Origin of the sequence: Paenibacillus sp. JCM 10914 (assembly GCF_001315105.1) — a bacterium.
GTDB lineage: Bacteria > Bacillota > Bacilli > Paenibacillales > Paenibacillaceae > Paenibacillus_AQ.
Genome location: NZ_BAZR01000027.1, coordinates 1 through 56947, shown reverse-complemented (window position 1 = coordinate 56947; position 56947 = coordinate 1). Strand labels below are relative to the sequence as shown.

At 48.1% G+C, this 56947-nt stretch carries 66 protein-coding genes, 4 pseudogenes and 1 other annotated feature (1 of these 71 cut by a window edge); of the genes and pseudogenes, 4 read left to right on the top strand and 66 right to left on the bottom strand.

The window, feature by feature from the left end; all coding sequences use genetic code 11:
- The 49 genes and pseudogenes from secY to JCM10914_RS22115 all read right to left on the bottom strand — a co-directional run.
- Window positions 1–407, bottom strand: partial view of a preprotein translocase subunit SecY gene (gene secY, locus JCM10914_RS22345; protein ID WP_023964943.1) — the 5' end (the start) only. It extends 892 nt beyond the left edge of the window; only the first 407 of its 1299 coding nucleotides appear in the window; it begins with the start codon at window positions 405–407; its stop codon lies beyond the left edge, outside the window.
- The gene (gene rplO / locus JCM10914_RS22340; RefSeq protein WP_006212903.1) at window positions 407–847 is read right to left on the bottom strand and encodes a 50S ribosomal protein L15; all 441 of its coding nucleotides are present in this window, start codon (window positions 845–847) and stop codon (window positions 407–409) included. The genes secY and rplO overlap by 1 nt, the downstream gene beginning before the upstream one ends.
- Before the next feature lie 46 nt (window positions 848–893).
- Entirely contained in the window at window positions 894–1079 is a 186-nt protein-coding gene (rpmD, locus tag JCM10914_RS22335; protein WP_006212904.1) for a 50S ribosomal protein L30, read from the bottom strand.
- A gap of 12 nt (window positions 1080–1091) precedes the next feature.
- A pseudogene (gene rpsE, locus JCM10914_RS22330) lies at window positions 1092–1588 on the bottom strand (30S ribosomal protein S5).
- A gap of 26 nt (window positions 1589–1614) precedes the next feature.
- Window positions 1615–1983 (bottom strand): 50S ribosomal protein L18, encoded by a 369-nt coding sequence (gene rplR / locus JCM10914_RS22325; RefSeq protein ID WP_023964939.1) that lies wholly within the window; start codon window positions 1981–1983, stop codon window positions 1615–1617.
- A 111-nt stretch (window positions 1984–2094) separates the two neighbouring features.
- Window positions 2095–2637, bottom strand: coding sequence for a 50S ribosomal protein L6 (gene rplF / locus JCM10914_RS22320; RefSeq protein WP_023964937.1), 543 nt, complete (start codon window positions 2635–2637; stop codon window positions 2095–2097).
- Between the two features lie 29 nt (window positions 2638–2666).
- Window positions 2667–3065, bottom strand: a complete 399-nt coding sequence (gene rpsH, locus JCM10914_RS22315) for a 30S ribosomal protein S8 (RefSeq protein WP_006212908.1) — start codon at window positions 3063–3065, stop codon at window positions 2667–2669.
- Window positions 3066–3098: 33 nt separating this feature from the next.
- Complete coding sequence (locus JCM10914_RS28595; RefSeq protein ID WP_013312154.1) at window positions 3099–3284, bottom strand: type Z 30S ribosomal protein S14; 186 nt, start codon at window positions 3282–3284, stop codon at window positions 3099–3101.
- A gap of 46 nt (window positions 3285–3330) precedes the next feature.
- Window positions 3331–3872 (bottom strand): annotated as a pseudogene (gene rplE, locus JCM10914_RS22310) (50S ribosomal protein L5).
- Between the two features lie 28 nt (window positions 3873–3900).
- Complete coding sequence (rplX, locus tag JCM10914_RS22305; RefSeq protein ID WP_023964931.1) at window positions 3901–4257, bottom strand: 50S ribosomal protein L24; 357 nt, start codon at window positions 4255–4257, stop codon at window positions 3901–3903.
- Window positions 4258–4335: 78 nt separating this feature from the next.
- A complete protein-coding gene (gene rplN / locus JCM10914_RS22300; protein WP_023964929.1) occupies window positions 4336–4704 on the bottom strand; it encodes a 50S ribosomal protein L14 in 369 nt (122 codons plus the stop codon).
- A gap of 38 nt (window positions 4705–4742) precedes the next feature.
- Window positions 4743–5009 carry a 30S ribosomal protein S17 gene (rpsQ, locus tag JCM10914_RS22295; protein ID WP_023964927.1) on the bottom strand — a complete coding sequence of 89 codons (267 nt, stop codon included), beginning with the start codon at window positions 5007–5009 and terminating at the stop codon, window positions 4743–4745.
- A 44-nt stretch (window positions 5010–5053) separates the two neighbouring features.
- The gene (gene rpmC, locus JCM10914_RS22290; protein ID WP_023964925.1) at window positions 5054–5251 is read right to left on the bottom strand and encodes a 50S ribosomal protein L29; all 198 of its coding nucleotides are present in this window, start codon (window positions 5249–5251) and stop codon (window positions 5054–5056) included.
- Window positions 5241–5675 carry a 50S ribosomal protein L16 gene (rplP, locus tag JCM10914_RS22285; RefSeq protein WP_023964923.1) on the bottom strand — a complete coding sequence of 145 codons (435 nt, stop codon included), beginning with the start codon at window positions 5673–5675 and terminating at the stop codon, window positions 5241–5243. Before rplP ends, rpmC begins: the two co-directional genes overlap by 11 nt.
- Before the next feature lie 2 nt (window positions 5676–5677).
- Window positions 5678–6343, bottom strand: coding sequence for a 30S ribosomal protein S3 (rpsC, locus tag JCM10914_RS22280; protein WP_006212915.1), 666 nt, complete (start codon window positions 6341–6343; stop codon window positions 5678–5680).
- Window positions 6344–6356: 13 nt separating this feature from the next.
- A complete protein-coding gene (gene rplV, locus JCM10914_RS22275) occupies window positions 6357–6689 on the bottom strand; it encodes a 50S ribosomal protein L22 (RefSeq protein ID WP_023964921.1) in 333 nt (110 codons plus the stop codon).
- A gap of 36 nt (window positions 6690–6725) precedes the next feature.
- Window positions 6726–7001, bottom strand: coding sequence for a 30S ribosomal protein S19 (gene rpsS, locus JCM10914_RS22270; protein ID WP_023964919.1), 276 nt, complete (start codon window positions 6999–7001; stop codon window positions 6726–6728).
- A gap of 71 nt (window positions 7002–7072) precedes the next feature.
- Window positions 7073–7903 (bottom strand): 50S ribosomal protein L2, encoded by an 831-nt coding sequence (rplB, locus tag JCM10914_RS22265; protein WP_023964917.1) that lies wholly within the window; start codon window positions 7901–7903, stop codon window positions 7073–7075.
- A 29-nt stretch (window positions 7904–7932) separates the two neighbouring features.
- Window positions 7933–8226, bottom strand: coding sequence for a 50S ribosomal protein L23 (rplW, locus tag JCM10914_RS22260; protein WP_023964915.1), 294 nt, complete (start codon window positions 8224–8226; stop codon window positions 7933–7935).
- On the bottom strand, window positions 8226–8849 hold the full coding sequence (gene rplD, locus JCM10914_RS22255) for a 50S ribosomal protein L4 (RefSeq protein ID WP_023964913.1): 624 nt from the start codon (window positions 8847–8849) through the stop codon (window positions 8226–8228). Before rplD ends, rplW begins: the two co-directional genes overlap by 1 nt.
- A 26-nt stretch (window positions 8850–8875) precedes the next feature.
- Window positions 8876–9499 (bottom strand): 50S ribosomal protein L3, encoded by a 624-nt coding sequence (rplC, locus tag JCM10914_RS22250; RefSeq protein WP_036719583.1) that lies wholly within the window; start codon window positions 9497–9499, stop codon window positions 8876–8878.
- 40 nt (window positions 9500–9539) lie between these two features.
- Window positions 9540–9848, bottom strand: a complete 309-nt coding sequence (rpsJ, locus tag JCM10914_RS22245; protein WP_009589214.1) for a 30S ribosomal protein S10 — start codon at window positions 9846–9848, stop codon at window positions 9540–9542.
- Between the two features lie 193 nt (window positions 9849–10041).
- Window positions 10042–11385, bottom strand: coding sequence for a globin-coupled sensor protein (locus JCM10914_RS22240; RefSeq protein WP_023964909.1), 1344 nt, complete (start codon window positions 11383–11385; stop codon window positions 10042–10044).
- A 206-nt stretch (window positions 11386–11591) separates the two neighbouring features.
- Window positions 11592–12782, bottom strand: coding sequence for an elongation factor Tu (gene tuf / locus JCM10914_RS22235; protein WP_023964907.1), 1191 nt, complete (start codon window positions 12780–12782; stop codon window positions 11592–11594).
- A gap of 95 nt (window positions 12783–12877) precedes the next feature.
- Window positions 12878–14959, bottom strand: coding sequence for an elongation factor G (fusA, locus tag JCM10914_RS22230; RefSeq protein ID WP_036719580.1), 2082 nt, complete (start codon window positions 14957–14959; stop codon window positions 12878–12880).
- Window positions 14960–15007: 48 nt separating this feature from the next.
- Window positions 15008–15478, bottom strand: a complete 471-nt coding sequence (gene rpsG / locus JCM10914_RS22225) for a 30S ribosomal protein S7 (protein ID WP_006212929.1) — start codon at window positions 15476–15478, stop codon at window positions 15008–15010.
- A gap of 54 nt (window positions 15479–15532) precedes the next feature.
- Window positions 15533–15952 (bottom strand): 30S ribosomal protein S12, encoded by a 420-nt coding sequence (gene rpsL, locus JCM10914_RS22220; RefSeq protein ID WP_006212930.1) that lies wholly within the window; start codon window positions 15950–15952, stop codon window positions 15533–15535.
- 139 nt (window positions 15953–16091) lie between these two features.
- Window positions 16092–16343, bottom strand: a complete 252-nt coding sequence (locus JCM10914_RS22215) for a ribosomal L7Ae/L30e/S12e/Gadd45 family protein (RefSeq protein WP_023964903.1) — start codon at window positions 16341–16343, stop codon at window positions 16092–16094.
- A 170-nt stretch (window positions 16344–16513) separates the two neighbouring features.
- Window positions 16514–20127, bottom strand: a pseudogene (gene rpoC / locus JCM10914_RS22210) (DNA-directed RNA polymerase subunit beta').
- A 94-nt stretch (window positions 20128–20221) separates the two neighbouring features.
- Complete coding sequence (gene rpoB / locus JCM10914_RS22205; protein ID WP_023964897.1) at window positions 20222–23767, bottom strand: DNA-directed RNA polymerase subunit beta; 3546 nt, start codon at window positions 23765–23767, stop codon at window positions 20222–20224.
- 341 nt (window positions 23768–24108) lie between these two features.
- Complete coding sequence (locus JCM10914_RS22200) at window positions 24109–24720, bottom strand: class I SAM-dependent methyltransferase (RefSeq protein WP_023964895.1); 612 nt, start codon at window positions 24718–24720, stop codon at window positions 24109–24111.
- 85 nt (window positions 24721–24805) lie between these two features.
- Complete coding sequence (rplL, locus tag JCM10914_RS22195; RefSeq protein WP_023964893.1) at window positions 24806–25168, bottom strand: 50S ribosomal protein L7/L12; 363 nt, start codon at window positions 25166–25168, stop codon at window positions 24806–24808.
- A gap of 69 nt (window positions 25169–25237) precedes the next feature.
- Window positions 25238–25741, bottom strand: coding sequence for a 50S ribosomal protein L10 (gene rplJ, locus JCM10914_RS22190; RefSeq protein ID WP_023964891.1), 504 nt, complete (start codon window positions 25739–25741; stop codon window positions 25238–25240).
- Between the two features lie 57 nt (window positions 25742–25798).
- Window positions 25799–25956, bottom strand: a sequence feature (ribosomal protein L10 leader region).
- 70 nt (window positions 25957–26026) lie between these two features.
- The gene (gene rplA, locus JCM10914_RS22185) at window positions 26027–26719 is read right to left on the bottom strand and encodes a 50S ribosomal protein L1 (RefSeq protein WP_023964889.1); all 693 of its coding nucleotides are present in this window, start codon (window positions 26717–26719) and stop codon (window positions 26027–26029) included.
- Window positions 26720–26800: 81 nt separating this feature from the next.
- Entirely contained in the window at window positions 26801–27226 is a 426-nt protein-coding gene (gene rplK / locus JCM10914_RS22180; RefSeq protein WP_006212938.1) for a 50S ribosomal protein L11, read from the bottom strand.
- Window positions 27227–27299: 73 nt separating this feature from the next.
- Entirely contained in the window at window positions 27300–27833 is a 534-nt protein-coding gene (gene nusG / locus JCM10914_RS22175) for a transcription termination/antitermination protein NusG (RefSeq protein ID WP_006212939.1), read from the bottom strand.
- A 21-nt stretch (window positions 27834–27854) separates the two neighbouring features.
- Window positions 27855–28046 (bottom strand): preprotein translocase subunit SecE, encoded by a 192-nt coding sequence (secE, locus tag JCM10914_RS22170; protein ID WP_023964887.1) that lies wholly within the window; start codon window positions 28044–28046, stop codon window positions 27855–27857.
- 23 nt (window positions 28047–28069) lie between these two features.
- Window positions 28070–28219, bottom strand: coding sequence for a 50S ribosomal protein L33 (gene rpmG, locus JCM10914_RS28590; RefSeq protein ID WP_006212941.1), 150 nt, complete (start codon window positions 28217–28219; stop codon window positions 28070–28072).
- A gap of 405 nt (window positions 28220–28624) precedes the next feature.
- Window positions 28625–29269 carry an RNA polymerase sporulation sigma factor SigH gene (gene sigH / locus JCM10914_RS22165; RefSeq protein WP_006212942.1) on the bottom strand — a complete coding sequence of 215 codons (645 nt, stop codon included), beginning with the start codon at window positions 29267–29269 and terminating at the stop codon, window positions 28625–28627.
- Window positions 29270–29462: 193 nt separating this feature from the next.
- The gene (locus JCM10914_RS22160) at window positions 29463–29981 is read right to left on the bottom strand and encodes an NYN domain-containing protein (protein WP_023964885.1); all 519 of its coding nucleotides are present in this window, start codon (window positions 29979–29981) and stop codon (window positions 29463–29465) included.
- A 5-nt stretch (window positions 29982–29986) separates the two neighbouring features.
- Window positions 29987–30736: a 23S rRNA (guanosine(2251)-2'-O)-methyltransferase RlmB gene (rlmB, locus tag JCM10914_RS22155; protein ID WP_023964883.1), complete on the bottom strand. Its 750-nt coding sequence runs from the start codon at window positions 30734–30736 to the stop codon at window positions 29987–29989.
- 70 nt (window positions 30737–30806) lie between these two features.
- Complete coding sequence (locus tag JCM10914_RS22150) at window positions 30807–31250, bottom strand: Mini-ribonuclease 3 (RefSeq protein ID WP_023964881.1); 444 nt, start codon at window positions 31248–31250, stop codon at window positions 30807–30809.
- Window positions 31247–32653: a cysteine--tRNA ligase gene (gene cysS / locus JCM10914_RS22145; RefSeq protein WP_023964880.1), complete on the bottom strand. Its 1407-nt coding sequence runs from the start codon at window positions 32651–32653 to the stop codon at window positions 31247–31249. Before cysS ends, JCM10914_RS22150 begins: the two co-directional genes overlap by 4 nt.
- A 33-nt stretch (window positions 32654–32686) precedes the next feature.
- Window positions 32687–33376 carry a serine O-acetyltransferase gene (cysE, locus tag JCM10914_RS22140; RefSeq protein ID WP_023964878.1) on the bottom strand — a complete coding sequence of 230 codons (690 nt, stop codon included), beginning with the start codon at window positions 33374–33376 and terminating at the stop codon, window positions 32687–32689.
- A 262-nt stretch (window positions 33377–33638) separates the two neighbouring features.
- Window positions 33639–33908, bottom strand: a complete 270-nt coding sequence (locus JCM10914_RS22135; protein WP_023964876.1) for a hypothetical protein — start codon at window positions 33906–33908, stop codon at window positions 33639–33641.
- Between the two features lie 111 nt (window positions 33909–34019).
- Window positions 34020–35483, bottom strand: a complete 1464-nt coding sequence (gene gltX / locus JCM10914_RS22130; RefSeq protein ID WP_023964874.1) for a glutamate--tRNA ligase — start codon at window positions 35481–35483, stop codon at window positions 34020–34022.
- Between the two features lie 50 nt (window positions 35484–35533).
- Window positions 35534–36022, bottom strand: coding sequence for a 2-C-methyl-D-erythritol 2,4-cyclodiphosphate synthase (ispF, locus tag JCM10914_RS22125; RefSeq protein WP_023964872.1), 489 nt, complete (start codon window positions 36020–36022; stop codon window positions 35534–35536).
- On the bottom strand, window positions 36019–36717 hold the full coding sequence (ispD, locus tag JCM10914_RS22120; protein ID WP_023964870.1) for a 2-C-methyl-D-erythritol 4-phosphate cytidylyltransferase: 699 nt from the start codon (window positions 36715–36717) through the stop codon (window positions 36019–36021). The genes ispF and ispD overlap by 4 nt, the downstream gene beginning before the upstream one ends.
- 78 nt (window positions 36718–36795) lie before the next feature.
- Complete coding sequence (locus tag JCM10914_RS22115; protein WP_036719572.1) at window positions 36796–37884, bottom strand: PIN/TRAM domain-containing protein; 1089 nt, start codon at window positions 37882–37884, stop codon at window positions 36796–36798.
- A gap of 282 nt (window positions 37885–38166) precedes the next feature.
- Here JCM10914_RS22115 and JCM10914_RS22110 point away from each other — a divergent pair, with 282 nt between their 5' ends.
- Window positions 38167–38562 carry a hypothetical protein gene (locus tag JCM10914_RS22110; protein ID WP_023964866.1) on the top strand — a complete coding sequence of 132 codons (396 nt, stop codon included), beginning with the start codon at window positions 38167–38169 and terminating at the stop codon, window positions 38560–38562.
- Window positions 38563–38630: 68 nt separating this feature from the next.
- Here JCM10914_RS22110 and pssA read toward each other — a convergent pair whose 3' ends face one another.
- The 17 genes and pseudogenes from pssA to JCM10914_RS22025 form a co-directional block, all read right to left on the bottom strand.
- Window positions 38631–39371 (bottom strand): CDP-diacylglycerol--serine O-phosphatidyltransferase, encoded by a 741-nt coding sequence (pssA, locus tag JCM10914_RS22105; RefSeq protein ID WP_036719605.1) that lies wholly within the window; start codon window positions 39369–39371, stop codon window positions 38631–38633.
- 47 nt (window positions 39372–39418) lie between these two features.
- Entirely contained in the window at window positions 39419–40495 is a 1077-nt protein-coding gene (gene disA, locus JCM10914_RS22100; protein WP_023964862.1) for a DNA integrity scanning diadenylate cyclase DisA, read from the bottom strand.
- A gap of 13 nt (window positions 40496–40508) precedes the next feature.
- A complete protein-coding gene (gene radA / locus JCM10914_RS22095) occupies window positions 40509–41876 on the bottom strand; it encodes a DNA repair protein RadA (RefSeq protein ID WP_023964860.1) in 1368 nt (455 codons plus the stop codon).
- A gap of 272 nt (window positions 41877–42148) precedes the next feature.
- Window positions 42149–44605 (bottom strand): ATP-dependent protease ATP-binding subunit ClpC, encoded by a 2457-nt coding sequence (gene clpC, locus JCM10914_RS22090; RefSeq protein WP_023964858.1) that lies wholly within the window; start codon window positions 44603–44605, stop codon window positions 42149–42151.
- A 116-nt stretch (window positions 44606–44721) separates the two neighbouring features.
- Window positions 44722–45786, bottom strand: a complete 1065-nt coding sequence (locus JCM10914_RS22085; RefSeq protein WP_023964856.1) for a protein arginine kinase — start codon at window positions 45784–45786, stop codon at window positions 44722–44724.
- Between the two features lie 38 nt (window positions 45787–45824).
- Window positions 45825–46349 carry a UvrB/UvrC motif-containing protein gene (locus tag JCM10914_RS22080; RefSeq protein ID WP_023964854.1) on the bottom strand — a complete coding sequence of 175 codons (525 nt, stop codon included), beginning with the start codon at window positions 46347–46349 and terminating at the stop codon, window positions 45825–45827.
- A gap of 24 nt (window positions 46350–46373) precedes the next feature.
- Window positions 46374–46835, bottom strand: coding sequence for a CtsR family transcriptional regulator (locus tag JCM10914_RS22075; protein ID WP_023964852.1), 462 nt, complete (start codon window positions 46833–46835; stop codon window positions 46374–46376).
- A gap of 356 nt (window positions 46836–47191) precedes the next feature.
- On the bottom strand, window positions 47192–47908 hold the full coding sequence (locus JCM10914_RS22070; RefSeq protein ID WP_023964850.1) for a GntR family transcriptional regulator: 717 nt from the start codon (window positions 47906–47908) through the stop codon (window positions 47192–47194).
- Between the two features lie 8 nt (window positions 47909–47916).
- On the bottom strand, window positions 47917–48933 hold the full coding sequence (locus JCM10914_RS22065; RefSeq protein WP_023964848.1) for a sugar kinase: 1017 nt from the start codon (window positions 48931–48933) through the stop codon (window positions 47917–47919).
- A complete protein-coding gene (locus tag JCM10914_RS22060; RefSeq protein ID WP_023964846.1) occupies window positions 48926–49681 on the bottom strand; it encodes a KDGP aldolase in 756 nt (251 codons plus the stop codon). Before JCM10914_RS22060 ends, JCM10914_RS22065 begins: the two co-directional genes overlap by 8 nt.
- 1 nt (window position 49682) lies before the next feature.
- Window positions 49683–50786 (bottom strand): DgaE family pyridoxal phosphate-dependent ammonia lyase, encoded by a 1104-nt coding sequence (locus tag JCM10914_RS22055; protein WP_023964844.1) that lies wholly within the window; start codon window positions 50784–50786, stop codon window positions 49683–49685.
- The gene (locus JCM10914_RS22050; RefSeq protein WP_036719603.1) at window positions 50764–51867 is read right to left on the bottom strand and encodes an amidohydrolase/deacetylase family metallohydrolase; all 1104 of its coding nucleotides are present in this window, start codon (window positions 51865–51867) and stop codon (window positions 50764–50766) included. The genes JCM10914_RS22055 and JCM10914_RS22050 overlap by 23 nt, the downstream gene beginning before the upstream one ends.
- A 174-nt stretch (window positions 51868–52041) precedes the next feature.
- Window positions 52042–52788: a hypothetical protein gene (locus tag JCM10914_RS22045; RefSeq protein WP_023964840.1), complete on the bottom strand. Its 747-nt coding sequence runs from the start codon at window positions 52786–52788 to the stop codon at window positions 52042–52044.
- Window positions 52785–53486: an ATP-binding cassette domain-containing protein gene (locus JCM10914_RS22040; RefSeq protein ID WP_023964838.1), complete on the bottom strand. Its 702-nt coding sequence runs from the start codon at window positions 53484–53486 to the stop codon at window positions 52785–52787. The genes JCM10914_RS22045 and JCM10914_RS22040 overlap by 4 nt, the downstream gene beginning before the upstream one ends.
- Before the next feature lie 22 nt (window positions 53487–53508).
- A complete protein-coding gene (locus JCM10914_RS22035; RefSeq protein WP_023964836.1) occupies window positions 53509–53874 on the bottom strand; it encodes a GntR family transcriptional regulator in 366 nt (121 codons plus the stop codon).
- A gap of 45 nt (window positions 53875–53919) precedes the next feature.
- Entirely contained in the window at window positions 53920–54678 is a 759-nt protein-coding gene (locus JCM10914_RS22030; protein ID WP_023964834.1) for an ABC transporter permease, read from the bottom strand.
- Window positions 54671–55581 (bottom strand): annotated as a pseudogene (locus JCM10914_RS22025) (ABC transporter ATP-binding protein). Before JCM10914_RS22025 ends, JCM10914_RS22030 begins: the two are co-directional and overlap by 8 nt.
- 310 nt (window positions 55582–55891) lie before the next feature.
- On the opposite strand from JCM10914_RS22025, the gene JCM10914_RS22020 reads away from it, so the two are divergent.
- Genes JCM10914_RS22020 through JCM10914_RS22010 form a run of 3 tightly spaced genes read left to right on the top strand, consistent with a single transcriptional unit; the run spans window position 55892 to window position 56910 of the window.
- The gene (locus JCM10914_RS22020) at window positions 55892–56200 is read left to right on the top strand and encodes a metalloregulator ArsR/SmtB family transcription factor (protein ID WP_023964828.1); all 309 of its coding nucleotides are present in this window, start codon (window positions 55892–55894) and stop codon (window positions 56198–56200) included.
- Window positions 56201–56689, top strand: coding sequence for an SRPBCC family protein (locus JCM10914_RS22015; RefSeq protein WP_023964826.1), 489 nt, complete (start codon window positions 56201–56203; stop codon window positions 56687–56689). It begins immediately after the preceding gene.
- Window positions 56690–56718: 29 nt separating this feature from the next.
- Complete coding sequence (locus tag JCM10914_RS22010) at window positions 56719–56910, top strand: PDZ domain-containing protein (protein WP_023964824.1); 192 nt, start codon at window positions 56719–56721, stop codon at window positions 56908–56910.
- The last annotated feature ends 37 nt before the right edge of the window (window positions 56911–56947 follow it).

The following is a 56947-nucleotide window of genomic DNA, read 5'->3' as shown; positions in this document are numbered from 1 at the left end:
CGGTTAAAACCAATGGACATAGCGAAAGCCTGGATAATAGCCAAGATTATCGTGCCGTAACGCGTAACTTGAGCCAACTGCTTTTTCCCGTGTTCCCCTTGTTTGTTCCATTCCGAAAACTTTGGAATGACGTCCATTGATAACAACTGCACGATAATGGACGCAGTAATATATGGAAATATCGAAAGAGCGAAAATCGAGAACTGCGATAGTGCGCCTCCCGAGAACGTGTTAAGGAGACCAAACAATTCATTACCTGCCTGATTCGTCTGTGTAAAGACATCTTTGTTGACACCGGGAACCGGTACAAATGAGCCGATACGGAAAATGATCAAAACGAACAAGGTGAATGCAATCCGTGTACGGAGCTCCTCGACACGCCATATATTTTTCAGGGTCTTAAACATTAGATCACCTCGGTTTTACCGCCGGCAGCCTCGATCTTCTCTACCGCAGATTGAGAAAACTTATTAGCTTTTACAGTCAAAGAAACGGTAACCTCACCGTTGCCAAGAATTTTGATTCCGCTTTTCGTATTGTTGACAATACCGCTCTCAACCAAAACTTCTGGAGTCACTTCAGTACCTGCTGCAAAGCTGTTAAGTTCTTCGATGTTCACAATCGCGTACTCTTTCCGAGTTGGGTTTACGAAACCGCGCTTCGGAAGACGACGATACAATGGGTTCTGTCCACCTTCGAAACCTGGACGTACACCACCGCCGGAACGAGAGTTTTGTCCTTTGTGACCGCGACCCGAAGTTTTACCCGTACCGCTACTTGTACCGCGTCCAACGCGCTTGCGCTCTTTGCGGGATCCAGGTGCTGGGCTCAGCTCATGTAACTTCATCGTTCGTTGCACCTCCTTAATATGTCCGGGAATAAATGGCCCGGGATTAACCTTCGATTTCTTTAACAGAAACCAGGTGATTTACTTTCTTGATCATTCCGCGAATTGCAGCGTTGTCGCTTTGTACCACGGAATGGTTGATTTTACGAAGTCCGAGTGTTTTCACGGTTGCACGCTGATCCTCTGGACGACCAATCACGCTGCGTACGAGGGTGATTTCAAGTTTAGCCATGAGATTCCCTCCTTAACCCAACAGCTCTTCGACGGATTTGCCGCGAAGCTTGGCAACATCTTCAGCACGCTTCAGGCGGGATAACCCTTCCAAAGTCGCATTGACCATGTTCATGGAGTTCGAAGAACCTAGAGATTTTGTCAAAATGTCGCCTACGCCAGCCAGTTCGAGTACTGCACGAACCGGACCGCCAGCGATAACTCCGGTACCTTCAGATGCTGGCTTCAATAATACTTTGCCTGCTCCGAAGTGACCTTGTACAAGGTGAGGAATAGTCGTTCCAACGAGTGGAACGTGAATCAGGTTTTTCTTAGCATCTTCAATACCTTTGCGGATCGCGTCTGGTACTTCGCCTGCTTTACCGATACCTGCTCCAACGTAGCCTTTTCCATCACCGACAACTACCAGTGCACTAAAGCTAAAACGCGTCCGCCTTTTACTACCTTAGCCACGCGGTTGATATTTACTACTCTTTCAGTCAGTTCTAAAGTGTTAGGATCTACACGCAAGTCGTTTACCTCCTTTTGAAAATATCTTAGAATTCAAGGCCTGCTTCGCGAGCTGCCTCTGCCAGAGCTTGAATACGTCCATGATACAAATATCCACCACGATCGAATACGATCGATTTATAACCTTTGTCTGCAGCACGTTTAGCAACGAGTTCGCCGACTTTACGAGCGGATTCAACGCTGCCGCCGTTCGTGATGTCGCTAACCAACTCTTTGTCCAGCGTGGAAGCCGATGCCAAAGTTACGCCAGCTACGTCATCAATCAGTTGAGCGTAAATGTGCTTGGAAGAACGGAACACGTTCAGACGTGGGCGTTCTGCTGTACCCTGAATTTTCTTACGAACACGCAAGTGTCTTTTCAGGCGAGCTTTGTTCTTGTCTTGTTTCGTGATCATGCTACTGTTTCCTCCCTTCAGTTATGCCTTAAGAGCTTCACTTTTAGACGCACAGGGTAAGTATGGAAAAAGAGATGTGTTACCCACCAGGTTATCCCCGGTTAGCTAACCTTACTTCTTCTTACCAGCTTTACCTTCCTTACGGATAATGCGTTCACCTTCGTATTTAATCCCTTTACCTTTGTAAGGCTCAGGCTCACGTACGGAACGGATCTTAGCAGCGTATGCACCTACGCGCTCTTTATCGATACCGCGAACAGTGATCTTTGTATTAGCTGGAACATCGAACTCGATGCCTGCTTCCGGTGTAATTTCAACTGGGTGGGAGTAGCCCACGTTCAGAACGATTTTATCTCCGGATTTGCTTGCACGGTATCCAACACCGACCAACTCAAGGTTTTTCGAGAATCCTTCAGTTACACCGCTGACCATATTCGAGACAACGCTGCGGGTCGTGCCGTGAAGAGAACGATGTGTTTTGTTGTCGGAAGGACGAACAACCGTGATTTCATTGTTTTCTACTGTAACTTGCATTTCTTTATGCAGTTCACGAGTCAAGGTGCCTTTAGGTCCTTTAACAGTGATTACAGTGTTATCCAGTGTGACTTCCACACCGCTTGGAATTGCAATTGGTTTACGACCAATACGGGACATTCATTACACCTCCTATCTTGTGACGTTAATTACCATACGTAGCAGAGAACTTCTCCGCCAGCTTTGGATTGACGAGCTTCTTTGTCGGTCATAACTCCCTTAGACGTGGAGATGATCGCGATACCCAAACCACCGAGTACACGTGGTACTTCGTTGCTCTTCGTGTAAACGCGAAGACCTGGTTTGCTGATTCTTTTGAGACCTGTGATTACGCGCTCGTTGTTGGAACCATACTTCAGGAATACACGAATGATCCCTTGTTTATTATCTTCCACAAACTCCGCATCACGGATGAAACCTTCACGCTTCAAAATGTCAGCGATTTGTTTCTTAATCGTCGAAGCAGGCATTTCTACCGTTTCGTGGCGAACCGTGTTCGCGTTACGAATACGAGTTAGCATATCTGCAATTGGATCGGACATAGTCATGTAGGATAAACCTCCTTCCCGTTTATAAACTTCTTACCAGCTTGCTTTTTTCACGCCAGGAATCTGGCCTTTATAAGCTAATTCACGGAAACAAATTCTGCAAATTTTAAACTTCTGCAGTACTGAATGTGGGCGACCACAACGTTCACAACGGGTATATGCCCGCACTTTGAATTTCGGTGTACGTTGTTGTTTAACTTTCATCGAAGTTTTTGCCACTTAGCCTGACACCTCCTAAATAGTTTCGGAGAAAAGAACAACCATCTTATTTCGCGAAAGGCATACCCAGTTGAGCAAGCAATTCACGGGACTCTTCGTCGGTTTTAGCTGTCGTTACGATAACGATGTCCATACCGCGAACTTTATCTACTTTGTCATACTCGATCTCAGGGAAGATGAGTTGCTCTTTCAGACCGAGCGTATAGTTACCGCGTCCGTCAAATGCTTTGGTGGACACGCCTTGAAAGTCACGTACACGTGGAAGTGTAACGTTGAACAGCTTATCGAGGAAGTAGTACATAGCTCACCGCGCAATGTTACCTTCACACCGATTGGCATGTTCTCACGCAGTTTGAAGCCCGCGATGGATTTCTTCGCACGGGTGATAACCGGTTTTTGACCAGCAATCAGCTGCATGTCGTTCACAGCGGAATCAAGTACCTTCGAGTTAGCTACAGCGTCGCCAACACCCATGTTGACTACAACCTTCTCGATTTTAGGAACTTGCATTACTGTTGAATAGCTAAACTTCTGCATCAGAGCAGGAGTTACTTCGTTCAAAAAACGCTCTTTCATTCTTGCTGCCATGATTCAAGGACCTCCTTTCTTAACCGTCTTATTTATCGATAACTTCTCCGGATTTTTTCGCTACGCGAACTTTTTTGCCGTTGTCCAGTACTTTGTAACCGATTCGGGTTACGTTTCCGCTCTTCGGATCAACGTGCATAACGTTCGATACATGGATCGGAGCTTCCTTCTCGATGATACCGCCTTGTGGGTTCATTTGATTTGGTTTTTGGTGTTTCTTAATCATGTTCACACCTTCAACCAAAACGCGATTTTCACGAGGGTACGCTGCGATGACACGGCCTTTTTTGCCTTTGTCCTTACCGCTGATGACGATAACTGTATCATCTTTTTTCACGTGCAGTTTATTGTTATGGGATTCCAGAACTTTTTTCACTTTAGGCATTCGTTACACCTCCTATGACTAGCCAGTTCAACTATTTATCGGGTTCCCGAAAAGTTACGTCACTTTTTGGGGTGTTTATTAGATTACTTCCGGAGCCAAGGAAACGATTTTCATGTAGTCTCTTTCGCGAAGTTCGCGAGCAACTGGTCCGAAAATACGAGTTCCGCGCGGGCTTCTGTCTTCTTTAACAACAACTGCTGCATTCTCATCAAAGGAGATGTAAGACCCGTCTTTACGACGTACCGTACGCTTCGTACGAACGACCACCGCTCTTACTACATCACCCTTTTTGACAACGCCACCAGGTGTTGCTTGTTTGACGGAACATACGATCAAATCACCGATTTGAGCTGTACGGCGTCCAGTACCACCCAATACGCGGATACACATCAGTTGCTTCGCACCGGAGTTGTCAGCAACAGCCAAACGTGTAAATGGTTGAATCATTGAAATTTCCTCCTTCCATCAGAAACTGATTCATATCTTTAGATGATAACCGCTTTTTCCACCACTTCTACCAGTCTCCAACGCTTATCTTTGGATAGTGGACGAGTTTCCATGATTCTAACGGTATCTCCGATTTGAGCTTCATTGTTCTCATCATGCGCTTTAAATTTCTTCGTGTATTTAATGCGCTTGTGATACAAGTCATGCTTCTTATAAGTTTCAACAGCAACTACGATGGTTTTATCCATTTTATCGCTGACAACCTTACCGATTTGCACTTTACGAGCATTGCGTTCTTCGCTCATTTGTTAGCCTCCTTCCTGAATACAGAACAGAGCGTTCCGCTTCATTAACTAATCCCAAGTTCTCTTTCACGGATAACGGTTTTAGCACGAGCTATTTCTTTGCGAACGTCACGGATCCGAGTAGGGTTATCAAGCTGGCCAGTGGCCAATTGAAAACGGAGATTAAAGAGTTCCTCTTTAAATCCGGAGATTTTTTGCTCGATTTCTGCAGTGGTTAAGTTACGCAGTTCATTAGCTTTCATTTGCTTCACCACCCACTTCTTCTCGTTTCACAAACTTCGTTTTAACAGGGAGCTTGTGAGCGGCGAGACGCATCGCTTCGCGGGCGATTTCCTCGGACACGCCTCCAAGTTCAAACATGATTTTGCCTGGTTTAACTACGGCAACCCATTTCTCAACGTTACCTTTACCGCTACCCATCCGCACTTCGAGAGGCTTTTGAGTGATCGGCTTATCTGGGAAAATCTTAATCCATACTTTACCACCACGACGAATGTAACGCGTCATCGCGATACGAGCAGCTTCGATTTGACGGTTGGTGATCCAACCTGGCTCTGTAGCCTGCAAACCGAATTCGCCGAAGGTTACTTCAGTACCGCCTTTAGCTTGACCTCTCATATGGCCGCGCTGTTGTTTGCGGTGTTTTACACGTTTTGGTACCAACATGATTAGTTGCCTCCTTCCTGAGCAGCTTGTTTCTTAGCCGTAGGAAGAACCTCTCCACGATAGATCCATACTTTCACGCCGATACGGCCGTAAGTCGTATGCGCTTCTGCTGTACCATAGTCGATGTCTGCACGAAGCGTATGAAGTGGAACAGTTCCTTCACTGTAGCCTTCCGTACGAGCAATCTCGGCTCCGCCAAGACGTCCGCTGACCGAAGTCTTAATCCCTTTCGCTCCAGAACGCATCGTTCTTTGAATTGCTTGCTTCAATGCACGACGGAAAGAAACACGACGTTCCAGTTGTTGTGCAATGCTCTCAGCAACAAGAATTGCGTCCAGCTCAGGGTTCTTAATTTCAGAGATGTTGATGTGAACTTTTTTCCCGCCAGCGATCTTAGTTACTTGACCGCGCAGTACTTCTACTTCGGATCCACCTTTACCGATAACCATACCTGGCTTCGCGGTGTGGATCGTCACGTTCACACGATTAGCCGCTCTCTCGATTTCAATACGGGATACAGCGGAGTCTTTCAATTTATTTTTCAGGTATTCACGGATTTTCACGTCTTCCAGCAAAAGATCACCGAAATCTTTGCCTGCATACCATTTGGATTCCCAATCACGGATAATACCGATACGGAGTCCTACTGGATTTACCTTTTGGCCCACACGTTTTCCCTCCTTATTTTTCAGCTACCACCAAAGTAATGTGGCTGGTGCGTTTATTGATCCGGCTTGCACGTCCCATTGCACGCGGGCGGAAACGTTTCATAGTCGGTCCTTGGTTGACATAAGCTTGGGTAACAACCAATTTATTAACGTCCAAAGAATAGTTATGCTCTGCATTCGCAATAGCCGAGTTCAGCAGCTTCTCGAGTACCGGAGATGCAGCCTTCGGAGTATGACGCAGAATTGCGATCGCTTCGCCGACTTGCTTGCCGCGAATCAAGTCAACAACGAGTTGAGCTTTACGAGGAGCAATACGAATCGATCTAGCATGTGCTTTTGCTTCCATATGTTTAACCTCCTCTCAAACAAAGAGCTTCAATAATTATCTTCTTGTCTTCTTATCATCTTCGTGACCTTTGTAAGTACGAGTTGGTGCGAACTCACCCAACTTATGTCCTACCATGTCCTCTGTAACGTATACTGGCACGTGCTTACGGCCATCGTATACACCGAACGTGTGACCGATGAATTGCGGGAAAATAGTGGAACGACGGGACCATGTTTTAATCACAGCTTTTTTGCTAGCGCTGTTCATGTCCTCTACTTTCTTAAGCAGATATCCGTCAATAAAAGGTCCTTTTTTCAAACTACGACTCATATTGAGATCCTCCCTTCACCAAATTGTCTCGTTACCTTCGGGCCGTTCACGAAGCTATGCACAAAAGCGCATTACTTCGTGCGGCGGCGAACGATATATTTGTCAGAAGCTTTACCTTTTTTACGTGTCTTGTAACCAAGGGTTGGTTTACCCCATGGAGACATAGGCGATTTGCGTCCGATTGGAGCGCGACCTTCACCACCACCGTGAGGGTGATCGTTAGGGTTCATGACCACACCGCGTACTTCTGGACGTTGTCCAAGCCAGCGGCTACGGCCTGCTTTACCGATTTTGATCAACTCATGGTCTTGGTTACCCACAGATCCGATGGTTGCACGGCAAACTTTCAGGATACGACGAACTTCGCCGGAAGAAAGACGAACTGTTACGTACTTATCTTCTTTACCGAGAAGCTGTGCTTCTGTACCAGCAGCACGAACCAATTGTCCGCCTTTGCCTGGCTTCAATTCAATGTTGTGGATAACCGTACCAACTGGAATGTTTTCCAGTGGAAGTGCGTTACCGATTTTGATGTCGGCACCTGCTCCAGATACAACTTGATCTCCAACTTTCAGACCTTTTGGAGCGATGATATAACGCTTCTCACCATCAACATAGTGAATCAGAGCGATATTGGAAGTACGGTTCGGATCGTATTCGATTGTAGCAACGCGACCTGGAATGCCGTCTTTGTTACGTTTGAAATCGATGATACGGTATTTACGTTTGTGTCCGCCGCCATGGTGACGAACCGTAATTTTACCTTGGTTGTTACGGCCAGCTGTTTTGCTCAGTGGCGCCAAGAGCGATTTCTCCGGCTGATTCGTGGTGATTTCTTCGAATGTCGACACGGACATGTTCCGTCTTGCCGGGGATGTCGGTTTATACTTTTTAATAGGCACTGTGTTTTCCCTCCTTACTTGAAGATTTCTTATTCAACCGCTTCAAAGAACTCGAGCGGCTTGCTGTCCGGAGCCAAAGTCACGATCGCTTTCTTCCACTCGGTTGTGTAACCGTTGTAACGGCCATAACGTTTTGGTTTAGCTGGAACACGCATTGTGTTCACGTTAGCTACTTTAACTTTGAAAATAGCTTCTACAGCTTGCTTGATCTCGGTCTTGTTAGCACGGATATCCACTTCAAAAGCGTATTTCAGCTCTGCCATGTATTCAGCCGTACGTTCCGTGATCACCGGGCGCTTGATTATATCGCGTGGGTCTTTCATTACGCGAGCACCTCCTCTACCTTCTGAACTGCTTCCTTCGTAATGATCAGTTGATCGTACGACAGTACGTCAAGAACATTAATGCCGTCCGCCGCTACGAATTTCACACCAGGAATATTACGTGCGGAAAGGGCTACGTTATCATCATAGCTAGGAGCAACGATCAGAGCTTTACGTCCAACTTTCAGGTTGCTAAGAATGTTAGCAAACTCCTTCGTTTTCGGTGTGCTCAGGCTCAATTGATCCAATACGATAATCGAGTTATCAATCACTTTGGAAGACAAAGCGGATTTGATCGCTAGACGACGAACCTTCTTAGGAAGTTTAAATGTATAGCTACGCGGAGTTGGTCCAAATACGACGCCGCCGCCTTTCCATTGTGGTGAACGAATCGAACCTTGACGAGCACGGCCGGTACCTTTTTGTTTCCAAGGCTTACGTCCGCCGCCACGTACTTCAGAACGTCCTTTCACTTTGTGCGTGCCGCGACGAAGGGAAGCGCGCTGCAACAATACTGCGCTGTGCAGTACGTGTGCGTTCGGTTCGATACCGAATACCGCTTCATTCAATTCAACTTCGCCAACTTGGCTACCGCTGACATTATAAAGTGCTACTTTAGGCATTTCTTGTTCCTCCTTTCTTCAGTCGATTATTTCTTCACCGTTTCTTTGACTTGAACGTAACCTTTTTTAGGTCCTGGAATGGAGCCTTTAACAAGGATTACATTACGCTCTGCGTCTACTTTAATGACTTCAAGCTTTTGAATCGTAACGGTCTCATGCCCCATGTGACCTGGCAGGCGTTTACCTTTTGGTACACGGTTAGCCTGGATCGAACCCATGGAACCTGGTCTACGGTGATAACGGGAACCGTGAGACATTGGTCCGCGGCTTTGGCCCCAGCGTTTAATAACACCTTGGAAACCTTTACCTTTCGAAATACCTGTTACGTCAACAAATTCGCCTTCTGCGAAGACATCAGCCTTCAGCTCTTGTCCAACCTCGACACTCGCGAGGTCAACACCGCGAATTTCGCGAACGTAGCGCTTAGGCGCAGTGTTAGCTTTTTTCGCATGTCCTGCTTCAGGTTTGTTAGATCTGTTTTCCTTCTTATCAGAGAAACCAACTTGGATCGCTTCGTATCCATCGTTTTCCAGATCTTTCTTTTGTAGAACAACACAAGGACCTGCTTCGATAACCGTTACAGGAATTACAATACCTTCAGGGGTAAATACTTGAGTCATTCCTAGCTTTCTACCTAAGATACCTTTCATGTTGACACCTCTTTTCCTTCTCTAATTCGTTATGCTAGTCTTACAGTTTAATTTCGATATCTACACCGGACGGCAGGTCCAAGCGCATCAAGGCATCCACAGTTTGTGGAGTCGGGTTCACGATGTCGATCAAGCGCTTATGTGTGCGCATCTCGAACTGCTCCCGAGAATCCTTATACTTGTGCACCGCACGGAGAATGGTAATTACTTGTTTCTCAGTTGGCAGCGGGATCGGACCGGATACACCTGCACCAGAACGTTTTGCTGTCTCAACAATTTTCTCAGCGGATTGATCAAGAACTCTGTGGTCGTATGCTTTCAAGCGAATACGAATTTTTTGCTTTGCCATTTTATTCCCTCCTTCTATCGCCCAATTTGGTATCGGACATACTCCGTGAAAATTTTCCAAAACACCTGCCTCATGGCAAAGGGGCCGGGTGTGTCGGTAACCTCTCACATCATCGCAACGTCGCAGAACAACATTCACTATTATATAGAAAAGATAGGCGCATTGCAAGCAATAATTCAGATTCTTATCTAATTTATAATTGGTCCGTTCTCGTTCGGAATACTTCGGCTGAACTTGCCGCTTCTGACGTCGCTTCTCCAATACTTCCTATGGTAATAGACAATCGTTTCATTTCCTTTTCTGCAGCAACCATTTGCTCCGCACTCGTCTGTACCGATGATAGGATATCCATGAACAACTGACTCGTTTCTTCTGATTGCTCGCTTCCTTCCTTGGCTAGCTGCTGCACATGCTTTATTGCATGAACTACCTCCGCCGTAATCGCGCGCGACTGTTGCGCAATACCCGTTATACGGCTTACCGTTGATTTGGTATCCTCGGATAACCGGCTAACTTCCTGCGCGACGACCGCAAAGCCTCTCCCGTGCTCGCCTGCGCGCGCAGCTTCTATTGTAGCATTCAATGATAGCAGTTTGATTTGCGCTGCGATCTCTTCAACACTCACAGCGATATGAGCAATCTGTCTGGATGATTCGTTCAGCTCCTGAATGGCGCTTTGCATCTCTGCTGTGCTTCCATCGATCTTATTGATTTGAGAGGTTAGTTCTTCTATCTTCATTTCTCCTGCTTTGGCATACGCAATCGATGCCTGTGCGGTCTTCGATGTGCTATGAAATGTACCGGTCACTTCATCGCTGCTGGATAATAGTTTTTCAACCGCTTCATTTATATCGAGAGTCAGTTCTGACAGATCGCTCACAAATACCGTAATGTTTTGCTTCAGTTCTGCCTTAACTTGCTCGTATTGTCTCTGTTTCTCATTGATATTTTCCTTCTCGTACGCTTCCAATACCAATTGTTGTTCTAAGCTAAGCAATTTCGTAATCGTTGTGATTACCTTTATGCCCGATGCTTCTGTACCCACTTCTTCATAGATCAGCTTGATGAATTCATTTTGCAAGTTTTGAAAAGCGGATAAATACCATTTCGGTTCCAAACCTACCCGCTTATGTACCTCAGCAATTCGCAACCTCTTGGCTACATAAGCTTCGTTGATCTCTCCGTTAAAAATCTCCAATAGATGGTGTTTGAGTGTCTGTTTCAATCTGTCTATCGTACTATGCTCCACAATGATATCCCGCAGCTTGTCCACGTCGACAACGGATTGATAGAATGCCTCTGTAATTTCATCCAGCTTCTCCTCCATCCGCGACCGCAGTTCTTTAAGTAGGGCAAGATCGGAATCCGTCAAACCGATCATTCTCATCTGTTTGTTCAGTTCTCCCAGATCATCATGATAGATGAAGCTCTCTTCTTTCTTCTCGTACACAGAATTGTTTTCGACGGCTAATACAGCAGCATTCTTTTTCGAAAAACCAAACGGACATTTCATCGGATCTTGCGCTCCATTCGTCATTATGTAATTACTTCTACTCAATAAGCCCTAATTATTTTAACGAAAAATTATAAAAATGAATAGAATGATTCTTGTATGATATGGCATATTCTGTAGTGCATTTGTTATAAACCCACAAAAAAGAGCCTAACCATAAAGGTTAGACTCTTTCTTATCTCGTTACAGTACACTGTTGCTATATTCAAGAACACATTCTTAATTCTTAATTACTTAATGATGGTAGCAACGGAACCAGCACCAACGGTACGGCCGCCTTCACGAATGGAGAACTTCGTTCCTTCTTCAATCGCGATTGGGTTGATCAGGTTTACCGTAACCGTGATGTTATCACCAGGCATAACCATTTCAGTACCCTCTGGCAAGTTGATCACACCAGTTACATCCGTTGTGCGGAAGTAGAACTGTGGACGGTAGCCAGTGAAGAAAGGCTTATGACGTCCGCCTTCTTCTTTGCTCAGTACGTATACTTGAGCAGTGAACTCAGTGTGTGGTTTAACGGAAGCAGGCTTAGCAAGTACTTGACCACGCTCGATTTGAGTACGGTCTACACCACGAAGCAATGCACCGATGTTGTCACCAGCTTGAGCGGAATCCAGCAATTTACGGAACATTTCAACGCCCGTAACTACGGATTTCTTAGTTTCTTCAGCGATACCAACGATTTCGATCTCGTCGCCAACTTTGATCGTACCACGCTCAACACGGCCTGTAGCAACAGTACCACGACCAGTGATGGAGAATACGTCCTCGACAGGCATCAAGAAAGGCTTGTCAGTGTCGCGCTCTGGCAATGGGATGTACTCGTCGATTGTTTTGAACATTTCAACGATTTTTTGAGCCCATTCGCCATCTGGGTTTTGCAGAGCTTCACGAGCGGAACCACGAGTGATCGGAGTGTCGTCGCCTGGGAAGTCATACTCGCTCAGAAGGTCACGAACTTCCATTTCAACCAATTCCAGAAGCTCTTCGTCTTCAACCATGTCGCATTTGTTCAGGAATACCACGATGTAAGGAACGCCTACTTGGCGGGACAACAGGATGTGCTCGCGAGTTTGCGGCATTGGGCCGTCAGCTGCGGATACAACCAGGATCGCTCCGTCCATTTGTGCAGCACCAGTGATCATGTTTTTAACATAGTCAGCGTGACCTGGGCAGTCAACGTGTGCATAGTGACGAGTATCAGTCTCATATTCAACGTGAGCTGTGGAGATTGTGATACCGCGCTCGCGCTCTTCTGGAGCTTTGTCGATTTGGTCGAATGCTACAGCAGCACCACCGTAAGTTTTGGACAATACAGTTGTGATTGCAGCAGTCAAAGTTGTTTTACCATGGTCAACGTGACCGATAGTACCGATGTTAACATGGGGTTTATTACGTTCGTATTTAGCCTTTGCCATTTGAACAATTCCTCCTTAAGGGGATATATATGTTGGGCCGGAGACGGAGTTAACGGGATGTTGATCCCGCCTCCTATCCAGCAGGTAAAACGTAATTACTCTCCGCCTTTGATCTTGGAGACAATTTCGTCAGAGATGCTCTTAGGAACTTCTTCATAATGGGAGAGTTCCATCGAGAACACACCGCGTCCTTGTGTACCGGAGCGAAGGGTTGTGGAGTAACCGAACATTTCGGAAAGAGGCACTTTCGCACGGATAATTTGAGTACCACCACGGGAATCCATACCTTCGATACGTCCACGGCGGGAGTTCAGCATACCCATTACGTCGCCCATGTATTCCTCAGGCACGGTAACTTCTACTTTCATGATTGGCTCGAGCAAGACAGGCTTACACTTGTCTTTAGCTGCTTTCAAAGCCATGGAACCGGCGATTTTAAACGCCATTTCGTTGGAGTCAACATCATGGTATGAACCGTCAACGATCGTTGCTTTCACGTCAACGAGAGGGAAGCCGGCAAGTACGCCGTTCTTCATCTGCTCTTCAATACCTTGTTGTGCAGGACCAATGTATTCTCTTGGTACGGAACCACCGACTACCTTGCTCTCGAACTGGTTGCCGCTACCTGCTTCCAGAGGTTCGAACTCGACCCATACGTGACCGTATTGACCGCGACCACCGGACTGACGAACGAATTTACCTTCAACCCGTGCAGGTTGACGGAATGTTTCACGGTAAGCTACCTGTGGTTTACCCACATTGGTTTCTACCTTGAACTCACGACGCATACGGTCGATGATGATATCCAAGTGAAGCTCACCCATACCAGCCAAGATCGTTTGGCCTGTTTCTTCATCAGTATGTGCACGAAGAGTTGGATCCTCTTCGGTCAACTTACCGAGAGCAACACCCATCTTATCTTGGTCAGCTTTTGTTTTAGGTTCAACTGCGATTTCGATAACCGGATCTGGGAAGTTCATCGACTCCAAGATGACCGGATTTTTCTCATCACATAGTGTATCACCTGTACCCGTATCTTTCAAACCTACAGCAGCTGCGATATCTCCGGAGAATACTTCGGAAATTTCTTGACGGCTGTTTGCATGCATTTGAAGGATACGACCAATGCGCTCACGTTTGCCTTTAGTTGCATTCAGTACGTAAGAGCCGGATTGCAGTACACCGGAATATACGCGGAAGAATGTCAGCTTACCAACATAAGGGTCCGTTGCGATTTTGAATGCCAAAGCCGAGAACGGCTCTTCATCGGAAGAATGACGGATTGCTTCAGTTCCATCTTCAAGGGTACCCTTGATATCCGGAACGTCAGTTGGAGCCGGCAGATAATCGATTACAGCATCAAGCATCAACTGAACACCTTTGTTACGGTAAGAAGATCCGCAGATAACTGGGAAGATCTTAACTTCAACAACACCTTTACGCAGAGCAGCTTTCAACTCAGCGATGGTGATTTCTTCACCTTCAAGATATTTCATAGTCAAGTCTTCGTCAAGTTCTGCTACCTTCTCAACAAGCTCGTTGCGAAGCTCTTCCACTTGATCCTTGAATTCTGCTGGAATTTCGGTTTCTTCGATATTTTGGCCAAGGTCATCTTTATACATATAAGCTTTTTCCTCGACGATATCGATGATGCCAATGAAATCATTCTCTGCACCGATCGGAAGCTGAATAGCTACCGCGTTCGCTTGCAGACGCTCTCTCATATCTTTAACTACGTTCAAGTAGTCGGCACCGATAATATCCATTTTGTTTACGTATGCGATCCGCGGAACTCCGTAACGGTCTGCTTGTCTCCAAACAGTCTCCGATTGAGGTTCAACGCCCTCTTTCGCACTGAATACACCTACTGCCCCATCCAATACACGAAGGGAACGTTCAACTTCTACTGTGAAGTCAACGTGCCCCGGGGTGTCGATAATATTAACGCGATGACCCTTCCAAGAAGCGGTAGTCGCAGCGGACGTAATCGTGATCCCGCGCTCCTGCTCCTGCTCCATCCAGTCCATTGTTGCAGCACCCTCGTGAACTTCCCCGATTTTGTGCGTACGGCCTGTATAGAACAAAATCCGCTCTGTAGTGGTCGTTTTACCAGCGTCAATATGCGCCATGATCCCGATATTACGTGTATTTTTCAAGGAGAACTCTCTTGTCGCCATGCGAATAGTCTCCCTTCAAATATTGAAGTATATATTAGTTGCTGAATCCTACCAACGGTAGTGAGCAAACGCTTTGTTCGCCTCAGCCATTTTGTGTGTATCTTCGCGTTTCTTAACAGAAGCGCCTGTGTTGTTGGAAGCATCGATGATCTCAGCCGCCAAACGCTCTTCCATCGTCTTCTCACCGCGGTTGCGGGAGTAGTTAACGAGCCAACGTAATCCAAGGGATGTACGTCTCTCTGGCTTAACTTCGATTGGAACCTGGTAGTTGGCACCGCCGACACGACGAGCTTTAACTTCCAGTACAGGCATGATGTTCTTGATTGCTGCTTCGAACACTTCCATTGGATCATTGCCGGTACGTTCCTTGATGATATTGAATGAGTTATAAAGGATGCTTTGAGCAACACCTCTTTTACCATCCAACATGATGCGGTTGATCAGACGAGTTACCAGCTTGCTGTTATACACTGGATCTGGAAGCACGTCTCTTTTTGTTACTGGACCTTTGCGTGGCATGGATATCCCCCTTTCTTCAGTCATGAGCCATGTTCAATCGAACACGAGCATCAATTAGCTTTTTGCTTTAGGACGTTTCGTACCGTATTTGGAACGAGCTTGCATCCGGTTGTTTACACCAGCGGTATCAAGTGCGCCGCGAACGATATGGTAACGTACACCCGGAAGGTCTTTTACCCGTCCACCGCGAACCAATACAACACTGTGCTCTTGCAAGTTATGACCGATACCTGGAATGTAAGCAGTCACCTCAATGCGGTTCGTTAAGCGAACACGAGCATATTTACGAAGTGCGGAGTTCGGTTTTTTCGGCGTCATTGTGCCTACACGAGTGCATACACCGCGTTTTTGCGGAGCGCTCAAGTCGGTCTCCTCACGTTTCAAAGCGTTAAAACCTTTTTGAAGAGCTGGAGATTTCGATTTGTAAACTTTAGCTTGACGGCCCTTGCGAACCAGTTGGTTAATTGTTGGCATGTTAGCCACCCCCTTCCCAAATTTCTAAATCCTAATTACGACCATTTTAAGTCCACAGACCCAGGCGGTTCATAAAAGGACAAATGAAAAGTTTTTGCCTCAGAGAAGTCCCCTTCTCAAAACAAAAACGATTTCTCAATCATGATTTCAAGACAGCTACCATAGCTGCACCGACTTCAATACCGCATGCTTCACCAAGTTGCTTCATGGTAGACACATAGTTAATATGTACACCATCTCTATCACACTGGGATACGATCTTCGAAATCAGACGCGGGTCGCAATCCTGAGCTACATAAACCTCTGCAGCCTGACCGGATTCAACAGCCTTCATCGTCTGTTTGGTGCCAATCTTGATGTGTGCATCCTGTAATCCTTTATCATTAGACACGATCATTCCTCCAAAAGAACAGGGAACAAAGATACTATTCACGCACCTTTGCTATATTAGCATCTGGCCTAATTCATGTCAAGCTATTCAATCAGAAAAAAAGAAAATTAGGGACGGAGTGAATTGCAGCTTGGTTACACCGCGCTTCACTCCGATCACCTGCCTCTCTATTAGTCGACGGATGCCGTTTCGAGTTCCTGACTTTCGTCACTCACATCGTTCTGCCCCGCGAACTTCACACTGCGATAACGGTTCATACCGGTTCCCGCAGGGATCAGTTTACCAATGATAACATTCTCTTTCAGGCCAAGGAGTTGATCGACCTTACCTTTGATGGCAGCATCGGTCAACACGCGCGTAGTCTCCTGGAAAGAGGCTGCTGACAAGAACGAATCGGTTTCGAGAGATGCTTTCGTAATCCCGAGCAGAACCGGCTTAGCTACCGCTGGCTCTTTACCGGACAGAATCGCTTCTTTGTTCGCTGATTCGTATTCATGCATATCCACGAAGGAACCTGGCAGCAGATTCGTATCTCCCGCATCCACGATACGGAATTTACGCAACATCTGTCTGATCATTACTTCAACGTGCTTATCGTTAATTTCTACACCTTGGTTACGGTATACACGTTGTACTTCCTGAAGGATGTAGTTCTGCACACCACGGATACCTTTGATGCGAAGCATTTCCTTCGGATCAATGGAACCATCGGTCAGTTCATCCCCGGCTTCGATATGCTTGCCTTCGCTTACGCGCAGACGGGAGCCATAGGTAACAGCGTAAACTTTCGTTTCAGCTTCACCTTGTATTTCGATCTCACGACGGTCTTTCGTTTCGCGGATCTCTTTAACCACACCGTCGATCTCACTAATAGTCGCTTGACCTTTAGGGTTACGGGCTTCAAAGAGCTCTTGGATACGCGGAAGACCTTGTGTGATATCGTCTCCGGCAACACCGCCTGTATGGAATGTACGCATCGTGAGCTGGGTTCCCGGTTCACCGATGGATTGAGCTGCGATAATACCAACCGCTTCACCAATCTCAACATGCTTACCAGTAGCCAGGTTACGGCCGTAACATTTTTTGCAGACGCCATAACGTGCACGGCAGCTCAGAATCGAACGGATCTGAAGTTTCTCAACACCGGCAGCCACAATCTCTTCTGCCTTATCGGAGTCGATCAATTCGTTACGGTTCACGAGAACCTCTTTAGTCTCCGGATGACGTACCGTCTCGAATGCATAACGCCCCTCGATACGGTCATACAGATCCTCGATAACTTCCTTACCATCCTGGATACGGCTTACAGTAAAGCCTTTATCCGTGCTGCACTCATCTTCCCGAACGATAACATCCTGCGCTACGTCAACAAGACGGCGGGTCAAGTAACCGGAGTCAGCCGTACGAAGTGCTGTATCGGCAAGACCTTTACGCGCACCGTGCGTGGACAAGAAGTACTCGAGTACCGTCAGACCTTCACGGAAGTTCGATTTGATTGGCAACTCGATAATCCGACCGGACGGGTTCGCCATCAGACCCCGCATACCACCGAGCTGCGTGATCTGGGATTTGTTACCCCGTGCTTTGGAGTCGACCATGAGCATAATGGAGTTAAAGCGATCCATCGACTTCATGAGCACTTCCGTAATATCGTCCTTGGTTTTAGACCAAATATCGATGACACGGTCATAACGTTCTTCGTTCGTAATCAAGCCACGACGGTATTGGTTCGTTACCACTTTAACTTTCTCGTCGGACTCTTTCAGAATCTCGTTCTTCTCGTCAGGCACGATAACGTCAGATACCGCAACGGTAACACCTGCGCGAGTCGAATAGGTGAAGCCAAGCTGCTTGATTTTATCCAAAATAACCGAAGTTTCGGTTGTGTGATAAGTTTCGAAACAACGAGCAATAATGGAGCCCAGATATTCCTTACCAACAGCACCGCTGATTGGCAGTTCCTGAATGACTTTCTGAATATCTGCACCCTTCTCGTATACGAAATACTTCTCAGGTGTACCATGCAATAGGTTCGTACGAGTCGCTTCGTTAATGTAAGGGAAGCTGGCAGGAAAAATCTCATTAAAAATAATCCGGCCAATTGTCGTTACGAGCATCGCATTCTGTTGTTCTTCAGAGAATACGGTTTTACCAAGCGCTTTAACAGGAATTGCAACACGAGCATGCAGTCCAGCTGCTTCACGCTGATAAGCGGAGACAGCTTCGTTCACGCTGCCCAGAATCATACCAGTACCTTTCTCTTCCTTGTTATCCATCGTCAGATAGAAGGAACCCAGTACCATATCCTGAGATGGCGTAACGACGGGCTTACCGTCTTTCGGGTTCAATATGTTACCTGATGCCAACATCAGAAGACGTGCTTCAGCTTGAGCTTCAGCAGACAGAGGAACGTGAACCGCCATTTGGTCTCCGTCAAAGTCAGCGTTGTAAGCTGTACATACGAGCGGGTGAAGACGGATTGCATGACCTTCTACCAGAATCGGCTCAAACGCTTGAATACCGAGTCTGTGAAGCGTCGGCGCACGGTTCAGAAGAACCGGATGCTCTTTAATTACTTCTTCGAGCACATCCCATACTTCTGGACTTACACGTTCAACTTTACGTTTCGCACTCTTGATATTGTGTGCCAGGCCTTTGTTGACCAATTCTTTCATAACGAACGGCTTGAAGAGTTCAAGCGCCATTTTCTTAGGCAGTCCGCATTGGTACATTTTCAGGTAAGGACCTACAACGATAACGGAACGACCGGAATAGTCAACCCGTTTACCGAGCAAGTTCTGACGGAAACGTCCCTGTTTACCTTTCAGCATATGACTGAGAGATTTCAATGGACGGTTACCAGGACCGTGACGGGACGACCACGACGACCGTTATCAATTAGCGCATCGACAGCTTCTTGCAGCATACGCTTCTCGTTCTGCACGATGATATCCGGCGCACCCAGATCAAGCAGTCTTTTCAGACGGTTGTTCCGGTTAATCACGCGACGGTACAGATCGTTCAGGTCAGAAGTCGCGAAACGGCCACCATCGAGCTGAACCATTGGACGCAGTTCAGGCGGGATGACAGGCAGAACCTCCATAACCATCCACTCTGGGTTGTTGCCAGAGTTACGGAACGCCTCAATGACTTCCAGGCGCTTGATCGCACGGTTACGGCGTTGGCCTTGAGCGGTGCGCAGTTCTTCCTTCAGGAATTCCAGCTCTTTCTCGACATCAATATCTTGAAGGAGCTTCTTAACTGCTTCGGCACCCATTCCAGCTTGGAAACCATATCCGTACTTCTCACGGTAACTGCGGTATTCCTTCTCAGATAGCAATTGTTTCTTCTCCAGCGGTGTTTCACCTGGATCCGTAACAACATACGAAGCAAAGTAGATAACTTCTTCCAGTGATCTTGGGGACATATCCAGTGCCAAACCCATCCGGCTTGGAATCCCTTTGAAATACCAGATATGGGATACAGGAGCCGCAAGTTCAATATGACCCATGCGTTCGCGGCGAACCTTGGCGCGAGTTACCTCTACACCACAGCGATCGCAGACTACCCCTTTATAACGAACACGCTTATACTTACCGCAATGACATTCCCAGTCCTTCTGCGGACCAAAAATCCGCTCACAGAACAGACCTTCCTTCTCCGGCTTCAATGTACGGTAGTTAATTGTTTCCGGCTTTTTCACTTCTCCACGAGACCAAGAGCGAATTTTTTCCGGTGAAGCAAGACCGATCTTCATATACTCAAAATTGTTAACGTCCAACAAGGAGCAACCCTCCTCAACCTAGTCCTATTTATGTGCTATACGACCATAACACCACCGCCGACCTTTACAGCCGACGGAGGTGAATGATTGACCGTTATTCCACTCCGACTTCAGCGCCTTCCAAGTTAAGGCTCAGTTTATCACCTTGAGCATCTTCTTCGTCGTCGAGTTCTTTCATCTCGATCTCCTCTTCGTTCTCACTCAGGATTTTGACATCCATACCGAGAGACTGAAGCTCTTTAATCAATACCTTGAACGATTCAGGAACGCCTGGTTCCGGAACATTCTCGCCTTTAACGATGGATTCGTAGGTCTTAACCCGACCAACCACGTCATCAGACTTAACGGTAAGAATTTCTTGCAGGGTATAGGCGGCACCATAAGCTTCTAGCGCCCATACTTCCATCTCTCCGAAACGCTGTCCACCAAACTGAGCTTTACCACCCAGCGGCTGTTGCGTAACGAGGGAGTATGGTCCCGTAGAACGAGCATGGATTTTGTCATCAACCATGTGCGCAAGCTTGATCATATGCATGACGCCGACCGTAACTTCACGTTCGAAACGCTCACCTGTCCGTCCGTCATACAACACGGTCTTACCGTTACGCTGCATGCCTGCTTCTTCCATCGTATCGAACACGTCATACTCGCTGGCACCGTCAAATACCGGTGAAGCCACGTGAATACCGAGCTGCAGCGCAGCCATACCCAAGTGAACCTCAAGCACCTGTCCGATGTTCATCCGTGAAGGAACCCCCAGCGGGTTCAATACGACTTGAACCGGCGTGCCATCTGGCAGGAACGGCATATCTTCTTCAGGCAAAATACGGGCAACGACACCTTTGTTACCGTGACGCCCGGCCATTTTGTCACCTTCAGAGATTTTACGTTTCTGTGCGATGTAGACACGAACCAATTGGTTAACGCCCGGTGGCAATTCGTCACCGTTCTCACGTGTAAACACCTTCACATCGACGATGATACCGTCACTACCGTGAGGAACACGCAGCGAGGTGTCACGCACTTCGCGAGCCTTCTCCCCGAAGATCGCATGCAAGAGTCGCTCTTCTGCCGTCAGTTCGGTCACGCCCTTCGGCGTTACTTTACCAACGAGAATATCGCCAGCGCTGATCTCGGCACCGATTCGGATAATACCGCGCTCGTCAAGATTCTTGAGCGCCTCTTCCCCGACGTTCGGAATATCACGCGTGATCTCCTCAGGTCCAAGCTTCGTGTCGCGAGCCTCGGATTCGTACTCCTCAATATGGATCGAAGTATAAACATCTTCTTTTACCAGTTTCTCGGAGAGCAGAATCGCATCCTCATAGTTGTAACCTTCCCAAGTCATGAACGCAACGACTACGTTGCGACCCAGTGCCAATTCACCCATCTCGGTGGATGGACCGTCTGCGAGAATGTCGCCTTTCTTGATGACATCTCCACGTTTAATGATTGGGCGCTGATTGATGCATGTTCCTTGGTTCGAACGCATAAATTTGTGTAACTTATATTTAACGATGTCACCTTTGACTTCTTGTCCGTCGACGATTTCCACACGACGAAGCCAAATCTCATTCGCTGACGAACGTTCAATAATCCCGTCATATTTGGATACAATACATACACCGGAGTCTTTTGCAGACTTATGCTCCATTCCGGTTCCGACAAGCGGAGCTTTCGGAATAAGAAGCGGAACCGCCTGCCGCTGCATGTTGGATCCCATCAGTGCGCGGTTGGAGTCATCATTCTCCAAGAACGGAATCAGCGCTGTAGCTACAGATACTACCTGCTTCGGCGAGACGTCCATGTAGTCTACACGGTCGCTTGGCATCGGCAGGATATTATCCGATTGCTTATTATAGCGGACGATAACCATTTCATCAGTAAAGGTCCCATCTTCATTCAACTCGGCATTCGCCTGAGCGACAATGTAGTTGTCTTCCTCATCTGCTGTAAGGTAATCGATCTGTTCGGTAACTTGGCCCGTCTTCGGATCCACCCAACGATACGGAGCTTCGATGAAGCCATATTCGTTAATGCGGGCAAAGGTAGACAAGGAGTTGATCAGACCGATGTTCGGTCCCTCTGGTGTCTCGATCGGACACATACGACCATAGTGACTGTGGTGAACGTCACGGACTTCAAAGCCTGCGCGCTCACGTGTCAGACCACCAGGTCCAAGAGCGGATAAACGACGTTTATGGGTAAGTTCCGCAAGCGGGTTCGTTTGATCCATAAACTGAGACAACTGCGAGCTTCCGAAGAACTCCTTGATCGATGCGATAACGGGGCGTATGTTGATCAATGCCTGCGGCGTGATTACATTGGCATCCTGAATCGACATTCTTTCGCGCACCACGCGTTCCATACGCGACAGACCGATACGGAACTGATTCTGCAGCAATTCACCTACAGAACGCAGACGACGGTTACCCAAGTGATCGATATCATCGGTATTGCCAATGCCATGCAGCAGATTAATGAAATAGCTGATGGAAGAGATAATATCCGCCTGCGTAATATGCTTAACGGATTTATCGATGTTCGCGTTAGCGATCACTTTAACGACTTTTCCATCCTCGATTGGAGAGAAAATATCGATTGTCTGGAGTGGAATATCTTCACTATCCATGACACCACCAGTAACATGATAGTTCTTAAAGCCTACGCTCTTCTCCAACTGGGGCATAATCTCGTCCAATAGACGACGATCCACAGTCTGGCCAGCTTCAGCAATAATTTCACCCGTATCGACATCAATCAGACTCTCAGCAAGGCGCTGATTGAAAAGACGGTTTTTAATATGAAGCTTTTTATTGATTTTATAACGGCCTACATTGGCCAGATCATAACGTTTAGGGTCAAAGAAACGCGCCACGAGCAAGCTCTTCGCGTTATCTAGTGTAGGCGGCTCACCTGGACGAAGACGTTCATAGATTTCAATGAGCGCTTTCTCCGTAGAGTCCGTATTGTCTTTATCAAGCGTGTTCTGAATATATTCATCATTACCCAGCAATTCCAGGATCTCGGCATCTGTACCAAAACCAAGTGCACGCAAGAGCACCGTTACAGGGATCTTACGGGTACGGTCGATCCGGACATAGATAATGTCCTTCGCGTCCATCTCCAATTCCAGCCAAGCGCCTCGATTCGGGATCACGGTTGCTGTGTAGGTCGTTTTACCGTTTTTGTCCACTTTCGTGCTAAAATAGACGCTGGGAGAGCGAACCAACTGGCTGACAATAACCCGTTCGGCACCATTGATAATGAATGTTCCGGTTTCCGTCATTAACGGGAAGTCTCCCATGAACACTTCCTGCTCCTTGACCTCTCCCGTCTCTTTGTTAATGAGCCGGACTTTCACGCGGAGCGGCGCCGCATAAGTAACGTCGCGTTCTTTCGCGTCATCGACGGTGTATTTCGGTTCTCCAAGGCTGTAGTCAATGAACTCTAGCACCAAATTACCTGTGAAGTCTTGAATCGGCGAGATATCCTGGAACATTTCGCGGAGACCTTCCTCCAGGAACCAGTCATAAGATTTTTGTTGAATCTCAATCAGGTTTGGAACTTCGAGTACCTCGTTGATACGAGCATAACTTCGCCGAGTGCGTCGACCATATTGAACAAGATGTCCTGCCAACTTAAACTCACCCCTCATGTCTACTCACTTTAAAAATTCGTTGCGAACCTCTGTTTGTAACACTATAATGGTACTTACAGAGGACACTCCATAAATAGAGAAAAGCCCTTATCGAATACTTTTTCGAAAAAAGAGCAGCTTATCCATGGTTATGATAATCATCTCATATCCTGTAGACTTGCCCAAAATGTACATATTATACGTCAATATGACGGACTTTATGCATCTTTCCACACATTAAGTCTTGACATTTCAGCCAACTAAAGACAAAGAGACCATCCTAATACTGACATTTTATAATAATACCACACCAGAAAACCCAAGTCAATAGCCTAGTTGATTTAATCTTGCAATCTCTTGGTTGCCTTATAAATTCGATAGCCCTTGTCTTTCGTAACTTCTTCCACGTTCCCGAACAATTCCTCCAGCTTGGTTCTTGCCGATGGCGCACCTTGTTTCTTCTGAATAACGATCCACAACTCGCCCCCATCTCGAAGACTGCTAAATGCTTGTTCGAATATAGCATGCACCGTCTCTTTGCCGGCACGTATCGGTGGATTGGTTAATACGACATCGAATTGCTGATCAGCCACTTCTGCGAGCAGATCACTAACTAGAATCGTAACATTGACTATTCCGTTACGTTTCGCATTCTCTTTCGCTAATTCGACAGCCCGGCTGTTAATGTCGACCATCGTGACATGTCCATGTTCTGCAAGCTTTGCCGCCGACAACCCGATCGGACCATACCCGCATCCAACATCGAGCACTTTTGCCTGCTGCTGAATGTCCATTGCCTCTATTAGAACCTTACTCCCGTAATCCAAACCACTTTTAGAGAATACGCCAGCATCACTGACAAAGGTAAACTTCTGTCCCCGAAGCAAGGCCGTAAGCTCTTTACGGTCATGGGCTGTCTGGGGCTGATTCGAATAATAATGTTGATTTGACATCATATCCTCCTGTTGCCCGTCACAATAACAAACCCCTTGAACATAATATTCAAGGGGTTTGTCTTGCTGACGATATTCGAAGTTATTACTTCACTTCTACGGATGCGCCTGCTTCTTCCAATTTCGCTTTAACAGCTTCTGCTTCTTCTTTAGCTACTTTTTCTTTCAATGGTTTTGGAGCGTTGTCAACCAGTTCTTTTGCTTCTTTCAAGCCAAGACCTGTGATTTCGCGAACCACTTTAATTACGTTGATTTTGGACGCGCCTGCACCAGTCAGGATTACGTCAAACTCGGATTGCTCAGCAGCTTCAGCTGCAGCGCCGCCACCAGCTACAGCTACAGGAGCTGCTGCAGTAACACCGAATTCCTCTTCGATTGCTTTTACCAGATCGTTCAGTTCCAGAACATTCATACCTTTAATTGCTTCCAAGATTTGCTCTTTGCTCATGTTAAGTCGAACCTCCATTTATAATTAAAATTTGATAGTTGTTGTTACACTGCTCTTGAAAGACAAAGCTTACGCGCTTTGGTCTTCCTTCTCAGCAACAGCTTTAACTGCAAGCGCGAAGTTGCGCACTGGAGCTTGAAGCACGCTGAGGAGCATGGAGAGGAGACCTTCGCGGGATGGAAGTTCTGCCAGAGCTTTGATTTCGCTTTCTCCAATTACACGGCCTTCTACTACTGCACCTTTCAACTTCAACGCGTCGTTCTTTTTCGCAAAATCGTTGAGGATTTTTGCTGGAGCGACAGCGTCATCGGCACTAAATGCAACAGCTGTAGGACCTGTCAATACTTCGTCAAGTTCAGTCAGCTCTGCTGCTGCAGTCGCACGACGAAGCAAAGTGTTCTTCAATACTTGGAACTCGACGCCAGCTTCACGAAGCTGCTTACGAAGTTCGGTTACTTGTGAAACGTTCAGTCCACGATAGTCAGCCACTACGGTCGATACGCTCTCGCGCAACTTAGCAGCAACAACGTCAACCGCATCCTGTTTCGCTTGGATCACTTTTGCGTTAGCCAATGATTACACCTCCTGGTTGTATTAGTAGCGGTAAGGCAATCGCCCCCCACTCTTCCTACGGGCACTAAAAAAGCTCCGTAGAATTACGAAGGCCTGATGAATCATCATTTGACCGGTGTAACCGGATCAACTGTTGACGTTCTATCATAACACCTCGGTAGGAAATTAAGCCTGCTTAGGGCACCTACTGTCTACGGTAAGCATATTCAACTTTAACGGTCAGTCTCGAAGACTCACAACTGTTACATAATATCAAATGCCTGGACCAAAAGTCAATGGCAATTATTATTTGTAAGTTGCTGTGTTCACGCGAGCGCTAGGTCCCATTGTCGAGGAAACAGCGATGCCCTTCAGGTATACACCTTTAGCAGCAGCTGGCTTCGCACGATTCAATGCATCGATGAGAGCTTTGAGGTTCTCATTCAGTTGTCCTGCATCGAAAGACACTTTGCCGATTGGCGCGTGAATTTGACCTGCTTTATCCAGACGGTATTCGATTTTACCAGCTTTGATTTCTTGAACAGCTTTGGAAACATCGAATGTAACCGTACCGGCTTTAGGGTTAGGCATCAAGCCTTTACCACCGAGCAGACGGCCAAGTTTACCGACTTCACTCATCATATCAGGTGTAGCTACGCAGACGTCGAATTCGAACCAGCCTTGTTGGATTTTGTTGATCATATCCTGATCGCCAACAAAATCAGCGCCAGCCGCTTCCGCTTCCTTCGCTTTTTCACCTTTTGCAAATACCAGAACGCGTTGTGTTTTACCTGTGCCGTGAGGCAAGACAACAACACCACGAACAGCCTGGTCTTGTTTACGAGGGTCTACACCCAAACGAACAGCCGCTTCAACCGTTTCGTCGAATTTTGCAGTTGCCGCTTTTTTCACGAGCTCTACAGCTTCCATAGGCTCATAAGTTGCTTCGCTGTCAATCAACTTGGCAGCTTCAACATATTTCTTACCGTGTTTAGCCATGTTAGTTCTTCCTCCTTTGTGGTATTAGCGGAATTTCCTCCCACATAATCCGGATCCCATCCGGTCAGAATCGATAGACGATTAGTCTTCGATCGTGATACCCATACTACGGGCAGTACCTTCTACCATCTTCATTGCAGCTTCAACAGATGCAGCGTTCAGGTCAGGCATTTTTTGCTCAGCGATTTGACGCACAGCGTCACGCTTAACGGTTGCAACTTTCTTCTTGTTAGGCTCGCCGGATCCTTTTTCGATCTTAGCAGCCACACGAAGCAGAACAGCAGCCGGTGGAGTTTTGGTGATGAATGTAAAGGAACGATCTTCAAACACCGAAATTTCAACCGGGATGATCAGACCAGCTTGATCAGCAGTACGAGCGTTGAATTCTTTACAGAATGCCATGATGTTGACACCCGCTTGACCCAATGCTGGACCTACTGGAGGAGCCGGATTCGCTTTACCTGCAGGAATTTGCAGTTTCACAATCTTAATTACTTTTTTAGCCATGGTTGACACCTCCTTGCATCAATAGTGGTAGCGGACGCTGCTTGGGAACGCCCTCCCACAGAAACCTGAAGATCTAAATCTTCTCCACTTGAGTATAATCCAATTCGAGTGGGGTTTCCCGTCCAAACATGTTGACGTGTACTTTCAACTTGCTCTTTTCAGCCAAAATCTCTTCCACGGAGCCCACAAAATTCGCAAAAGGACCCACCTTGATCCGAACAGATTCCTTGATGTCGAATTCGATCTTCGGTTTTGGTTCTTCCATGCCCATATGCTTCAGAATCTGTTCTACTTCTTCTGGAAGCAAAGGCGTCGGTTTAGAACCAGAACCCGTCGAACCAACAAAACCGGTTACCCCTGGTGTATTGCGGACAACATACCAAGAATCATCGGTCTGAATCATTTCGACCAAGACATATCCCGGGTAAACTTTACGCATGACGGTCTTTTTCTTACCGTCTTTGTTTACGATTTCTTCTTCCATCGGAACAAGAACGCGGAATATTTTGTCCTCCATGCCCATGGACTCGACACGTTTTTCCAAATTGGCTTTGACTTTATTCTCATACCCTGAATAGGTATGAACTACGTACCATCTTTTTTCCATATCAAGCCACCTGGGACCCTTCTAAATTATCGCTTCGATCACAGCGGAAATGCCGATGTCTACAACCCAAAAATAAATCGTGACAAATACTACCGTGCCGAGAACAATCAACGTATAGTTCGTCAGTTCTTTACGATTAGGCCAGCGAACTTTTTTAAGTTCCGCCCAGCTTTCAGAGAAAAAGGAAAACAGAGACTTGAAACCACGTTTCACGCCGACTACACCTCCAAAGAAAACTATCTGGTTTCGCGATGAGGAGTTTGCTCGTTACAGAACTTGCAAAATTTCTTCATCTCCATGCGGTCGGGGTGATTTCGCTTGTTTTTGGTTGTTGTGTAGTTTCTTTGTTTGCAGCTTGTACAAGCCAAAGTGATAATTACCCGCATGATGTGCACCTCCCGAAGACGTCCTTCTTGATCAGAAGAACCCGTTATTGATCCTAGTAGAAATAACCTTGTTCTCATGATAACCGGTTATTCCTGCGAGATGAATAAAACCGTTGTTCCAAGAGCTGTAACAACGATCAATTCATAAAACACGCGAATTTAGGCCTACCTAAAACACTTTATCACAAGGATAGCGCCATTTCAAGCCTTTTTCTCTCTGATTGCGGGCTGCAATAAATGCCATCTGCACCCTGAATAACATCCATCTCTACCAGTATGTTCAATCTTTCCGTAACTAAAACACTCGACTGTGGCAGCATTTACCTTACTTCCTATTTCAGCTCGCTTCAGAAATTAAAAAAAAGGCTCTGCTTGAGCCTTCCCTTCGATTTACCGTACATCCTCTTAATTATCCCTGACCTCCAGATAGCGTTCAAGCTTACGCTTCACACGCTGAAGGGCATTATCGATGGACTTAACATGACGCCTTAAATCTACCGCAATTTCCTGATAGGATCGTCCATCCAGATATAGCATCAGAACCTTTCGTTCCAGATCGCTAAGAATCTCGGACATTTTGTCTTCCAGGCCGACAAATTCCTCTTGATTAATAATAAGTTCTTCCGGATCACTAACGGCCGTACCGCATATGACATCCAGCAGCGTCCGATCCGAATCTTCATCATAAATAGGCTTGTCCAGTGAGACATACGAATTGAGTGGAATATGCTTCTGTCTCGTCGCAGTCTTGATTGCCGTTATAATCTGCCTAGTAATGCACAGCTCGGCAAAAGCCTTGAACGATGACAGCTTATCCCCTTTAAAATCACGAATGGCCTTGTACAACCCGATCATTCCTTCTTGAACGATGTCCTCGCGGTCAGCGCCAATCAGGAAATAGGAACGAGCTTTAGCACGTACAAAGTTCCGGTACTTATTGATCAAATACTCCAGCGCTCCGCTGTCACCCTCACGGACCGCCTCGACAATGTCTTCATCGCTTATCACATCATACCCTGACAACATGACTTCCTTGAGGTCCACACTCAATAGAATCCCTCCGGCCCGGAACGCACGGTAGCCCGTCACTCGCTTGAAATATATGACAAGTATATATGATGTCTATTAGACCGTCAACCACGATCTGCCTAAAATAGACCGATATTAACATTTAATGTAAAGTATCTTCATAGAATCATGTCTGCTTTTACTAGAAAGGGTTGCTTGATTCTGCTGACATGCTCTACTCCCTTCGCCACTGTTCAAACATCTTCCTGACATCGGGGGAAAGTTTGTCGTCAAGCGTATTGCGTCCTTTGCTCTGTTCCTTCGTAATCTGCTGCTGCACTTCCCGCTCGCTCTGCTCCACTTCAATCAGCAGTTCCCTAGCCGAGAGCCTGAGCGCCCCCCGGGCGAATATCACATGCTGTTCAATCAGGTCGCTGGTCGCCACGTAGATTTTGCGACGGCGGTGACTGAACTCTCCGACCAGACGTTCAATGCATTCGTCAGCGGTTTCCTTCTCTTTCGTAAAGTAAATTTGGACCTTGCCCTGCGTGTAGGACTTCCCCAGACCCGGCACCCGGTAGGCGTCAAAAATCGCTACCACCCGAAGACCTGAAAAGGCCTGGTAATCCGCCAATTTCCCAAGTAATACATCCCGAGCCTCCTCCATGCTGCTATTCGCGAGCTTTGCAAGATGAGGCCAGCCACCGATCATGTTATATCCGTCGACCAGCAGCACGTCCCGCCAATCGGCCATTACGGTTAACCCTTAAGGCGGCGACGGCGAAGCACTTCGTACATGACAACACCAGCGGCAACCGAAGCGTTCAGCGAATTAATCTGACCGGCCATTGGCAGCGTAACCAGCACGTCACATTTTTCGCGAATCAAACGCCCCATTCCCTTATTTTCATTACCGATAACGATCGCGACCGGACCCTCGAACACGTTCGTATCATAAAGTTCTTGCTCGGCATCCACGATCGTACCTACCACCCACACACCGCGCTCCTTCAGTTGATCAATCGTCTGACCGAGGTTCGTCACTCTTGCTACAGGGACATACTCCACCGCCCCGGCAGAAGTTTTGGATACCGTCGTTGTGACCTGAGCTGATCTTCGTTTAGGCAACACGACGCCATGTGCCCCCGTGCAATCGGCCGTCCGCAGAATGGACCCCAGGTTATGGGGATCTTCGATTTCATCCAGCAGCAGCAGGAACGGCGGCTCGCCTTTGTCCTCTGCTGCTCTCAGAATGTCGTCTACCTCCACATAAGCATACGGTGCGGTCTGGGCAACCACACCTTGATGTTGTACGCCTGGAGCCAGCTGGTCAAGCTTACGCTTATCGACATGCTGTATAACGATGCCAAGCTTCTTAGCCTCGGCCATAATGGGCAAGGTTAAATGCTTTTGCGCATTGTCTGCGATCCAGATCTTATTAATCGTTCGGCCCGACTTCAGCGCCTCCGTTACCGAGTGCTTACCTGCGACAATTTCTTCTTCCTGCATTACTGTCTCCTCCTGCATATGAGCCGACATCCGGGTGTATTCCCCGCCGACTGTATCAAATCACTTTAATCTATTTCACGGAGCTTTCCATATACTCAATACTCTTGCCAATAAGCTCGCGAAGGCGTTCCTGTTCACCTGCATAATATAAATATCCGACTAGGCATTCAAACGCGGTTGCATGTCGATATTCGAGTACATCGGCATTCTTGGGAACCGTGCCCGATTTGGCGTTACGCCCTTGACGAACGACATCACGTTCTTCCTCCGTCAGTTCCACTTCGAGAAAAGCCAAAATCCGGCTCTGCGCCTTTGCGGACACAAAGCTGGTTGCACTCCGATGTAAATGATGCGGCCTGAGATTCGCTCGTGAGATGAGAAATTGCCGCACAGCAACCTCGTATATGGCATCTCCTACATACGCCAGAACGATCGGCGGAATCAGGCGAGCGGGCTTCGACGGCGGGAAATCAAACCAGCCAATGGCTGGTTCCTTGGACTCGGTTCCGCTCATTTTCGCCGCCAGCGCATGCCCTGCGCTGTATCCTCAAGCACGATGCCTTGCGCTGCTAACACATCGCGGATCTCATCAGCTCTTGACCAATTCTTGTTCTTTCGTGCTTCAATGCGTTCGGTAATCAGATCTTCGATCTGTCCATCCAGCAACTCATCGGCACCTGTATTGACAATTCTCAGCACGCTATTCATCTCTTCAAAAACGCGTAATATCTCATGCAAGTCTGCGGCAGAAATCGACGCTTCTTGCAACAACTGATTCGCCTCGGTTGCCCATTGGAACATCGCCGTAATCGCATCTGGCGTATTAAAGTCATCTTGCATTCGCTGATGAAACTCGGAGAGAGCGGCAGCCATCTTGTCAGCGACATTGGTAGTCACCGCATCCCCTGGCTCACCAATAGCAACGGCTAACCGGTGCTTCGCGTTCGCTGCCGCATTGCTCAGACGATCCACGCTGTTCTGTGCTTGATCCATTACCTCATCACTAAAGTTAAGCGGGTTGCGATAATGGGTCGAGAGCATGAAATATCGTATCGCTTCTTTGGTGAATTGCTGGCGCAAATCTTTGACCATTACACCGTTTCCGAGTGATTTCGACATTTTCTCATTATTGATACGGATATAACCGTTGTGCATCCAATAGCTGGCTAATGGCTTGCCAGTTAAAGCTTCGGACTGGGCAACCTCGCACTCATGATGCGGGAATTGCAGATCCTGACCACCGCCGTGAATATCCAGTGTATCCCCAAGGTATTTACGTGCCATCGCCGAGCATTCGATGTGCCAGCCTGGACGTCCATCACCCCAAGGGCTGCTCCAGTAAATTTCCCCCGGTTTGGCTGCTTTCCATAATACAAAATCCTCCGGGCTTTCTTTACGCTTATCCACTTCGATCCGGATACCGAATTGCAGTTCATCCAGATTCTGTTGGGACAGCTTGCCATACCCCTCGAATTTGCGGGTTCGATAGAAGACATCCCCGCCATTCTCGTAAGCAAACTCGCGATCGATCAGTTCCTGAATGAAGGTAATGATCTCCTCCATATTGTCCGTCACCCGCGGGTTCAACGTCGCTCTCGGTATGCCGAGGCCATCCAGATCCTCATAATAGGCGTTGATGAATTTATCCGCAACCTCCGGAACGGTTGTGCCGGTTTGCTCGGCTTTACGGATCATTTTGTCATCCACATCGGTAAAGTTCACGACATAATCTACATCGTTACCCTGATTGTCAAAGTAAGCGCGCACCACATCGAAAAAGATCATAGGTCGTGCATTCCCAATATGAATGTAATCGTACACGGTAGGACCGCATACATAGATCTTTACTTTTCCCGACTGCTGCGGGACGAAGATTTCCTTTGAACGAGTTAGCGTGTTATAAATTTGCAGCCCCATCATGTATCCTCTCAATCCTTTCATTCCACCGATTTAATCTTCTTTCACCGAGCACACCACAGCCTCAGGGGTCGCCGTACGACCACTAGCCCTTCTGGCATCCTCCAACTCGGATCGTAACTGGTCGATCTCCTTCTGCATAGAGCGCAGCGTATCTACGATCGGATCAGGCAGGTTGGTATGATCCAATCGGTCACGCACCCGCTCTCCATTCTGCTTCACGACCTTACCCGGGTTGCCGACCACCGTACTGTTCTGAGGTACCGGCCGCAGTACGACCGCATTGGAGCCAATATTACAGTTATCTCCAATCATGAAGGAACCTAGCACCTTCGCCCCGGATCCAATGACGACATTATTGCCAATGGTCGGATGTCGCTTCCCCTTCTCCTTGCCGGTCCCCCCTAAGGTAACCCCTTGATAAATCACCACATCATCGCCGATCTCACACGTTTCTCCGATCACGACACCCATTCCGTGGTCAATAAACAGTCTATTCCCGATCCGGGCACCGGGGTGAATTTCGATCCCCGTCATAAAACGGCTGATCTGTGAGATTACCCGGGCCAAGGTATACCATCGTCGTCTGAATAAAGCGTGCGCTACCCGGTGTGCCCACAGTGCATGAAGTCCCGAATATGTGAATACCACTTCAAAAATGCCCCGGGCAGCCGGGTCATTCTCGAATACTGTGCGAATATCCGATTTCATCTGTTTGAACATGAACGCTCCCTCTTTTCCTGCTCCTATCGCGCGTGCCGAATATATACAAAAAACGCCTCTGCAGCTTGTCGCTGCAGAGGCGTTAGACCGCGGTTCCACTCTGCTTAGAATCGGTTAACGCGATTCCTCCCTGCGTTAGGGACGGATTACACCGATTCTCTTCATGTCATTAACGGCAGACAACCGGCATGATCTAACGATGGTGTTCGCTTCAACCATGCAGCTCACAGGTGCATTTCCGCTATAGGCGACGGGACAAATCTCAGCCTGGCAGATTCAAGTGGTCCTTGTCTTCTGCCGATTGTCCTCTCTGGACGTGCCTGTTGAATGCGTACTTCTCCTGATCGTAGCTTTTATTACGTTTATATTGGTTGACAGGGTTGTGTGAATTATGGCCGCGCTTCGTTTGCGGATCATTCTTACGATCGCTGTTGTCATCCGATTTCATTAACAATATTAATAAGGTTGAAATCGGATGACAAAGGCGAACGCTACGCTTCTTCAGAATGATTCCGCCTCCTACGCTATTCATAATCCCAAAAACCCATATCAAAATATTTCACTTATAGTTTGGTGTAATTATAACTGATGTTATACAAGGCTGACAAGAAGCGATTATCGCCCCAGTCCCTCTATCTTCGGGTTACGCGCCCTTGATCTGAGAACGCAGGCGCTCCAGCACGCGATCCTTACCCAGCAGCCAGATCGTCTGGTTCAGGTCACGGCCATGGGTTTGTCCGGTCAACGCTACGCGGATCGGCATGAACAGCCCCTTGCCCTTCGAACCCGTCTCTTTCTGCACTTCCTTAATTAATACGGCAATCTGCTGTGCATTAAACGCCTCGGACTGCTCAATCTTCTCCAGGAATGCGGACAATACGACAGGTACCTGCTCGCCGCTCATCACCTCAATACCCTCTTCATCCAGTTCCAGATGCGTTCGGAAGAATACGTCTGACAGCTCTACAATATCTGATACGGCGGTCATCTGTTCCTGGTAAAGCGCAACGAGTGCACGCGCCCATTCTTCCTGCTCTGCGCTCAGCTCCTGTGGCAAGCGGGTTGCCTTCTGCAGATGTGGGATAGCCAGATTCGCGATTCGATCCGAATCGGCACTCTTGATATAGGTATTGTTCAGGTGAGCCAGCTTATTCGTATCAAATACGGCCGGGCTCTTCGACAGGCGCTTCTCATCGAAGATCGAGATGAGCTGCTCCTGCGAGAAGACTTCCTCTTCCCCTTCGGGCGACCAGCCGAGCAACGAAATAAAGTTAAACAGTGCCTCCGGCAAATATCCGAGCTGATCGTACTGCTCGATGAACTGAATGATGGATTCATTCCGCTTGCTCAGCTTCTTGTGGTCCTCGCCAACGATCAAGGTCATATGGCCAAACTGCGGCGACTCCCACCCAAACGCTTCATAGATCATAAGCTGACGCGGCGTATTGGAGATATGATCTTCGCCTCTCAGCACGTGACTGATCTTCATTCGATAATCATCCACCGCCACGGCGAAGTTGTAGGTTGGAATGCCGTCTTTCTTGACAATAACGAAGTCCCCGGTCTCTTTGCTATTGAACGAGATGCTGCCTTTCACGATGTCATCGAACGTATACTCACGCTCCGCCGGAACTCTAAATCGGATGCTTGCTACACGCCCCTCAGCCTCAAGCGCGCCGCGTTGTTCCTCAGTCAGGTCACGGTGCTTCCCGGAGTAGCGTGGTGTTTCACCGCGGGCCATCTGCTCTTCCCGCTCCTGCTCCAGCTCTTCTTCCGTGCAATAACAGCGGTATGCGAGTCCGCGATCGAGCAAATCCTGCCAATATTCTTTATAAATATCGAGCCGTTCGGTCTGGCGATAAGGTCCATACTCCCCACCAACATCAACACTCTCATCCCAATCCATGCCGAGCCACTTCAAGTATTTGAGCTGACTGGCTTCTCCGCCTTCCACGTTACGCTTCACATCCGTATCTTCGATACGAATAATGAACTTCCCGTTGTTCTTGCGCGCGAATAAATAATTGAATAAAGCCGTTCTTGCATTGCCGATATGTAAATGTCCCGTTGGGCTCGGTGCATAACGCACGCGGATTTCTTCGGTCATGTATAACTCCTCCGCTTCTTATATAGACAAAGATTTCATCACAGATTCCTTCAAGATGATAGCATACCTTTTACAAGGCAGACAACCGATTGCGCGGCAATCCCCTCGCCTCTACCGGTAAAGCCGAGCTGTTCGGTTGTAGTTGCCTTCACGTTGACTTGCTCTACCTCTGCATCCAGCGCACCGGCTATAACCTCCATCATCTGCGGGATGTAAGGTGCCATCTTGGGCTTCTGAGCAATAATCGTCGCATCTATATTACCAAGAGTATACCCACGTTCTTTTGCCATGACCCATACTTGTTCCAGCAATTTCAAACTGTCCGCATCCTTAAATGCCGGATCATGATCCGGAAAATGGCGGCCGATATCCCCTAAGCCCAGTGCTCCTAGGATCGCGTCCGTTATGGCATGCAGCAATACGTCTGCATCTGAATGTCCCAGCAACCCTCGTTCATACGGAATCGTTACTCCCCCAATAATGCAAGGTCTTCCTTCTACAAGTTGATGTACGTCAAACCCCTGTCCTACACGAATCATTCCATATTCTCCCCCTTACTTGTCTGTAAAAAAGCTGCATACGCCAAATCCTCAGGTGTGGTGATTTTAATATTGCTGTACTTTCCCTCCGCAACGACCACCGAATGTCCTGCACGCTCCATCAGCATCGCATCATCGGTCCCGATAAAACGGTCACGTTCCGCTGCTTCATGAGCGGAGAGCAATTCAGAAAGACGAAAAGCCTGTGGGGTCTGAACGGCCCACAGACTTTGACGATCCGGGGTCCCTGTAATCAGTCCCTGACCGTTCACTTGTTTGATCGTATCCTTCACGGGCACCGCCAATACCGATGCGCCATCTCGAACTGCCGCTTCACGACAGGATTCAATTTCTTCTAGCGTTACAAACGGCCTTACACCGTCATGTATCATTACCCATTCAGCTTGGATTTGCTTCAGCCCTTTATATACGGACTGCTGTCGCTCACGTCCGCCTGGGATGACAGCAGTCACTTTGCCAAGCTCATATTCTTCAACCCAGGCTTGGCAGCGAGCCACATCCGCTGCGCCCGTCACAAGCACAATCTCCTGCAGCCACGGGACCTGGCTGAAAACATCAAGGGTGTGCACGATGATAGGTTTTCCATTCAAGGCCAGGTATTGCTTGCTCTCTCGTGTCCCCATTCTCGTGCCCTTCCCTGCCGCCACAATGACAGCGCTAAAGCCACTTCGCATGCACAAAACTCCTGTCTTCTCCCCACACGTCACAGATTGACGGTAAACGGATATGTGTATATCCCCATCATACCCCGTTTACTGGGCTTTTTCCAACAGTTTCGGTTTCGCGAAAATCATCCGACCCGCCGACGTTTGCAGTACGCTCGTCACCAGAACCTCCATCGTTGTGCCGATATACTCACGACCGCCTTCGACCACGATCATCGTTCCGTCATCCAGGTAAGCGACGCCTTGTCCGTGCTCCTTGCCGTCTTTAATGATTTGAACCAGTATCTCTTCGCCTGGTAGAACAACAGGCTTCACGGCATTAGCCAAATCATTGATATTGAGTACCGATACTCCCTGAAGCTCGCATACTTTATTTAAGTTGAAGTCGTTGGTAACCACCTTGCCTTGAAGAACCTTGGCGAGTTTAACCAACTTGCTGTCCACTTCCGAAATCTCTTCAAAATCCCCTTCGTAAATCAGCACTTTCACATCCAGCTCTTTTTGGATCTTATTAAGAATATCTAATCCTCTGCGACCACGATTACGCTTGAGTAAATCTGAAGAGTCGGCAATATGCTGAAGCTCTTCAAGTACGAATTCAGGGATGACGATCGTGCCTTCAATGAATCCGGTCTTGCAAATATCCGCGATCCGTCCGTCGATAATCACGCTTGTATCCAGAATTTTATGCTCTTCCACCCGGCGGCCTTCCGGCTCTGCCGCTTGACTCCATTTCCCTGACATCCACAAAGAAGCCAGTTCATCCTTCTTCTCAATCCCAATGCGCAGTCCGATATATCCGCCAAGTACCATAATTCCTACATGTAACAGCTTACCTGCCTGGCCGAGCAATGAAAGCCCGGGAGATAACAGCAGGGACAATAACAGGCCACCTAGCAAACCTGCCGTTCCCGCGGCTAACTCGTTCATCGGGATTCGAGAGAAGGAGGAGATCATGCTGTGCAGCCCCCTGACCACGCGATCCGATGCAAACACGCCAATCATGCCGAATATAAGCCCGCCGAGTACTGCAAAAACGCCACTTCCATTTGCCATTACCTCTTGTCCAAAAAGAGGCGAGAGCCCGGGAAAAGACCGCTCCACTATATGATATAACGTATACCCGAACCATGCCCCGCATAAGACCGTAAATGCTAAGATAGCTTTTTTTAACATGAGCTTTCGCACACCTCCTTATTGTATCACCTGAAATTAACTTGCTTCTATTTCCAGTATGGTCCAATTTATCAGGTCGTAATCGTAGTGCTGCATCTTTTTTTCTGACTGTCATAATCCATGCGATTCTTGATCTTTCCCCTTCCCCATCTGGCTTTATTCCATGTTCACCTATGCCCGAACATTGGTATTGGCCACCTTCAAACACCTGAAATTGGTTGAAATCGCCCGAACGAGTGGAATATAATGAACTCAATTCATAATATCGAGGTGGATGTATAAATGAGTGCTCCTAGTCTACAGGCTTTTCAGGATCAAGTATCCGAATTGTTGCTCCGTCACCGCAGTCTATTGGATGTATTGTCTAAGAATGGTCAAAGCAATGCGTCAGTCAACCGTGCCGTCACCAAAGCGATAACAGAATGCGGGTGCATCGAGCTCCACGCTACGAAGCAATCCTTCGATATCGGCGCTGATCTCGAACACGCCAAAGAATTAGCAGGCACCCACGTCGATGGTCATCTGTGCGAGAATTGCCGCGAAGCGGTTAGCACAGAGCTAGGCCGCAACATATTCTATATGTCCGCCTTGGCGAATCTGCTGGACATCCAGCTCGATGAGGTTGTCGAAAAAGAATCACAGAAATGCTCGACACTCGGTTTGTTTAACCTGTCATAAAGAATAGATCGCATGAAAAAAAGCATTTATCTCGCTGCCTCAGCAGTGAAATAAATGCTTTTTATATTCTAACGGTCGGAGGAATTATACGCCTCGTCGGACTTATGGTCATCTTTTTTCTTACGTCGATTCTTGCGGGTCAGCCTGCGGAAATTCTGTTGCAACCCATAGCCGGCATAGAGCACCAGCGGTACAAAGATCAGCATCGACGTTTGTTCCGGGAAGAACACAGCGACCATCACTGCGCCAACAATGACAAACGGCGTAAATTTGATCGCAGTCTTCGGAATGCCGATTTTCTTAAAGTTAGGGTACTTAACGGAGCTAACCATGAGATAAGAAAGTAATAACATAGCAAAAATCATATAAGGTGCGGTAATCTCTTCATGGAATAACGCCAGTGTTGCCAGTACCCCACCTGCAGCCGGTATCGGCAAACCGATGAAATATCCCGGTATCCCCGGTCTAACATTGAACCTCGCCAATCTGAGCGCACCGCACATAGGAAATATTGCGGTAATCGTCCAGGCAAGTGCTGTATTGATATCTGTAAAAGCAACAGTATACATAATAAATGCTGGTGCGACCCCAAATGAAATCACATCGGACAATGAGTCCAGCTCCTTGCCGAATTCACTCTGCGCATTCAGCGCCCGGGCTACTCGGCCATCCAGCCCATCCAGGAGCATGGCAATGATAATCATGATGGCAGCCATGCTAGTTCGGCCTTCTGTTGCTAAGATGATACCAATCATTCCGAGAAACAGATTACCTAAAGTAAACATGTTCGGAATTGATTTCGTCATTATTATATTCACCTCGTATATTTGTACGTTCGAACATCGATTGTAGCCTTTTAGATTTGCCTGTCAATGAATACTTGTTCCTGCAATCGCTTCAAGCCTTCCTTGATTGTTCGTGCTCGCACTTCCCCAATCCCGTCCACTTCATCAAGTTCATGAATCGATGCGTTCATCACGCTGGACAGGTCCTGGAATCGATCGACCAGATTACGGATAATTACATTAGGCAAACGAGGAATTTTGTTCAAAATCCGGTATCCACGTGGTAGTATTTCTTCTTCTGATGCAGCCGCCGAGGCCGGGTAACCCAGAAGTCTCACGATATGATGAATATCGAGCAGCTCCTCATCTGTTGAACGCTTGAGGGAGAGAATGATCTCACGAATCTTCTCCTCGCTGTATTCTCTGGCGTAGTCAGCATAGAGCAGCCACGCCTCTTCCTCCATATTGCTCACAAGTTCATCCATCTGCATGCTGATCAAGCGTCCCTCGTTACCAAGCTCATTGATGTAACGTTTGATCTCCTTTTTAATGCGCAGTACCATCTCTACACGCTGAATGACGTTAACCACTTCCGGAATGGTAACCAATTCTTCAAATTCGGAGGCGGACAAGTTGGTAAGCGATTGGTTCAGCACTACTCTGTACCGTTCCAACGTCTGTATCGCTTGATTCGCTTTGGTAAGAATCACGCCAATCTCTTTCAGCGAATACCTCAGCGCGCCTTGATACAATGTAATGATGTTACGACGCTGCGAGATCGACACCACCAGCTTGCCTGTTTGCCTGGCAACCCGCTCCGCTGTTCTGTGCCGAATCCCCGTCTCAATGGAGGAGATGGAGGAATCAGGAATCAGTTGCGTGTTCGCATACAAGATTCGCTTGAGATCCTCACTTAAAATGATGGCGCCGTCCATCTTGGCCAGCTCGTATAAATAATTGGGCGAAAAATCGCAGTTGATGGAGAATCCGCCATCGACGACCTCCATCACTTCAGGGCTATAACCGACCACGATTAGTGCGCCAGTCTTGGCTCGTAGCACGTTCTCCAGTCCGTCGCGAAACGGCGTCCCGGGTGCTACAAGCTTCAGCAAGTCATTCATTTTGTCCAGTTGGCTCGTTTCTTTCACCTTCGTATGCCCCCTAATCTAACGCAACCGCTAATGCATCTGCAACCGTATTTACTCCTATGATCTGTATTCCTTTCGGATGTTTCCATCCCTTCAAGCTCTTCTCTGGCATGAGAATACGTTTAAAACCAAGCTTCTCCGCTTCTTTTACCCGCTGCTCTGCCCTTGAAACGGCACGAACCTCACCGGTCAACCCAACCTCACCAAATATCACATCATACGGTTTCGTTGGAATATCGCGGAAGCTTGACGCGATGCTAACCGCGATGGCCAGATCGACCGCTGGCTCATCCAGCTTCACTCCGCCCGCCACATTCAAATAAGCATCCTGCGTTTGCAAAAACATGCCCATACGTTTCTCGAGTACCGCGATGATTAAATTCATGCGATGGTGGTCTACTCCGGTTCCCATCCGGCGAGGAGAAGGAAAATGAGTCGTGGAAATGAGTGCTTGCAATTCGACAAGGACCGGACGGGTTCCCTCCATACTCGCGACAACGGTCGACCCGGCTACGCCTAAAGGCCGCTCGGATAAGAACAGCTCCGAAGGATTGCCGACCTCACGAAGGCCATCCTCCCCCATCTCGAAGATGCCGATCTCGTTCGTTGAACCGAAGCGGTTCTTCACCGCCCGCAGCAGGCGGTAGGTGTGGTGACGCTCTCCCTCAAAATAAAGCACGCAATCCACCATATGCTCCAGCATCCTTGGCCCTGCGATGGCTCCTTCCTTGGTCACATGACCGACCAGAACGGTCGCAATCCCCTTTACCTTGGCCAGCCGCATGAAACGAGCCGTGCACTCCCGCACCTGGGATACACTACCCGGCGCGCTCGTGACCTCAGGTAAATACACCGTCTGGATAGAGTCAATCACGACAAACCCCGGTTGTACGGATTCGATGGCTTCCTCAATCGATTCCAGATTCGTCTCGCAGAGAACGAACAATTCGGGAGACAAAGCTCCAAGCCGATCCGCACGAAGTTTCGTCTGACGCACAGATTCTTCACCGGATATATAAAGAACGCGAATACCGTTCTGAGCCAAGCGATTGGAGGCTTGCAGCAGCAGCGTGGACTTACCGATACCCGGATCACCGCCAACCAGCACAAGCGATCCAGGTACGAGTCCACCGCCCAGAACCCGGTTTAATTCCGCGATCCCCGTCTGAATTCTGGGTTCCTTGCCGCTTTCTATGTTTATGATCGAAAGGGGCTTTTCTTTACTATGAAAAAGAGGGGAATTCATCCCCTGCGTCTTGATAACCGTCTCGGTCTCCTCCACCATGGAATTCCATGATTGGCAGCCCGGACATTTCCCGAACCATTTCGGCGCTTCATAGCCGCATTCGGTACAGAAAAACTTCGTCTTAGTTTTGGCCATGTAAGTCTCCTTTATGTCACCTGGACTTTGTCGAATTTCGTAAAACCCTGCAAAATCAGGCATTACTCAAAGTTTACCATTTCTTATATTTCAACGTAAAGGCTAATCGGAAACTTTACGTCATATAGAAGAGATTTGTTATTGAATCGTGCAATTTCATGCCCGCTCCGCTGCCGGATCGATCTTAAGATCGCTGGTACAGGAGGAAAATGGAATGAACACCACTACAAACAAAACCCCACTACCGGATTCTGGTAGCGGGGTTCATAACGTTATTCGGTTTCAGCTGATACAGTTGCGATGCTTTCGGTCTTGGTTACAACCAGCTCACTATTCGCTTCATCGATGATAAGCGAGTCGCCCTTGGTGATGTTCCCCTTCAGCAGTTCCTCCGACAGGCGGTCCTCAATGTGCTTCTGGATAGCCCGACGCAGCGGACGAGCACCGAAGGCAGGATCATATCCCTCCTTCGCGATAAAGGCCTTGGCCTTATCGGTAAGCTCAAACTGGACATCATACTCACGCAGTCGCTTACGCAACTCGTCGGACATCAAGGTCACGATCTCAGCAATATGCTTCTCCTCGAGGGAGTGGAATACGATGATCTCATCAATCCGGTTCAGGAACTCTGGACGGAAGCTCTTCTTCAGCTCATCCATCACTTTGCCCTTCATATTGTTATAATCACGACCAGAATCACTCACCGCTGTAAAGCCAAGGGTTGAATTCTTCTTGATCGCTTCCGCACCTACGTTCGAGGTGAGGATAATGAGGGTGTTTCTGAAATCAACGACGCGCCCTTTGGAATCTGTTAAACGGCCGTCCTCCAGAACTTGAAGCAAGATGTTAAACACTTCTGGATGTGCTTTCTCGATTTCGTCGAGGAGTACAACGGAATACGGCTTGCGGCGAACCTTCTCGGTAAGTTGACCGCCTTCCTCATAACCAACATATCCCGGAGGCGCTCCAACGAGTCTGGACGTTGAGTGTTTCTCCATGTACTCGGACATATCGATTCGTACCACTGCGTTTTCATCACCGAACATCGCTTCTGCAAGCGCACGTGCCAGTTCAGTCTTACCTACCCCAGTAGGACCAAGGAAGATAAAGGAGCCCATGGGACGCTTCGGATCCTTCAGTCCTGCTCGTGCACGGCGAACCGCACGGCTAACGGCTTTAACTGCTTCTTCTTGACCGATCACACGGCTGTGAAGAATTTCTTCCAGATTCAACAGACGCTCGGTCTCTTCCTCTTTCAGTTTATTTACAGGAATGCCGGTCCAGTTGGCCACGACATCCGCGATATCCTCAGGTGTCACTTCGGAATCGGTACGGCCTTGTTTTTCTTTCCATTGATTCTTGGTGATCTCCAGCTCTTCACGCAGCTTCTGCTCCGTGTCTCGCAGTGCCGCCGCTTTCTCGAACTCCTGACTTTGAACTGCGGCATCCTTCTCCTTACGGATGTCCTCCAGATGTGCTTCCTGATCTTTCAGATTCGGCGGAATCGTATACGTATGAAGGCGAACTTTCGAACCAGCCTCATCAATCAGGTCAATCGCTTTATCCGGAAGGAAGCGATCCGTAATGTAACGGTCGGACAATTTAACAGCTTGCTCAATCGCTTCGTCCGTAATCTTCACACGGTGATGGGCTTCATAACGGTCACGCAGACCGTAGAGTATCTGGATTGCTTCCTCAGGGGATGGCTGATCCACAGTAATTGGTTGGAATCTACGCTCCAAGGCAGCGTCCTTCTCGATATATTTGCGGTATTCATCGAGCGTTGTTGCACCGATGCACTGAAGTTCGCCGCGAGCGAGTGATGGTTTGAGAATATTGGAAGCATCAATGGCACCTTCAGCGCCACCGGCACCGATCAGCGTATGCAGCTCGTCAATGAACAACACGATGTTGCCGGCTTGGCGAATCTCATCCATGATCTTCTTCAGACGATCCTCAAATTCGCCGCGGTATTTCGTTCCTGCAACAACGGAGCCCATATCCAGCGTCATTACGCGTTTGTCACGCAGTGTCTCAGGAATCTCATTGTTGATAATACGCTGGGCCAAGCCTTCCGCGATCGCGGTCTTACCGACCCCTGGCTCACCAATCAGCACCGGGTTGTTCTTCGTACGACGGCTGAGCACTTGGATGACTCGCTCGATTTCTTTGCTGCGCCCGATAACCGGGTCCAGATTGCCTTCTTTAGCAATCGCCGTCAAGTCACGAGCAAGACTGTCGAGTGTCGGTGTACTCACGTTTTGCGGCGTACCGTGGTGGCTTGAAACGGCCTCGCTGCTGCCCAGAAGCTGCAGCACCTGTTGACGCGCTTTGTTCAAGCTAATGCCGAGGTTGTTCAGCACACGTGCGGCTACACCCTCGCCTTCACGGATCAAACCCAGCAATATATGCTCTGTGCCCACATAAGTGTGGCCCAGTTTACGAGCCTCGTCCATGGAGAGCTCAATTACTTTTTTCGCTCTAGGCGTATAAGCAATGTTGGTTGGCTGCTCCTGTCCGCGCCCGATTAATGTCTCTACTTCATCCTGAATCTTCTCAAGGCCAAGACCCAAACCGATCAGCGCTTTGGCTGCAATTCCGTCTCCCTCGCGAATAAGTCCCAGCAGGATATGTTCTGTGCCGATATTGTTGTGCCCCAGTCTTACCGCTTCTTCCTGAGCCAATGCAAGCACCTTCTGCGCACGTTCCGTAAATCTGCCAAACATCATCGTATTGCACCTCCACGTTTCAATTAATATATTTAGTCGATCGACAATCGGTGTATAGCATCATGCTGCTATACAGATCGATGCCGTCCGTTATACCTGATTAAAGCTGATTTGACTTACTGCTCACCAAGCGTCTCTCGAATTAATTTTGCGCGATACATATCCCGCTCGGATGGATTCATGCCCTCACCGAATGTCTTCTGTAAAAATCCCGGTTGTGTCTTCACATTCAATTCGTTCATAACCGGGATATCAGGACCATTGAGCAGCCCCAAATCCACGCCCAGCCGCACATCGGATAAGCGCTGAGCGGCTTCCTTCGAATCCAGCACAGCCGCGTAAGACAAGATGCCAAAGGAGCGCATAATGCGGTCCGTTATTCGAAGCTTGGATTCACTAAGAAGGCGCGCTCTCGCGTTCTTCTCGTGCTCAATGATCTGTACAACCACGCTATGAAGATTCTCAATAATCTCCGACTCGGTCTGACCGAGCGTAATCTGATTCGATATCTGAAACAGGTTACCTAATGCTTCGCTGCCCTCACCGTAAATTCCTCTAACCGTTAATCCAACTTGTGATACGGCTGAAAGAATTCGGTTAATCTGCTGAGTCATCACCAGAGCAGGTAGATGCATCATGACCGATGCCCGTAACCCCGTTCCGACGTTCGTCGGACAACTCGTAAGATAGCCTCTTTTATCGTCAAAAGCATAATCAACCTGGGATTCAAACACATCATCCAGCGTCGTCGCCCGCTCCCATGCCTCCTTGACCTGGAATCCGGGATACAAACACTGTATGCGTAAATGATCTTCTTCATTGATCATAATACTAACGGCTTCGTCTTCGGTTAGAAAAACCGCACCGTTTCTCGATTCATTCGCCAGACTCGGACTAATCAAATGCTTCTCAACAAGCACTTTCTTATCCAGTTCCTCAATCTCATTTAATTTGATGATGTGCAGGTTGCCGAATTCATCCAAATGCTCATCATCTCGAAGCACGGCGGTCAGTCGCTCCAGCACTTCTCCAGACTGCTCAGCATTCGCCAGTAGCGGGAAAGGAAGATGCTGCAGGTTACGCGCCACCCGGACTCGAGTGCTGATGACAATGTCGGAATCCTGACCGTTACCGCGCATCCACTCGCTGAGTGCTTTATCGGTAAACCGGAGATTAGACATCACGCATTCCTCCTACATAAAGTGCATAACGATTCAAGCTATTCTTGCGCCATTCCTTTCTCTAACTCACGGATCTGATCACGGATCTGCGCGGCTGACTCAAACTCCTCCTGCACGATCCGATATTGAAGCTCCTTCTTTAGTTCATCGATTTGGCGTCGGATCTGGATTCGCTCACCGGTACGTTTGGGCACTTTACCGACATGAGACGTTCCCCCGTGCACTCTCTTAAATAACGGGTCCAAACGATCTGAGAAATATTTATAACACGAGCTGCAGCCGAAACGGCCAAGCTTGCTGAATTGTGAATACGTCATCCCGCAATCCTCGCACTTCAGCGTCTGGGCCGGATGGACACCAGATGCCTGGCCTTTCCCTGAGGGATCCAGGTCCAACAGACCTGACAGCAGGCTGTGTATAGAGAAACCATTCGACGTACCGGGGATCAATTCCCCTTTTTCACGGGCACAAGATTCGCAAAAATGAAATTCCGTCTTCTCCCCGTTCACAATCTTGGTGAAATGAAGTGTCGCCGGTCTTTTACCGCACTCCTGGCATACCATGCTCTATGCCCCCCTTACGCAGACTCATTTGCCTAATAATGAAATTAACATCGCCTTCATGATCCTGGCCCGTAGTTCGTCACGGTACGGAAGCTTCACATTAAGACATTCACGCGAAATTGCCGCCCGCATGAGACTGGCTTCACGCCGGGTCAGGAACCGGGATTCTTCGAGCTGATATATCAGCCCTTCAGCAACAGTCTGATCGATCATACTGCCAATCGTATGGTGAAGATGCTGCTGCAGCGCATGATGCTGGGGAAGCTCAATTCGCTGAATGCGTATGTAACCTCCCCCACCACGCTTGCTCTCCACGAGAAAGCCTTTCTCCAATGTAAATCGGGTACTGATTACATAGTTGATCTGGGAAGGAACACAAGCGAACTGCTCCGCCAGATCGTTACGCTGGATTTCAACAGTCCCCTCAGGGCTTTCCTGCAGTATGCTCTTCAGGTATTGTTCGATAATATCAGAGATATTACGCATTGGTCTGTTCATCCTCCACTGTATGAAACGTTAAGACGGATAGTGATCTTACACGTCCGCACAGAGCCTTGCATATACGTTGATTATAACCACAATCAAAATCAGCGAACCTCTCGTTGACTTTGACTTTCTTTGACTTTGATTTCATTATAGCACATATTTTATTTTTGCCAAGAGGGGGTGAATCAAAAAATCAATCTTATCCATTTCTGAGTCCAATACCTATATTGTACCCACATTTTTATGCACTTATAGCCTTAGATGAACTTCATTTCATCCATGCTTACAAAAAAACAGCCCTTCCCAGGTTCGTTACCTGAAAAGGGCCGCTTGATATTCGGACCTGCTACCAATTATCAAATGTCATAACTGATCAAATAATGCTGCAGCTCCGTGTTGTAATAACCAATGCTGTATTCCATGATGTTTCCTTCACCGTCATAAGATGATCTTAAACGCTTTAGTAGCACGGCCCCTCGCTCCACATTGAGCAATGAAGCCAGCTCCTCGTCAGCTATCGCAGTTGTAAAGCGATCCCTGAAATTTTCCAGCGTGATTTGACTTTCTTCTATTCGGTCATATAGTGAGGGCAGTTCATCCGAAGGAAAATCTCCGCCCATATCCACAACGGAAGACAAATAATGCGTGTAAAAAATGTACGGCTTGCCATCAAGCAGATACAATCGATCAATTCGAATGCAGCGCTCCCCGAACTTCTCATATAGCGCTTCGCCGGGTTCGTTGCTCACCCACTCTTCCTTAAGGTGACGCTTGCGGATTTGATGTCCTTCTTCCACCAGTATTTCAGTAAACCGCTTGCCCTTGGAGAGCTTCGAGAACGAAGTATTCCGGATCACGATCGTCCCGATGCCGCTTCGCTTCTCTACATACCCTTCTTGATTCAGCTCTTGAATGGCATTACGGACCGTCATCTTGCTTACTTTGAATTCCTGTTCCAATTGAGGCTCGGAAGGAATATGCGAACCAAGCGGATAAACGCCGTGCAGAATACGATCCTTCATGATTTTTTTGATTTGTAAGTACAGCGGTCCGTTCTTCCGCGTGATGGACATATTTCAGCCTACCTTTCCACATCCGACAAATGCGTGTTCATCGCCTGTAAGATTTCACGCTCATTGGCTGTCGGTGTATCTCCCGTTACGGTGTGGGCCAGCATCGCCGCGCTAGCAGCGAAATTTACGGTCCGGACAGGTTCATAACCTTCCGACAGACCGTGCATGATCCCGCTCGCGTACGCATCTCCCGCTCCAATGCGGTCATGAACGGCAAAGGTGCGCGCCTGCGAGAAATGAAATGTTCCGCCCGTATAGAGGTACCCTTGCAACGAATGCGTATTATCTCCATTAATGCTGCGGTGCGTACCGGCCAACGCCGAGATGTTATACTTCTTCGCCACTTTAGGAATCAGGTCCTGCAATTGCTCGGCTCGATCTTCGTAAGCAGTCTCCATTCCGAGAATGAAAAGAGCATCTTTCTCATTCATGAACACGATATCTGCTAATGAAAGCATTTCCTCATAATGAGGCTTGGCAAAAGCGTACCGATCTGCTCCCCATAGAGAAGGACGATAATTACAATCAAACACCACCGTGCCGCCAGCCGCTTTGACTTCCCGCGCCAAAGCTTTCATCTGTGCCCGCACACCGTCGTTCATGGAAAGGGTGATGCCGCAAAAATGAATGATGTCGATGACGCGAGCCACCGCCGAGAAATCGTAAAGCTCGTCCTGGGCGGTATTAAAGCTGCTTCCCAACCGGTCGGTGTAAGTGACGCGCCCCGGTCTTACGCCGAAACCGTTCTCCAAGAAATACATCCCCACATACTTGCCGCCACGACTGGCGAGAGACGTGTTTATGCCCAGCTTCCGCAGATACGATATTGCCGCTTCACCAAGCGGGTTATCCGGCAATGTAGTAACCAGATACCCGTCGTGACCAAGCTTCGCCATCGCGGATGCAATATTGACACCCGTGCCGGAGAAGGAATAGTTCAGATGGCTCTCCTGAGCCAAGGATGCGTAACCCGGTACTTGCAGACGCATCATGACCTCGCCGAATGCAGCGATCGACTTAGGCATATTGATCAACCAGTGCTTTTAACGTACGGTGCAGTTCTTGCACGTCACTTACGATCGTATCTCCGCTAGCAGCATCGATAATTGAAGAGTAAACGTGCGGAATTACTTGCTGAACACCCGCTTCGAAAGCAATTCTTACGATCGCCTCAAAGTTCTCCTTATCAATGCCGCCCGTTGGCTCCAGCGCAAAACCTTCCTCTGCGCAAGCCTTGGCTACTGCCCGATATTCGTCCTCAAGCTTAAGTCCTTGCATCGGGAAATATTTAAGTGCATTGCCGCCCATATCGCGCACTAATGCGATCGCCGCCCTGACTGGAACAACGGCTTTATCCGATCCGGCAGCACTCATCGGTCCTGTCGAGATGTTTACATAGCCTACCTGTCCTGATGGAGATACCAGGCTGTTAATCCAGCCGTCCTGGCCGTTTAAGTTAGCCCGCGTTGCGCCTACAGCCGGGAATACTTGATTAATATGCGTGCCGGGATAGCTCTTCACGATCTCAGCGACGACGGCCGCTTGCCGGTTATCACCCGCACCGAGTCCAATCGAAACCGCATCCTCGATAGCCGAGCCATATTCCTTCATCGCGATTACCGCTTCAGCTGCATTCGGATAATTCTTGGAAAGCACGCCAACCAATACATGCCCTTCGGATGCTTCAAATACTTCCTTTGCGTTCTGAATGCTCCCCGCCAGCACGTTTAATGCCGCACGGTTCTTGTAAAGTCGCTTGTCCATATTCGCCATGTTATTGTCCCCCTGCAATTTGTTGTATTCTTGTTATGATAACCTGTAGATCATCCCCGGATAGCGAGCGTGGATCGATGTCAAAATATCCCTGACGTACGCCGTAATCGCGCGTGTAGACAGCGATATCCCCTTCGCGAAGCTGATCGTTCATCAACTTCGCACTGACACCCGCTACTTCCGCATCCACTTTTACACGTCCGCGGAAGATCGCTCGTCCCGCTTCATCCTGTACGATAGTCACGTCAACACCCGGCAGATTCGATAAAACTTTCATTTCTTCGAGCGCAGCCTTCTCCTGCTCACTCTTGTCTTCCTTCACCGTATACTCATCCAACGCCTGAAGCAAGCCGAACGTCGTCTCCTTGCCCACTTTCATGCTTCGCCCGATACCGTGCAATTGAGCTTTAACCCATTCGATGTACTGCCGCTTCCCACCGACGATGCCTGATGTTGGACCCTCGATCGCCTTGGAGCCGCTATAAATGGCAAGATCACCATATTTCACGTATTTCTGAATATCTTCCTCCGCAGCGGCATCCACAATGAACGGGATTCCGTGTGCTTGTGCCACTTCCGCGGCCTCCTCTACGGAGATCATGTTCTTCTGTACACAGTGATGAGACTTCACATACAAAATCGCAGCCGTCCGCTCATTAATGGCTTCAGCAATGTGCTCCTTGCGTCCTTCATTTGCATAACCAACCTCAACCACGTGGCCACCGCCAAGGTACACCATGGTTTCCACCGGTGCACCATACTGAACGTTATGTCCCTTGAACATGATGATTTCGTTCTTGGCAATCGGTTCCTGGTGCAGACGATCGCTGCGTCTTCGATTCCCCTGAGTCACGATGCCTGCAACTGAAAGTGCTATGCCGCTTGAGGCGGAATTGACCACAACCGCTGCTTCTGACCCGAGAATTCGTGCGATGTAATCCCCTGCTTTATCCACAAGGTCGGCAATCTCAACATAACTCTGCCCGCCGACCCGCATCGATTCCATAACCGTATCCGTCGGTGCCGATACCCCGAGAATACTCATGCGGCCACTGGCATTAACTACCCGTTTCAATCCATATCTAGCATGCAGTGAATGATCCATTGACTACCACTCCTTTAGGTTCGATATACCGATCCGCGATTCTGCTCTCACCTTCAGAATCCGTGAGGCTCAGCGCTCCTTGCTTCATCTCAAACAATGTCAGGTGAGCCGCATCCCCTACGCGGATCCGACCCAGCTCAGGTCGGCTGAGCCAGCCCGCTGCGCGGTCCGTCACGGCGGATACGACATCCTGCAGGCTGTATCCGAGATACAAGAACTTACTCATGACATTAGCCAAGCTATACACCGGTCCATTCACCCGGTTGCCGCGATAAATATCCGTGCTGATCGTGCCCGGGTGTATCCCGTGCAGCTTGGCATTCTCCGCCACGGCAAAAGAAAAGCTCGCCGTCCCATGGCCTACATCCAAGTGCACCCCACGAGCAATAGCTGCAGCTAGCTCCCGCAGCGGCTTACCTTCCGAATCAAACAGATTGTTCGCTTTCCCGTTCAGATAATGAGTGACAATGTCATCCTTCTGCAAAAGTTCGAGCACCTCTTCAATCCGTGGCGGCCCTGATCCGATATGTACCATCAATGGGAGCGATACTTGATCAGACAGCGTGCGCGCCAACCGCAGAGGTTCGACTCCATTCTCCTTGACCACACTTCGGCTGATCCTTGCCTTAAGTCCGATGATGAGGTCCGGATAATTGCACACGGCTTTCATGGCTTTCGCTGCATCAATCCACGCCAGATTGGAGAGTTCATCTATTCGCTGCAGTCCGATACGCGAAATATTCAGGAAGGCATATACGTTCGTCTTCGCCTTGGCTATCTCCGTGGCCAATTCCTCTATTTGATCCGCCCCACAACTTCCCGCATCGATGATTGTGGCTACGCCTTGCTTCACACCAATCTCATCGATGGCATCACCATAAGGTTCCAGCTTGGCGTGTGCATGTACGTGCATATCAATCCAGCCACTGGAAACATACTGATTCGTACCATCGTAGACATGTGGAGCTGTCGCCGTATTAGCGGCGGCAATATCCGTGATAAACCCGTTCTCCATTACAATGTCAAACCGAGCTTGGTCCTGTACCGTTCGAACATTGCGCAGCACGAAACGCTGCTCCAATATTGTCATATCCTCACCCCTTTACTGCTAACAATTTAACCTATACATAGCATAGCACAGATCATTCGGCACGTGAATATAACGTTATAATGTTTAAGGATTAAAGCTGGATAATAGTAAAAAAGGCTGCCGCTGGGCAACCTCTTTTTTTGAAACATCACTTCTACTTCAAATCTAAACTTCAACCTTACGGTCAATCAAGTACACCATCGTATATAGAATGAGCGCTGCCATCACGACCTCAAAAGCGATGGAGCCCCATCCCAGTAGATATTGACCTTGCGTAACATGAAAGTCGATTCCACTCTCCATTGGTACGGTGCTTATCGACCCGATCCAGTCGCTCCCTTCCCCAAAAATCATGTGAGAGAGCAATCCGAGTACATAATGGAGCAGGAAGAACGCCAAGATCCCGATCCAAATGCTGCCCTTTCTGGCCAGACTGCGAGATACAGTAATTGCAAAGAAAATGGTGAGCATCAAAAAGATAAACTTCCACGCTATTAAAATAGCTCCTGTTACCGCGTGAAAGAGCCAAGACTCCGGCAGAATAAGCTCATTCCATTCAACTCCAGTCACGTTCCTGAAAAACCAGAAGTGCAGCAGTGCAAAACAGGATAACAGGAACGTTGTTATACAAGACAAGAGCAGCACGGAGACCACAGTCCATACCGAGCGCACAGGCACCAGTCTTCGGTGATACGCCTTGATGTTGAAATCAAACGTCTTGCATGCAACCACCAGGAGCAGTACACTCGCTGTTACATAAGCCATCATGCTTAATCCGAATCGGGTCACCATACCCCAGCCCCATAGGGAACCACCCCAATTGATGGCCACCTGTATGATTAACAATACGGCCAGCGCGCCCAGCAACGTGGTCGCATTTCTCTTCCAGTCGTATTTGAGCAAGTTCATCATTCCGCATACACCTCTTTAAACATGTCATCCACGCTCTTCCCATGCTTCAGTCGAATATTCTCAACTTCATCATGCAGCACCACTTCTCCGCTACGGATAAATATCACTTCGTCAAATATCCGCTCGATGTCGCGAACCAGATGAGTAGATATGAGGATGCTGCTATCTTCATTATAAAACTCGACGATGGCATCCAGGATCTTGCCCCGGGCAACCGGATCCACGCCACCGATCGGCTCATCCAACATATACAAGCTGGCATCCCGCGACAGTGCCAGTGTTAGCTGAAGACGTTCGTTCATCCCTTTGGACAGAGCGCCGATGCGGTCGCTCTTGTTCAAATTCATGAACTGCAGCATACTGTTTGCTTTCTCCATGTTAAAGTCTTCATAGAAATCGCGGAAGAATGCGACGGCATCAGCGACACTCATCCAGGACTCCGTTACGGGGCGATCCGGCATGAATGAGACCGCCTTCTTGCTCTCCAGTCCTACAGGCATGCCCTTGATTTGGATGGTCCCAGACGAGGGCTGGGCCAATCCTGCGGCGATTTTCATGAACGTGCTTTTTCCGCTGCCGTTCGTGCCGAGTAGCCCAATGATTTTGCCGCCGCCAATCTGAATATTCACATCATGCAGCGCCTTTCGGCCACCCATGTACGTCTTCGTTAAACCCTTTGTCTCCAATATAGGTTGCACAATAATTCACCTCCACTTCGGATTACGGTTGTTTGACTGCATCTTCTACGATTGATACGATATCTTGTTCTTGAAAGCCAAGTTCCTGCATACCGCGGATAAATCGCTCCAGCAGTTCGCCGGCCATTTCTTTTTTGATGGTCATGATTTTGGACTCCTCATTGGTTACATATCGGCCTAAGCCGCGCCGTGTTTCCACAATACCCTCACGCTCCAATTCTTGAAATGTTCGCTGTACCGTGTTGGGGTTAATCTGAAGTTCCCCTGCTAGTTCCCGCACCGAAGGAATTTTATCTCCTGGTTGAAGGTTACCGATTATTATTTCTTTCTTTACATACGTCATGATCTGTAAATAGATCGGCAGATTATTATCAAAGTCTATACTCACGATTGGGTTGCTCCTTTCCGCCGCTCTATCTCGAACTCCGTTCTTTTACGCGACATCCCGTTTTTTAAAGGTAACAAAGCCTGTCGCAAGGAACAAGAGGAGATATACAGCGAGCACAATAATTGAGAACGTCAAACTCATACCTGGCACAGGAGTATTTCCGCCCCCGCTGTACATACCTAGATCCACATTGAAAAACAGCAAGTATTTGGACCAGGAATACCGGGCGAGCAGTTGTACAGCCAGATTCTCTGAAATGACCATAAACATGCCAATCCATATCGCCGGTCCCGTCGATCGAGTCAATATACCGACCATGAAGCTAAGAGTAACGTAGATGACGGTATAGATGAGACTGTATAGGCTCGCGACTAGGACCTCATTCAGCCCGGCTGAACCGTCGCCCATGCCGAATGTGATCTGACCGGTTAGCACCGACACAACGAATAAGAGTGCCACCAAGGTTAGTGAATAGATCAAAACGGCTACATATTTCGACGCGAGGATCGCAGTACGGCTCTGGGCGCGAATAAGCAAAAGCTTAATGGTCCCAAGACTATGCTCCTTCGCTACGACACCCGCCGAAACCACAATGGCGAGCAATGTCATCATCTGGCCCATACCGTTGGTACTTACCATCATTCTGGCAAACGCATAACCGTTATCTCCACCACCGATGATCTTAAACAATAGATATGCCGCGGAAATCACCATGACGATCAATAGGGCGTATGGTACGAAAAAACTGCGTTTTTTAAACATTTTAAGCCATTCGTTCCACACCAGATTTCCAAAGTTACGCAATGCGGTTACCCCCCGTCCATTTCAGGAATTCCTCTTCCAGCGAGGATTTGTTCTCTTCTACTCGGTATACCTTCACCTTAGACTCGCACAAGCTTTCTATTAGTTCGGGTATGCGCTCTTCCGTCAGTTGGAGAACGATTGATCCATCTGTATGGCGATGATTAAGCAACTGGACGTCTTCGAACTTACTTATCGCACGCTCTGCTAGTTCGGTATCATGAACTCTTATCGTAAGTGTAGTGAGTTCTTCGCCAGTAATGCTACTACCAATGGATCGTTCCGTGACCAACTTGCCCTCTTGGATTACAACGACTCGGCTACACATCAGTTCCATCTCCGAGAGCAGGTGGCTGGATACGAGAATGGCTATGCTTCATCCCGTGCAATCTGCTTGAGATAGTCACGCATTTCGCGAATGCCCGCAGGATCCAGACCGTTTGTGGGTTCATCCAGAATCAATATCGAAGGATTATGCAGTAAGGCCTGTGCGATCCCAAGACGTTGACGCATACCCAGGGAATAACCGCGCACCTTCCTGTGTATCGCATCCTGAAGCCCCACTAACTTTACGACCTCCATGATTCTCGTAATGGTTACTCCCTCGGACATTCGTTGGTACTGCCTGAGGTTATCGTATCCACTCATGTACGGATAAAACTCAGGATTCTCGATGATGCCCCCAACATGCCGTATCGCCTCGACATACTGCTCCTGAACGTTATGCCCTTGAACATGGACAGATCCACCTGAGATACCGATTAGACCTACGATCATTCGAATGGTCGTTGTCTTCCCGGCCCCGTTCGGACCTAGCAATCCAACAATTTCTCCACGGCGTATTTCAAACGACAGTCGATCTACGATGTTCTTGCCGCCGATGGTCTTCGTAACTCCGTTTACCATTAGCACAACAGGTTGTTCTGCTTGCCTCTTATCCGATAAACGCTGCTTTGTCTCCGAGGAAGAGCCAGTCTGTGAGATGGTCGCATGATTTATATGAGATGAATGGTTCGTATTCGTGATTAAGTTGGAACTTGTCATAATATCTCCCCTTCATTGTATCGGTGTTATAGTTGAATAGTACACTAATTCATTGTGATTGTAAAGCCTAATTTATGAATTTGATTTTATTGACAATTGAAATTTGGTATTCTATACTTGAACCGTCATATAACCTTTAGGTTATATGATGTGGATGGGAGGAGGTTCATTCATGAGTGATATCTATCGGGCGATTTCCGATCCTATCCGGAGGCAGATATTGAATATGGTTGCGCACCGGGAACTGCCGCAGATCGATATCGTGAAAGCATTTCATATCTCGCAGCCTGCGGTTAAGAAACATTTGACCATTTTGCTGGAAGAGAAGCTAGTACTTGAACGCAGAGAAGGCAAGTATTGTTTCTATCGCTTGAATGCTCCTGTATTTGAGCAAGCATACTCTCAACTGCAATATGAGATCGGTCGTATTCTGGAGCACAAACTAAGCACACTGCAACAATATCTCGAGGAGGAATCTTAAATGAAGACTATTTATAAGCATGTCAAAAGAGAAATCGTCATCCGCACTTCCCCTGAGAGGGCTTGGAAAGCCTTAACCGATCCGGAGGAGCGTAACCGCTGGGAAACTCGACATTGTGAAATCGATTTGAAGCTTGGAGGCAAGATCGCTTTAGACTACGGGTGGGGTGTATCCTACACGGGTGTCATTGAGGAACTTATTCCGAGCCGCAAGCTTACCGTTAAGGGCGAAGATGGTGAGCTCACGATCTGGACGATCGAGCCCCATACTGACGGGACGCTAGTCGCTATTGAATACACCGGACTGTGGTCAAATGAACAAGAATATATGATGATGGAGAATATGGCCTTCGGTACGTATCGGTTCATGCGCAATATGAAGAGTGTACTGGAGAATGATCAAGATATCCGCTCTACCTTCTGGTCCAGTTGGATCGGCATGAATCATTATACATATCAGGGTGAGTCGCTCAAGGGTGTCAAGTCATAGAGATCTTCCCTGGCACTTCCGCAGTGGGTATGCTTGAGATCGGGGATGTCATTACGCGCGCAGGCGGCAACGACATTCAGTTGTATGATGAGTTGGAGGACATCGTTACCTCCATGTCGCCTGGCGAGGAAGTAACGCTCGAATTCGTGAGGGATGGGATATATCTTAGCGTAACCCTGCCTGTACTTCCTTATGGGCAAAAACAGATTTTGGCTAAGTGATATAGGAAAAGACCGCTATCGATTGCTCGATAGCGGT

What these genes read in the sequence shown, in the direction of transcription:
- JCM10914_RS22135 (WP_023964876.1), bottom strand. Translation starts at nt 33,908, where the DNA reads ATGAATAGCGTAGGAGGCGGAATCATTCTGAAGAAGCGTAGCGTTCGC.
- JCM10914_RS22240 (WP_023964909.1), bottom strand. Translation starts at nt 11,385, where the DNA reads ATGACGAATGGAGCGCAAGATCCGATGAAATGTCCGTTTGGTTTTTCG.
- JCM10914_RS22065 (WP_023964848.1), bottom strand. Translation starts at nt 48,933, where the DNA reads ATGCCTAAGTCGATCGCTGCATTCGGCGAGGTCATGATGCGTCTGCAA.
- JCM10914_RS22060 (WP_023964846.1), bottom strand. Translation starts at nt 49,681, where the DNA reads ATGGCGAATATGGACAAGCGACTTTACAAGAACCGTGCGGCATTAAAC.
- rplV (WP_023964921.1), bottom strand. Translation starts at nt 6,689, where the DNA reads ATGGAAGCAAAAGCACATGCTAGATCGATTCGTATTGCTCCTCGTAAA.
- rplW (WP_023964915.1), bottom strand. Translation starts at nt 8,226, where the DNA reads ATGAAAGACCCACGCGATATAATCAAGCGCCCGGTGATCACGGAACGT.
- rpsL (WP_006212930.1), bottom strand. Translation starts at nt 15,952, where the DNA reads ATGCCAACAATTAACCAACTGGTTCGCAAGGGCCGTCAAGCTAAAGTT.
- JCM10914_RS22055 (WP_023964844.1), bottom strand. Translation starts at nt 50,786, where the DNA reads ATGGATCATTCACTGCATGCTAGATATGGATTGAAACGGGTAGTTAAT.
- fusA (WP_036719580.1), bottom strand. Translation starts at nt 14,959, where the DNA reads ATGGCGACAAGAGAGTTCTCCTTGAAAAATACACGTAATATCGGGATC.
- rpsH (WP_006212908.1), bottom strand. Translation starts at nt 3,065, where the DNA reads ATGACTATGTCCGATCCAATTGCAGATATGCTAACTCGTATTCGTAAC.
- rplK (WP_006212938.1), bottom strand. Translation starts at nt 27,226, where the DNA reads ATGGCTAAAAAAGTAATTAAGATTGTGAAACTGCAAATTCCTGCAGGT.
- ispD (WP_023964870.1), bottom strand. Translation starts at nt 36,717, where the DNA reads ATGCGAAGTGGCTTTAGCGCTGTCATTGTGGCGGCAGGGAAGGGCACG.
- rplP (WP_023964923.1), bottom strand. Translation starts at nt 5,675, where the DNA reads ATGTTGGTACCAAAACGTGTAAAACACCGCAAACAACAGCGCGGCCAT.
- rpmC (WP_023964925.1), bottom strand. Translation starts at nt 5,251, where the DNA reads ATGAAAGCTAATGAACTGCGTAACTTAACCACTGCAGAAATCGAGCAA.
- rplL (WP_023964893.1), bottom strand. Translation starts at nt 25,168, where the DNA reads ATGAGCAAAGAGCAAATCTTGGAAGCAATTAAAGGTATGAATGTTCTG.
- JCM10914_RS22200 (WP_023964895.1), bottom strand. Translation starts at nt 24,720, where the DNA reads ATGTCAAATCAACATTATTATTCGAATCAGCCCCAGACAGCCCATGAC.
- rpsS (WP_023964919.1), bottom strand. Translation starts at nt 7,001, where the DNA reads ATGAGTCGTAGTTTGAAAAAAGGACCTTTTATTGACGGATATCTGCTT.
- rplF (WP_023964937.1), bottom strand. Translation starts at nt 2,637, where the DNA reads ATGTCCCGTATTGGTCGTAAACCAATTGCAATTCCAAGCGGTGTGGAA.
- rlmB (WP_023964883.1), bottom strand. Translation starts at nt 30,736, where the DNA reads ATGCAGGAAGAAGAAATTGTCGCAGGTAAGCACTCGGTAACGGAGGCG.
- cysS (WP_023964880.1), bottom strand. Translation starts at nt 32,653, where the DNA reads ATGGGGCTGCAAATTTATAACACGCTAACTCGTTCAAAGGAAATCTTC.
- tuf (WP_023964907.1), bottom strand. Translation starts at nt 12,782, where the DNA reads ATGGCAAAGGCTAAATACGAACGTAATAAACCCCATGTTAACATCGGT.
- JCM10914_RS22085 (WP_023964856.1), bottom strand. Translation starts at nt 45,786, where the DNA reads ATGTCTAATCTCCGGTTTACCGATAAAGCACTCAGCGAGTGGATGCGC.
- JCM10914_RS22110 (WP_023964866.1), top strand. Translation starts at nt 38,167, where the DNA reads ATGAGTGCTCCTAGTCTACAGGCTTTTCAGGATCAAGTATCCGAATTG.
- gltX (WP_023964874.1), bottom strand. Translation starts at nt 35,483, where the DNA reads ATGACCGAAGAAATCCGCGTGCGTTATGCACCGAGCCCAACGGGACAT.
- JCM10914_RS22015 (WP_023964826.1), top strand. Translation starts at nt 56,201, where the DNA reads ATGAAGACTATTTATAAGCATGTCAAAAGAGAAATCGTCATCCGCACT.
- JCM10914_RS22160 (WP_023964885.1), bottom strand. Translation starts at nt 29,981, where the DNA reads ATGGCCGATTGGCGGGACGTGCTGCTGGTCGACGGATATAACATGATC.
- ispF (WP_023964872.1), bottom strand. Translation starts at nt 36,022, where the DNA reads ATGATTCGTGTAGGACAGGGGTTTGACGTACATCAACTTGTAGAAGGA.
- rplO (WP_006212903.1), bottom strand. Translation starts at nt 847, where the DNA reads ATGAAGTTACATGAGCTGAGCCCAGCACCTGGATCCCGCAAAGAGCGC.
- rpsJ (WP_009589214.1), bottom strand. Translation starts at nt 9,848, where the DNA reads ATGGCAAAGCAAAAAATTCGTATTCGCTTGAAAGCATACGACCACAGA.
- rplR (WP_023964939.1), bottom strand. Translation starts at nt 1,983, where the DNA reads ATGATCACGAAACAAGACAAGAACAAAGCTCGCCTGAAAAGACACTTG.
- clpC (WP_023964858.1), bottom strand. Translation starts at nt 44,605, where the DNA reads ATGATGTTTGGCAGATTTACGGAACGTGCGCAGAAGGTGCTTGCATTG.
- cysE (WP_023964878.1), bottom strand. Translation starts at nt 33,376, where the DNA reads ATGTTCAAACAGATGAAATCGGATATTCGCACAGTATTCGAGAATGAC.
- rplC (WP_036719583.1), bottom strand. Translation starts at nt 9,499, where the DNA reads ATGAAAGGTATCTTAGGTAGAAAGCTAGGAATGACTCAAGTATTTACC.
- JCM10914_RS22150 (WP_023964881.1), bottom strand. Translation starts at nt 31,250, where the DNA reads ATGAGCGGAACCGAGTCCAAGGAACCAGCCATTGGCTGGTTTGATTTC.
- nusG (WP_006212939.1), bottom strand. Translation starts at nt 27,833, where the DNA reads ATGGAAAAAAGATGGTACGTAGTTCATACCTATTCAGGGTATGAGAAT.
- JCM10914_RS22020 (WP_023964828.1), top strand. Translation starts at nt 55,892, where the DNA reads ATGAGTGATATCTATCGGGCGATTTCCGATCCTATCCGGAGGCAGATA.
- JCM10914_RS22075 (WP_023964852.1), bottom strand. Translation starts at nt 46,835, where the DNA reads ATGCGTAATATCTCTGATATTATCGAACAATACCTGAAGAGCATACTG.
- JCM10914_RS22045 (WP_023964840.1), bottom strand. Translation starts at nt 52,788, where the DNA reads ATGATGAACTTGCTCAAATACGACTGGAAGAGAAATGCGACCACGTTG.
- radA (WP_023964860.1), bottom strand. Translation starts at nt 41,876, where the DNA reads ATGGCCAAAACTAAGACGAAGTTTTTCTGTACCGAATGCGGCTATGAA.
- JCM10914_RS22010 (WP_023964824.1), top strand. Translation starts at nt 56,719, where the DNA reads ATGCTTGAGATCGGGGATGTCATTACGCGCGCAGGCGGCAACGACATT.
- rplN (WP_023964929.1), bottom strand. Translation starts at nt 4,704, where the DNA reads ATGATTCAACCATTTACACGTTTGGCTGTTGCTGACAACTCCGGTGCG.
- rpsG (WP_006212929.1), bottom strand. Translation starts at nt 15,478, where the DNA reads ATGCCACGCAAAGGTCCAGTAACAAAAAGAGACGTGCTTCCAGATCCA.
- rpmD (WP_006212904.1), bottom strand. Translation starts at nt 1,079, where the DNA reads ATGGCTAAACTTGAAATCACCCTCGTACGCAGCGTGATTGGTCGTCCA.
- rplD (WP_023964913.1), bottom strand. Translation starts at nt 8,849, where the DNA reads ATGCCTAAAGTAGCACTTTATAATGTCAGCGGTAGCCAAGTTGGCGAA.
- rplA (WP_023964889.1), bottom strand. Translation starts at nt 26,719, where the DNA reads ATGGCTAAACACGGTAAGAAATATGTTGAAGCTGCCAAGTTGATTGAC.
- rplX (WP_023964931.1), bottom strand. Translation starts at nt 4,257, where the DNA reads ATGCCTAAAGTGAAAAAAGTTCTGGAATCCCATAACAATAAACTGCAC.
- JCM10914_RS22070 (WP_023964850.1), bottom strand. Translation starts at nt 47,908, where the DNA reads ATGTCCATCACGCGGAAGAACGGACCGCTGTACTTACAAATCAAAAAA.
- JCM10914_RS22115 (WP_036719572.1), bottom strand. Translation starts at nt 37,884, where the DNA reads ATGTTAAAAAAAGCTATCTTAGCATTTACGGTCTTATGCGGGGCATGG.
- rpmG (WP_006212941.1), bottom strand. Translation starts at nt 28,219, where the DNA reads ATGCGGGTAATTATCACTTTGGCTTGTACAAGCTGCAAACAAAGAAAC.
- JCM10914_RS22080 (WP_023964854.1), bottom strand. Translation starts at nt 46,349, where the DNA reads ATGGTATGCCAGGAGTGCGGTAAAAGACCGGCGACACTTCATTTCACC.
- rpsQ (WP_023964927.1), bottom strand. Translation starts at nt 5,009, where the DNA reads ATGAGCGAAGAACGCAATGCTCGTAAAGTGCAAATCGGTAAGGTTGTC.